The organism is Micromonospora sp. B11E3 (genome assembly GCF_039871625.1).
Lineage (GTDB): Bacteria > Actinomycetota > Actinomycetes > Mycobacteriales > Micromonosporaceae > Micromonospora.
In genome coordinates this window covers 1-56,568 of record NZ_JBDPMC010000015.1, presented here as the reverse complement: position 1 = coordinate 56,568, position 56,568 = coordinate 1, and the positions used below count along the sequence as shown (strand labels likewise).

52 protein-coding genes and 3 pseudogenes are annotated in these 56,568 nt (G+C 74.5%); 37 read left to right on the top strand and 18 right to left on the bottom strand.

The window, feature by feature from the left end; genetic code table 11:
- Positions 1-42 precede the first annotated feature (42 nt).
- Complete coding sequence (gene lexA / locus ABGB16_RS10955) at positions 43-828, bottom strand: transcriptional repressor LexA (RefSeq protein WP_347667878.1); 786 nt, start codon at positions 826-828, stop codon at positions 43-45.
- Positions 829-1,405: 577 nt separating this feature from the next.
- Between lexA and nrdR the strand changes: the two genes are divergently transcribed.
- The 11 genes and pseudogenes from nrdR to ABGB16_RS10900 all read left to right on the top strand — a co-directional run bounded on the left by nrdR (position 1,406) and on the right by ABGB16_RS10900 (position 10,517).
- The gene (gene nrdR / locus ABGB16_RS10950) at positions 1,406-1,918 is read left to right on the top strand and encodes a transcriptional regulator NrdR (RefSeq protein ID WP_347667877.1); all 513 of its coding nucleotides are present in this window, start codon (positions 1,406-1,408) and stop codon (positions 1,916-1,918) included.
- 63 nt (positions 1,919-1,981) lie between these two features.
- Positions 1,982-2,449 (top strand): annotated as a pseudogene (locus ABGB16_RS10945) (vitamin B12-dependent ribonucleotide reductase); the annotation flags it as partial.
- A pseudogene (locus tag ABGB16_RS10940) lies at positions 2,450-3,331 on the top strand (LAGLIDADG family homing endonuclease); the annotation flags it as partial.
- Positions 3,332-3,520: 189 nt separating this feature from the next.
- Positions 3,521-5,932, top strand: a pseudogene (locus tag ABGB16_RS10935) (vitamin B12-dependent ribonucleotide reductase); the annotation flags it as partial.
- A gap of 99 nt (positions 5,933-6,031) precedes the next feature.
- Positions 6,032-6,460 carry a hypothetical protein gene (locus ABGB16_RS10930; RefSeq protein WP_347667876.1) on the top strand — a complete coding sequence of 143 codons (429 nt, stop codon included), beginning with the start codon at positions 6,032-6,034 and terminating at the stop codon, positions 6,458-6,460.
- Positions 6,442-6,876 (top strand): PIN domain-containing protein, encoded by a 435-nt coding sequence (locus ABGB16_RS10925; protein WP_347667875.1) that lies wholly within the window; start codon positions 6,442-6,444, stop codon positions 6,874-6,876. Before ABGB16_RS10930 ends, ABGB16_RS10925 begins: the two co-directional genes overlap by 19 nt.
- A gap of 51 nt (positions 6,877-6,927) precedes the next feature.
- Positions 6,928-7,863: a DUF2332 domain-containing protein gene (locus ABGB16_RS10920; RefSeq protein ID WP_347667874.1), complete on the top strand. Its 936-nt coding sequence runs from the start codon at positions 6,928-6,930 to the stop codon at positions 7,861-7,863.
- Positions 7,864-8,003: 140 nt separating this feature from the next.
- Positions 8,004-8,645, top strand: a complete 642-nt coding sequence (locus ABGB16_RS10915) for a class I SAM-dependent methyltransferase (protein ID WP_347667873.1) — start codon at positions 8,004-8,006, stop codon at positions 8,643-8,645.
- The gene (locus ABGB16_RS10910) at positions 8,642-9,619 is read left to right on the top strand and encodes an asparaginase (RefSeq protein WP_347667872.1); all 978 of its coding nucleotides are present in this window, start codon (positions 8,642-8,644) and stop codon (positions 9,617-9,619) included. Before ABGB16_RS10915 ends, ABGB16_RS10910 begins: the two co-directional genes overlap by 4 nt.
- Before the next feature lie 24 nt (positions 9,620-9,643).
- A complete protein-coding gene (locus tag ABGB16_RS10905) occupies positions 9,644-9,886 on the top strand; it encodes a DUF5522 domain-containing protein (RefSeq protein WP_347667871.1) in 243 nt (80 codons plus the stop codon).
- 82 nt (positions 9,887-9,968) lie between these two features.
- The gene (locus ABGB16_RS10900; protein WP_347667870.1) at positions 9,969-10,517 is read left to right on the top strand and encodes a hypothetical protein; all 549 of its coding nucleotides are present in this window, start codon (positions 9,969-9,971) and stop codon (positions 10,515-10,517) included.
- 83 nt (positions 10,518-10,600) lie between these two features.
- Here ABGB16_RS10900 and ABGB16_RS10895 read toward each other — a convergent pair whose 3' ends face one another.
- On the bottom strand, positions 10,601-11,284 hold the full coding sequence (locus ABGB16_RS10895; protein ID WP_347667869.1) for a metal-dependent transcriptional regulator: 684 nt from the start codon (positions 11,282-11,284) through the stop codon (positions 10,601-10,603).
- A gap of 98 nt (positions 11,285-11,382) precedes the next feature.
- On the opposite strand from ABGB16_RS10895, the gene ABGB16_RS10890 reads away from it, so the two are divergent.
- The 3 genes from ABGB16_RS10890 to ABGB16_RS10880 all read left to right on the top strand — a co-directional run bounded on the left by ABGB16_RS10890 (position 11,383) and on the right by ABGB16_RS10880 (position 16,078).
- Positions 11,383-12,231: a sulfurtransferase gene (locus tag ABGB16_RS10890; RefSeq protein ID WP_347667868.1), complete on the top strand. Its 849-nt coding sequence runs from the start codon at positions 11,383-11,385 to the stop codon at positions 12,229-12,231.
- An 87-nt stretch (positions 12,232-12,318) separates the two neighbouring features.
- Positions 12,319-13,500: an acetoin utilization protein AcuC gene (locus ABGB16_RS10885; protein ID WP_347667867.1), complete on the top strand. Its 1,182-nt coding sequence runs from the start codon at positions 12,319-12,321 to the stop codon at positions 13,498-13,500.
- 19 nt (positions 13,501-13,519) lie between these two features.
- A complete protein-coding gene (locus ABGB16_RS10880) occupies positions 13,520-16,078 on the top strand; it encodes a GNAT family N-acetyltransferase (protein ID WP_347667866.1) in 2,559 nt (852 codons plus the stop codon).
- Positions 16,079-16,200: 122 nt separating this feature from the next.
- Here the strand turns inward: ABGB16_RS10880 and sigB are convergent, their stop codons facing one another.
- A complete protein-coding gene (gene sigB, locus ABGB16_RS10875; protein ID WP_347667928.1) occupies positions 16,201-17,205 on the bottom strand; it encodes an RNA polymerase sigma factor SigB in 1,005 nt (334 codons plus the stop codon).
- Positions 17,206-17,524: 319 nt separating this feature from the next.
- Here sigB and ABGB16_RS10870 point away from each other — a divergent pair, with 319 nt between their 5' ends.
- Positions 17,525-18,313 (top strand): sporulation protein, encoded by a 789-nt coding sequence (locus tag ABGB16_RS10870; RefSeq protein ID WP_347667865.1) that lies wholly within the window; start codon positions 17,525-17,527, stop codon positions 18,311-18,313.
- 117 nt (positions 18,314-18,430) lie between these two features.
- Here ABGB16_RS10870 and dtd read toward each other — a convergent pair whose 3' ends face one another.
- Both dtd and ABGB16_RS10860 read right to left on the bottom strand, forming a co-directional pair.
- Positions 18,431-18,853: a D-aminoacyl-tRNA deacylase gene (gene dtd, locus ABGB16_RS10865; protein ID WP_347667864.1), complete on the bottom strand. Its 423-nt coding sequence runs from the start codon at positions 18,851-18,853 to the stop codon at positions 18,431-18,433.
- Positions 18,853-20,337, bottom strand: a complete 1,485-nt coding sequence (locus ABGB16_RS10860) for a methyltransferase (RefSeq protein WP_347667863.1) — start codon at positions 20,335-20,337, stop codon at positions 18,853-18,855. The genes dtd and ABGB16_RS10860 overlap by 1 nt, the downstream gene beginning before the upstream one ends.
- A 159-nt stretch (positions 20,338-20,496) precedes the next feature.
- Here ABGB16_RS10860 and ABGB16_RS10855 point away from each other — a divergent pair, with 159 nt between their 5' ends.
- The 3 genes from ABGB16_RS10855 to ABGB16_RS10845 all read left to right on the top strand — a co-directional run bounded on the left by ABGB16_RS10855 (position 20,497) and on the right by ABGB16_RS10845 (position 22,532).
- Positions 20,497-21,081, top strand: a complete 585-nt coding sequence (locus ABGB16_RS10855) for an HhH-GPD-type base excision DNA repair protein (protein WP_347667927.1) — start codon at positions 20,497-20,499, stop codon at positions 21,079-21,081.
- Between the two features lie 258 nt (positions 21,082-21,339).
- Positions 21,340-21,609 (top strand): hypothetical protein, encoded by a 270-nt coding sequence (locus ABGB16_RS10850; RefSeq protein ID WP_347667862.1) that lies wholly within the window; start codon positions 21,340-21,342, stop codon positions 21,607-21,609.
- The gene (locus ABGB16_RS10845) at positions 21,609-22,532 is read left to right on the top strand and encodes a hypothetical protein (protein WP_347667861.1); all 924 of its coding nucleotides are present in this window, start codon (positions 21,609-21,611) and stop codon (positions 22,530-22,532) included. Before ABGB16_RS10850 ends, ABGB16_RS10845 begins: the two co-directional genes overlap by 1 nt.
- A gap of 49 nt (positions 22,533-22,581) precedes the next feature.
- On the opposite strand, the gene ABGB16_RS10840 is transcribed toward ABGB16_RS10845, so the two are convergent.
- Positions 22,582-22,893, bottom strand: coding sequence for a hypothetical protein (locus tag ABGB16_RS10840; RefSeq protein ID WP_347667860.1), 312 nt, complete (start codon positions 22,891-22,893; stop codon positions 22,582-22,584).
- Positions 22,883-23,194, bottom strand: coding sequence for a hypothetical protein (locus ABGB16_RS10835; protein ID WP_347667859.1), 312 nt, complete (start codon positions 23,192-23,194; stop codon positions 22,883-22,885). The genes ABGB16_RS10840 and ABGB16_RS10835 overlap by 11 nt, the downstream gene beginning before the upstream one ends.
- A 96-nt stretch (positions 23,195-23,290) precedes the next feature.
- Between ABGB16_RS10835 and ABGB16_RS10830 the strand changes: the two genes are divergently transcribed.
- A complete protein-coding gene (locus ABGB16_RS10830) occupies positions 23,291-23,647 on the top strand; it encodes a DUF3099 domain-containing protein (protein WP_347667858.1) in 357 nt (118 codons plus the stop codon).
- 46 nt (positions 23,648-23,693) lie between these two features.
- On the opposite strand, the gene ABGB16_RS10825 is transcribed toward ABGB16_RS10830, so the two are convergent.
- Together ABGB16_RS10825 and ABGB16_RS10820 are read right to left on the bottom strand one after the other, a co-directional pair.
- Complete coding sequence (locus tag ABGB16_RS10825) at positions 23,694-24,593, bottom strand: PfkB family carbohydrate kinase (protein ID WP_347667857.1); 900 nt, start codon at positions 24,591-24,593, stop codon at positions 23,694-23,696.
- Positions 24,590-25,522, bottom strand: coding sequence for a pseudouridine-5'-phosphate glycosidase (locus ABGB16_RS10820; protein WP_347667856.1), 933 nt, complete (start codon positions 25,520-25,522; stop codon positions 24,590-24,592). The genes ABGB16_RS10825 and ABGB16_RS10820 overlap by 4 nt, the downstream gene beginning before the upstream one ends.
- 87 nt (positions 25,523-25,609) lie before the next feature.
- Between ABGB16_RS10820 and ABGB16_RS10815 the strand changes: the two genes are divergently transcribed.
- The 3 genes from ABGB16_RS10815 (at position 25,610) to ABGB16_RS10805 (ending at position 28,586) form a co-directional block, all read left to right on the top strand.
- Positions 25,610-25,828 (top strand): DUF3039 domain-containing protein, encoded by a 219-nt coding sequence (locus tag ABGB16_RS10815; protein WP_347667855.1) that lies wholly within the window; start codon positions 25,610-25,612, stop codon positions 25,826-25,828.
- A gap of 39 nt (positions 25,829-25,867) precedes the next feature.
- A complete protein-coding gene (locus ABGB16_RS10810) occupies positions 25,868-26,503 on the top strand; it encodes a TRIC cation channel family protein (protein ID WP_347667854.1) in 636 nt (211 codons plus the stop codon).
- A gap of 352 nt (positions 26,504-26,855) precedes the next feature.
- Entirely contained in the window at positions 26,856-28,586 is a 1,731-nt protein-coding gene (locus tag ABGB16_RS10805) for a DEAD/DEAH box helicase (RefSeq protein WP_347667853.1), read from the top strand.
- A gap of 158 nt (positions 28,587-28,744) precedes the next feature.
- Here ABGB16_RS10805 and ABGB16_RS10800 read toward each other — a convergent pair whose 3' ends face one another.
- Entirely contained in the window at positions 28,745-28,978 is a 234-nt protein-coding gene (locus ABGB16_RS10800; protein WP_145775696.1) for a hypothetical protein, read from the bottom strand.
- Between the two features lie 244 nt (positions 28,979-29,222).
- Positions 29,223-30,827 carry an RNA polymerase sigma factor gene (locus ABGB16_RS10795; RefSeq protein ID WP_347667852.1) on the bottom strand — a complete coding sequence of 535 codons (1,605 nt, stop codon included), beginning with the start codon at positions 30,825-30,827 and terminating at the stop codon, positions 29,223-29,225.
- Between the two features lie 287 nt (positions 30,828-31,114).
- Here ABGB16_RS10795 and ABGB16_RS10790 point away from each other — a divergent pair, with 287 nt between their 5' ends.
- Positions 31,115-31,933 (top strand): inositol monophosphatase family protein, encoded by an 819-nt coding sequence (locus tag ABGB16_RS10790; protein WP_347667851.1) that lies wholly within the window; start codon positions 31,115-31,117, stop codon positions 31,931-31,933.
- 39 nt (positions 31,934-31,972) lie between these two features.
- Here ABGB16_RS10790 and ABGB16_RS10785 read toward each other — a convergent pair whose 3' ends face one another.
- On the bottom strand, positions 31,973-32,488 hold the full coding sequence (locus ABGB16_RS10785; RefSeq protein ID WP_347667926.1) for a LytR C-terminal domain-containing protein: 516 nt from the start codon (positions 32,486-32,488) through the stop codon (positions 31,973-31,975).
- A gap of 433 nt (positions 32,489-32,921) precedes the next feature.
- On the opposite strand from ABGB16_RS10785, the gene ABGB16_RS10780 reads away from it, so the two are divergent.
- Both ABGB16_RS10780 and ABGB16_RS10775 read left to right on the top strand, forming a co-directional pair.
- Positions 32,922-33,218, top strand: a complete 297-nt coding sequence (locus ABGB16_RS10780) for a DUF4193 domain-containing protein (protein WP_007075406.1) — start codon at positions 32,922-32,924, stop codon at positions 33,216-33,218.
- Between the two features lie 507 nt (positions 33,219-33,725).
- A complete protein-coding gene (locus tag ABGB16_RS10775; RefSeq protein ID WP_347667925.1) occupies positions 33,726-34,463 on the top strand; it encodes a hypothetical protein in 738 nt (245 codons plus the stop codon).
- A 60-nt stretch (positions 34,464-34,523) separates the two neighbouring features.
- On the opposite strand, the gene ABGB16_RS10770 is transcribed toward ABGB16_RS10775, so the two are convergent.
- On the bottom strand, positions 34,524-35,036 hold the full coding sequence (locus ABGB16_RS10770; RefSeq protein WP_347667850.1) for a DUF3093 domain-containing protein: 513 nt from the start codon (positions 35,034-35,036) through the stop codon (positions 34,524-34,526).
- Positions 35,037-35,120: 84 nt separating this feature from the next.
- Between ABGB16_RS10770 and dut the strand changes: the two genes are divergently transcribed.
- The 4 genes from dut to ABGB16_RS10750 all read left to right on the top strand — a co-directional run bounded on the left by dut (position 35,121) and on the right by ABGB16_RS10750 (position 37,749).
- Complete coding sequence (gene dut / locus ABGB16_RS10765) at positions 35,121-35,624, top strand: dUTP diphosphatase (RefSeq protein WP_347667849.1); 504 nt, start codon at positions 35,121-35,123, stop codon at positions 35,622-35,624.
- Between the two features lie 25 nt (positions 35,625-35,649).
- Positions 35,650-36,324: a DUF3710 domain-containing protein gene (locus tag ABGB16_RS10760; RefSeq protein ID WP_347667848.1), complete on the top strand. Its 675-nt coding sequence runs from the start codon at positions 35,650-35,652 to the stop codon at positions 36,322-36,324.
- Between the two features lie 326 nt (positions 36,325-36,650).
- Positions 36,651-37,034, top strand: a complete 384-nt coding sequence (locus ABGB16_RS10755; RefSeq protein WP_347667847.1) for an OB-fold nucleic acid binding domain-containing protein — start codon at positions 36,651-36,653, stop codon at positions 37,032-37,034.
- A gap of 31 nt (positions 37,035-37,065) precedes the next feature.
- The gene (locus ABGB16_RS10750; RefSeq protein WP_347667846.1) at positions 37,066-37,749 is read left to right on the top strand and encodes a DUF3159 domain-containing protein; all 684 of its coding nucleotides are present in this window, start codon (positions 37,066-37,068) and stop codon (positions 37,747-37,749) included.
- Positions 37,750-37,790: 41 nt separating this feature from the next.
- Here ABGB16_RS10750 and ABGB16_RS10745 read toward each other — a convergent pair whose 3' ends face one another.
- A complete protein-coding gene (locus ABGB16_RS10745; protein ID WP_347667845.1) occupies positions 37,791-38,480 on the bottom strand; it encodes a TrkA family potassium uptake protein in 690 nt (229 codons plus the stop codon).
- A 2-nt stretch (positions 38,481-38,482) separates the two neighbouring features.
- Positions 38,483-39,148 carry a TrkA family potassium uptake protein gene (locus ABGB16_RS10740; RefSeq protein ID WP_347667844.1) on the bottom strand — a complete coding sequence of 222 codons (666 nt, stop codon included), beginning with the start codon at positions 39,146-39,148 and terminating at the stop codon, positions 38,483-38,485.
- A 148-nt stretch (positions 39,149-39,296) separates the two neighbouring features.
- Here ABGB16_RS10740 and ABGB16_RS10735 point away from each other — a divergent pair, with 148 nt between their 5' ends.
- The 4 genes from ABGB16_RS10735 to dxs all read left to right on the top strand — a co-directional run bounded on the left by ABGB16_RS10735 (position 39,297) and on the right by dxs (position 45,955).
- On the top strand, positions 39,297-41,372 hold the full coding sequence (locus ABGB16_RS10735; protein WP_347667843.1) for an APC family permease: 2,076 nt from the start codon (positions 39,297-39,299) through the stop codon (positions 41,370-41,372).
- A gap of 173 nt (positions 41,373-41,545) precedes the next feature.
- Positions 41,546-42,769, top strand: a complete 1,224-nt coding sequence (locus ABGB16_RS10730) for a TRAM domain-containing protein (RefSeq protein WP_347667924.1) — start codon at positions 41,546-41,548, stop codon at positions 42,767-42,769.
- A 4-nt stretch (positions 42,770-42,773) separates the two neighbouring features.
- Entirely contained in the window at positions 42,774-43,937 is a 1,164-nt protein-coding gene (locus ABGB16_RS10725; protein WP_347667842.1) for an anhydro-N-acetylmuramic acid kinase, read from the top strand.
- Between the two features lie 74 nt (positions 43,938-44,011).
- Positions 44,012-45,955: a 1-deoxy-D-xylulose-5-phosphate synthase gene (gene dxs, locus ABGB16_RS10720; RefSeq protein ID WP_347667841.1), complete on the top strand. Its 1,944-nt coding sequence runs from the start codon at positions 44,012-44,014 to the stop codon at positions 45,953-45,955.
- 397 nt (positions 45,956-46,352) lie between these two features.
- Here the strand turns inward: dxs and ABGB16_RS10715 are convergent, their stop codons facing one another.
- Complete coding sequence (locus ABGB16_RS10715; protein WP_347667840.1) at positions 46,353-47,546, bottom strand: hypothetical protein; 1,194 nt, start codon at positions 47,544-47,546, stop codon at positions 46,353-46,355.
- Between the two features lie 380 nt (positions 47,547-47,926).
- Between ABGB16_RS10715 and ABGB16_RS10710 the strand changes: the two genes are divergently transcribed.
- The gene (locus ABGB16_RS10710) at positions 47,927-49,735 is read left to right on the top strand and encodes a hypothetical protein (RefSeq protein ID WP_347667923.1); all 1,809 of its coding nucleotides are present in this window, start codon (positions 47,927-47,929) and stop codon (positions 49,733-49,735) included.
- A gap of 115 nt (positions 49,736-49,850) precedes the next feature.
- Here ABGB16_RS10710 and ABGB16_RS10705 read toward each other — a convergent pair whose 3' ends face one another.
- The gene (locus tag ABGB16_RS10705) at positions 49,851-51,731 is read right to left on the bottom strand and encodes a hypothetical protein (protein ID WP_347667922.1); all 1,881 of its coding nucleotides are present in this window, start codon (positions 51,729-51,731) and stop codon (positions 49,851-49,853) included.
- Positions 51,732-51,885: 154 nt separating this feature from the next.
- Between ABGB16_RS10705 and ABGB16_RS10700 the strand changes: the two genes are divergently transcribed.
- The gene (locus tag ABGB16_RS10700) at positions 51,886-53,211 is read left to right on the top strand and encodes a PQQ-binding-like beta-propeller repeat protein (protein WP_347667839.1); all 1,326 of its coding nucleotides are present in this window, start codon (positions 51,886-51,888) and stop codon (positions 53,209-53,211) included.
- A 15-nt stretch (positions 53,212-53,226) separates the two neighbouring features.
- On the opposite strand, the gene ABGB16_RS10695 is transcribed toward ABGB16_RS10700, so the two are convergent.
- The gene (locus tag ABGB16_RS10695; protein WP_347667838.1) at positions 53,227-54,423 is read right to left on the bottom strand and encodes a C39 family peptidase; all 1,197 of its coding nucleotides are present in this window, start codon (positions 54,421-54,423) and stop codon (positions 53,227-53,229) included.
- A 160-nt stretch (positions 54,424-54,583) separates the two neighbouring features.
- Here ABGB16_RS10695 and ABGB16_RS10690 point away from each other — a divergent pair, with 160 nt between their 5' ends.
- A complete protein-coding gene (locus ABGB16_RS10690; protein WP_347667837.1) occupies positions 54,584-55,252 on the top strand; it encodes a response regulator transcription factor in 669 nt (222 codons plus the stop codon).
- Positions 55,249-56,445: a HAMP domain-containing sensor histidine kinase gene (locus tag ABGB16_RS10685; RefSeq protein ID WP_347667836.1), complete on the top strand. Its 1,197-nt coding sequence runs from the start codon at positions 55,249-55,251 to the stop codon at positions 56,443-56,445. Before ABGB16_RS10690 ends, ABGB16_RS10685 begins: the two co-directional genes overlap by 4 nt.
- Positions 56,446-56,568 lie beyond the last annotated feature (123 nt).

Below are 56,568 nucleotides of genomic sequence, written 5' to 3'. Positions count from 1 at the left end.
GCCGGGGCGCAAAGTGCAAGATCGCGCTGCGCTCGCAGGCGGTCAGATCCGGCGCAGGACCGCGACGACCCGCCCCATGATGGTGGCGTCGTCGCCGGGGATCGGGTCGAAGGCCGGGTTCTGCGGCATCAGCCAGACGTGACCGTCCCGGCGCCGGTAGGTCTTCACGGTCGCCTCGCCGTCGAGCATCGCGGCGACGATCTCGCCCGAGTCGGCGGTCGGCTGCTGCCGGACCACCACCCAGTCGCCGTCGCAGATCGCGGCGTCGAGCATCGAGTCGCCCTTGACCTGGAGCATGAAGACCTCGCCCTCGCCGACCAGCTCGCGGGGGAGGGGGAAGACGTCCTCCACCGCCTGCTCGGCGAGGATCGGCCCACCGGCGGCGATCCGGCCCAGCATCGGCACGTACGCGGGGGTGGGCCGCTGGGAACGGCTCGCCTCGTCGTCGAGCGCGTCGCCGGGGGTGCGCACGTCCACCGCGCGCGGGCGGTTCGGGTCGCGGCGCAGGAAGCCCTTCTTCTCCAGCTCCTTGAGCTGGTAGGCGACGCTGGACGGGGAGACCAGGCCGACCGCCTCGCCGATCTCGCGGACGCTCGGCGGGTAGCCGTGCCGCTCGACCCAGGTGCGGATGAACTCCAGGATGCGGCGCTGGCGGGCGGTGAGGTCGACCGCGGCCGGGTCGGGGAACGTGCTGACCACGGGGGTGACCGGGCGCACGGCGGGCTGGCCCGTGCGGCTGCGGGCGGCGCGGGGCCGCCGAGCGGCCGGCGGACCCGCCTCGGCGCTCTGCTGCGGGTTCTTCGGCCGGCTGGCCCGGTCCTCGGTCACGTCCGTCCTCCCTGGTCGGCGCTCGGATGCCCCGGCGGCTCGTGGTGCGTGCGAAAGGGTGTGCGACCGTTCCGGCGGTGGCTCGCCGGCGCGGTTGTTCTTGACCGTATAGGTGAGATCGGTCATTTTCAAACATCTGTACGACGTTCTTCGGCGTGTCGGACCGGAAAAGCGAGATATCCGAACGCCTGTTCTGGTAAATGGTACGCGGCTCTCGTACATCCGTTCGAGAGCCCGCGTGCCGTGTCCGGTTGTGATCGGCCGGTCCGGTGAGCGTGTCCGGGGGCGGCGGTGCCGCGTTGGGGTTTCGGTGGCGAGCGGAGGGGAGAAGAGCGGACGTGATCCTGGCGACTCGCCGGACACGCCGTTCAACTTGACCTCGGTTCGCCGGACGCCTACGGTCGACCCCTAGATGTAGTAGTCACATGGGCGTAAGTCGCCTACAGGTTGGGTTCAACTACCGACCGCACTTCCCGCTACCGCACCCGGTGGCGATCCCCGTGTGGGGTCGGCGCCGCGGTTCGGCGTGCCCGGGGGGCGGCCGGTACCGCCCGCCGTCGATGAAGGAGGTCTGGCGATGCGGTGCCCCTACTGCCGGCACGCCGACTCGCGGGTGGTCGACTCGCGGGAGGCCGACGACGGCCAGTTGATCCGCCGGCGGCGGGCGTGCCCGGAGTGCGGCAAGCGGTTCACCACCGTCGAGGAGGCGGTGCTCGCGGTGGTCAAGCGCAGCGGGGTGACCGAACCGTTCAGCCGCACCAAGATCATCGGTGGGGTGCGCAAGGCGTGCCAGGGACGGCCGGTGGACGAGGACTCGATCGCCCTGCTGGCCCAGAAGGTCGAGGAGACCGTCCGGGCCAAGGGGGCCGCCGAGCTCCCCAGCCACGAGGTGGGGCTGGCGATCCTCGGCCCGCTGCGGGACCTGGACGAGGTGGCGTACCTGCGCTTCGCCAGCGTCTACCGCTCGTTCGACTCCCTCGCGGACTTCGAGCGCGAGATCGAGACGTTGCGCGCCGCCGCCCGTGCCCGGCAGGGCGCCGGGGCGGAGGGCCACGCCGAGGCGGCGGGGGCCGCCGGGCGTACCAGTTGATTTTTCTGGATTCTGACAGTGGGACGCGCGGTGGGTGACCGCGCAGACGAGGGGGCGGATGACATGGCGGGGGACGGCGTGACAGCAAGTCGGTCGCGGGCGAAGGCCGGCGCGGGACTCAAGGTCGAGCGGGTGTGGACGACCGAGGGGGTCCACCCGTACGACGAGGTGACGTGGGAGCGTCGCGATGTCGTGATGACGAACTGGCGGGACGGCTCGATCAACTTCGAGCAGCGCGGGGTCGAGTTCCCCGAGGCCTGGAGCATCAACGCGGCCAACATCGTGACCACCAAGTACTTCCGGGGCGCGGTGGGCACCCCGGAGCGGGAGTGGTCGCTCAAGCAGCTGATCGACCGGGTGGTCAGCACCTACCGCACGGCCGGCGAGGAGCACGGCTACTTCGCCACCCCGGCCGACGCCGAGGTGTTCGCGCACGAGTTGACCTGGATGCTGCTGCACCAGGTGTTCAGCTTCAACTCGCCGGTCTGGTTCAACGTCGGCACGCCCTCGCCCCAGCAGGTCAGCGCGTGCCTGCCGTACGACTCTCTGGTCAGCACGCCGAGTGGCCTCGTGCCGATCGGCAAGCTGGTCGAGGACAACGCCGTCGGGACCAAGGTGTACGACGGCAACGGCCTGACCCGGATCGTCGCCGTCAAGGCCAACGGGGTGCGCGAGGTCATCCGGCTGCACACGAAGGCGGGCTACACGCTCGACGTCACCCCCGACCACGTGGTGTGGAAGAGCACGGGCCAGGGCGCGGGCCGGTGGGTCGAGGCCGGCACGCTGGAGCCCGGCGACAAGCTGGAGTGGCACCGCAGGTACGCCTACGGCGAGAACGAGATCAGCCTGCGGGAGATCCGGGAGGCCGCGCTCGCCGGCTGGCTGCAGTCGGACGGGTTCGTGGGTCAGTACGACGAGGGCACGAACCGGTCGCTGACGATCGAGGCGATGACCGTCAACGACGACGAGTTGGGCTGGGTCACCGTCGCGCTCGACGAGGTGTTCGCCGACGCGCACCGGCACGAGCGCGCGGTGGTGACGCAGAGCGACGAGCTGGACTGTCGGCGTACCCGCCTCTACGGCGAGCACCTGCGCCCGTTCGTGGAGAAGTGGGACCTGCTCACCCGCGGCGTGGACATGGAGGTGCCGGAGCGGCTCTTCACGGCGCCGCTGCCGGTCGTCGCGGCGTACCTGCGCAGCATCTTCCAGGCCGAGGGCTACGTCTCGGCGCGCGAGAGCTCGACGCTCGTGGCCGTGGACATGATCTCGGAGAAGCTGATCCGCGGCGTGCAGAGCCTGCTGCTGCGATTCGGAATCTTCGCCCGCGTCGGGTACAAGGCCGACCCGCGCCCGGACCGCAAGGGCTGCTGGTCGGTGCGGATCCAGAACGACGGCGACCGCGACCTCTTCGCCACCCACATCGGATTCGTCGGCGCCGAGAAGATGGCCAAGCTCGACGCGAGCTTCGCCAAGCCGGGCCGGCCGGCCGCCGACGTCAAGCGGCTGGAGATCGACCGCGTCGAGCCGCTCGGGGCGATGGAGGTCTACGACATCCAGACCGAGAGCGGCGAGTTCCTCGCCGGCAACCTGCGGGTGCACAACTGCTTCATCCTGGCCGTCGACGACTCGATGGACTCGATCCTCGACTGGTACAAGGAGGAGGGGCTGATCTTCAAGGGCGGCTCCGGCTCCGGGGTGAACCTGTCCCGGATCCGCTCCTCCCGGGAGCTGCTCTCCTCCGGCGGCACCGCCTCCGGCCCGGTCAGCTTCATGCGCGGGGCCGACGCGAGCGCGGGGACCATAAAGTCCGGCGGGGCCACCCGGCGCGCGGCCAAGATGGTCATCCTCGACGTGGACCACCCGGACATCGAGGAGTTCGTGGTCACCAAGGCGCGCGAGGAGGACAAGATCCGCGCGCTGCGGGACGCCGGCTTCGACATGGACCTCGGCGGCTCCGACATCGTCAGCGTGCAGTACCAGAACGCCAACAACTCGGTGCGGGTCTCCGACGAGTTCATGACGGCGGTGGACAACGGCGGGGGGTTCGACCTGCGCGGCCGGCTCGACGGGCAGACCATCGAGACGATCGACGCCAGGAAGCTGTTCCGCACCATCTCCCAGGCCGCGTGGGAGTGCGCCGACCCGGGCCTGCAGTACGACGACACCATCAACGACTGGCACACCTGCCCGGAGACCGGGCGGATCACCGCGTCGAACCCGTGCTCGGAGTACCTGCACCTGGACAACTCCTCGTGCAACCTGGCCTCGCTCAACCTGATGAAGTTCCTCCGCGCCGACGGGGGCTTCGAGGTGGAGAAGTTCGTCAGGAGCGTCGAGCTCGTCATCACGGCGATGGACGTCTCCATCTGCTTCGCCGACTTCCCGACCGAGAAGATCGGGGAGACCACCCGCGCGTACCGGCAGCTCGGCATCGGGTACGCCAACCTCGGCGCGCTGCTGATGGCCTCCGGCCTGCCGTACGACTCGGACCAGGGCCGCTCGCTGGCCGCCGCCATCACCTCGCTGATGACCGGCACCGCGTACCGCCGTTCCGCCGAGCTGGCCGGCGTCGTCGGCCCGTACGACGGCTACGCCCGCAACGCGGAGCCGCACAAGCGGGTCATGCGCAAGCACGCGGCCGCCAACGACGCGATCAAGCCGGCCGGCACCGTGGCCACCGCGATCCAGCGGGAGGCCACGAAGCAGTGGACGCAGGGCAACAAGATCGGTGACAAGTTCGGCTGGCGGAACTCGCAGGCCGCAGTGTTGGCGCCCACCGGAACCATCGGCTTGATGATGGATTGTGACACTACGGGTGTTGAGCCCGATTTGGCGCTGGTCAAGTTCAAGAAGCTGGTCGGCGGCGGCTCGATGCAGATCGTCAACCAGACCGTCCCGCGCGCCCTGCGCAGCCTCGGCTACCCCGAGGAGCAGGTCGAGGCGATCGTCGAGCACATCGCCGACCACGGCCACGTCGTGGACGCCCCCGGCCTCAAGCCGGAGCACTACGCGGTCTTCGACTGCGCCATGGGCGAGCGGTCCATCGCGCCGATGGGTCACGTGCGGATGATGGCGGCCGTCCAGCCGTTCATCTCCGGCGCCATCTCCAAGACGGTCAACATGCCGGAGCAGGCGACCGTCGAGGACGTCGAGAAGATCTACTTCGAGGGCTGGAAGCTCGGCCTCAAGGCGCTGGCGATCTACCGGGACAACTGCAAGGTCGGCCAGCCGCTGTCGGCGGCCAAGAAGACCAAGGCCGTCGAGACCCCGGCCGCCGAGGTCGAGAAGGTGGTCGAGAAGGTCGTCGAGTACCGGCCGGTGCGCAAGCGGCTGCCGAAGAAGCGGCCGTCGGAGACGATCTCCTTCTCCGTCGGCGGTGCCGAGGGCTACCTCACCGCGTCGTCGTACCCGGACGACGGCCTCGGCGAGGTCTTCCTCAAGATGTCCAAGCAGGGCTCGACCCTGGCGGGCGTGATGGACGCCTTCTCGGTGGCCATCTCCATCGGTCTCCAGTACGGCGTCCCGCTGGAGACGTACGTCAGCAAGTTCACCAACATGCGCTTCGAGCCGGCCGGCATGACCGACGACCCGGACGTGCGGATGGCCGCCTCGGTGATGGACTACATCTTCCGTCGCCTGGCCCTGGACTTCCTGCCGTACGAGCGCCGCGCGGAGCTGGGCATCTTCACCGCCAAGGAGCGGGCCGCGCAGCTCCAGGCCGAGGCCGAGGCGGAGGCGAACGGTGCGGACCTCACCGCGATGGCCGCCTCCGCCCCGGTCGAGGCCAAGCCGGAGGAGCCGAAGGCCGGCGCGGTCGTCCAGCCCGCGCGGGAGGTGGCGGACGCCGCCGCCACCAAGGCGGCCCCGTCGGTGGGTTCCAGCACCGAGCTGCTGGAGGCCGTCCTGGGCAAGGCCGCGGACGCGCCGCTGTGCTTCACCTGCGGTACGAAGATGCGGCCGGCTGGTAGCTGCTACGTCTGCGAGGGCTGCGGCTCCACCAGCGGCTGCAGCTGACCTGCACTGAGTGACGGCGACCGCCCGACCCTTGGAGAGGGGCGGGCGGTCGCCGTCATCTTGCTTGGATGTCGTTGCTACCGGCGGTAGCATCGACTCGTGAGCGCCGAACCTATTCCTCCGCATCCGTCCTCCGAGGAGGACGCCGCAGATTCTTCCGGGTCCACGGAACTCTCCCGTTCGATGTCGGAGATGCTCGATGCGATCCACGACATGGGGAAGGCTTCGCCGGAGTTCAGGGCTGAGGCGGAGCGACTGCTGGCCGGCGGCGCACGCGAGCCAGGTCGGCGGCTCCGGTTGGTCGGTCGCGCCCGCAAGGTGAGCGTGTCGATGCCCGAAGACCTCACGGCCGCCGTGCAGCAGCGGGTCGGGCGTGGCGAGTTCAGCCAGTACGTCACCGAGGCCGTGGCCCGGCAGCTCGAGTTGGATCTCCTTGGGGAACTCGCGGAGTTGCTGCAGGAGGAGTACGGGCCGATCTCCGACGAGGCAATGACCGAGGCGAGGAATTCGTGGCCAGACGCCCAGTAGGTGCGGGCGGCGCGCTCGTCCTGGACAGCGAAGGACTGGTCAAGCTCTCGGCGGGAGATCAGCGGGTTCGTGCGTTCCTCCAGATCGCGCACGAGCGCGGTGCCAGGGTCGTCGTCAGCGCCGTGACCCTGACCGAGGTGCTCCGGGGTGGCCCCCGCGATGCGGCCTTCCATCGGGTCCTGTCGCGGATCACGGTGGCGCCGGTGAGCCCGGAACTCGGCCGACGTGCCGGCGAACTGCTCGGGGAGGCGGGGCTGTCCGGGCACCGGTGCGCGATCGACGCGCTGGTCGCGGCGACCGCCCTGGAACTCTCCCGCCCAGTGGTGCTGTTGACCAGCGATCCGGATGACCTGAGCAGGCTGGTCGACGAGCCGGATCGGCCCAAGGAGCAGCGGATCGCCGTCGTTCACGTGTGACCTGCCGCATCGAGGCTGTTCGGCGTCGGCGATGACTGCGACGATCCAGGCATGACGATCGCTGCGGGGTACGTCGAGTTCGCCGGACGTGAGGCGCAGGGCGTCTCGCCCGCGTACGAGCGACTGGCGCTCGCGGTCTCCCGCGACGACGAGCTGCTGGCCCTGCTCGGCACGCTCCCGCCGGCCAAGTGGCAGCCGAACCTGCTGTTCGGCGTCGTCCGGTTCCTCGGCGGCCCGGTCGACGAGCCGGACGCGTTCCGCGAGTACACGCTCGCGAACTGGCCGGCGGTCGAGGCGCAGCTGCGCGTCCGCGTCACGCAGACCAACGAGGCCGGCCGGTGCGCCGTACTGCTGCCGGTGCTCGCCGCGCTGCCGCAGCCGCTCGCGCTGCTGGAGGTCGGCGCGTCCGCCGGGCTGTGCCTGTACCCCGACCGGTACGCCTACCGCTACGGCGATCACCTGGTCGGCTCCGGCGAGCCGGTTCTCGACTGCGCGGCGACCGGCGTGCCGCCGCCGGGCGACGTACCGCAGGTGGTGTGGCGGGCGGGGCTCGACCTGAACCCGCTCGACGTGACCGACCCCGCGGACGTCGCGTGGCTCGACGCGCTCATCTGGCCGGAGCACGCGCACCGCCGCGCCCGGCTGCGGGCAGCGGCGGCCGTCGCCGCGGCCGAGCCGCCACTGCTGGTACGCGGCGACCTGGTGGACGACCTGCCGGCGCTGGCCGCGCGGGCACCCGCCGACGCGACGCTGGTGGTGTTCCACACCTCCGTGCTCTACCTGGTGCCGGCACCGCGGCGGCAGGCGTTCGCCTCGGTGGTACGCGAGCTGCCCAGCCACTGGGTCGCGAACGAGGTCCCGGAGGTGCTGCCCTACGCGGGGCTGCCGGAGCCGCCGGGCGAGGCGCTGCACCACGTGCTGGCGCTGGACGGGACGCCGCTCGCCTGGACCCGGGGGCACGGGCAGGGAATCATCTGGTTCGCGTGACGCCGCCGGCGGGTCAGCGAGCGATGATCGACACCAGGTCGGCGGCATGGGGGTGTCCGGAGAAGGTGGATACCGCAATGTCGGCGACGTGGCGAGGCGAGGGAACCGAACGGCGGGCAGGGCGGCTAGGGTTGCGGATCATGGGGGAGCCGAGCTGGCTGCGGGAGACCCGCGCGGCGTACGACACGGTGGCCGTCGACTACGCCCGGCTGATCGATCACGTGGAGGGGGCGGGCGGGCCGCTGGACCGGGCGATGCTGGCCGCCTACGCCGAGGCGGTCGGCGACGCCGGGCCGGTCGTCGAGGTCGGCTGCGGCACCGGCCGGATCACCGCCCACCTGCGCGACCTGGGCCTGGACGTCGCCGGGATCGACCTGTCCCCGGGGATGGTCGCGGTGGCCCGCGACGCCTGGCCGGGGCTGCGCGTCGCCGTCGGCTCGATGACCGACCTGCCGCTGCCCGACGGCGGGCTCGCCGGCCTCGTCGCCTGGTACTCGATCATCCACCTGCCGCCGGAGCTGCTGCCCGGGGTGTTCGCCGAGTTCCACCGGGTGCTGGCCCCGGGCGGCGAGCTGCTGCTCGCGTTCAAGGCGGGCGACCGGCGCATCCGGCTGGAGCAGGCGTACGGGCACGTCGTCTCCTACGACGTGCACTGGCTGCCCCCGGAGCGGATCGCCGCGCAGCTGGCCGACGCCGGGTTCACGGTGCACGCGCGCCTGGTCCGGGAGCCCGAGGGCTACGAGAAGGGCCCGCAGGCGTTCCTGATGGGGCGCCGCCCGTGAGCGTGGTCCTGTTCACCCTCGGCGGCACGATCGCGATGGCCGGCAGCGCCGAGGGCGGGGTGGTCGCCCGGCTCACCGGGGCCGAGCTGGTCGCGGCCGTGCCGGGCCTCGCCGACCTGGGCCACACCGTCGACGTACGCGACACCCGGGCGGTGCCCAGCGCGAACCTGACGTACCGGCAGATCCTGGACCTGGTCGACGCGGCGTCGTCGGCGGTGACCGGCGGCGCGACCGGCGTCGTGGTGACCCAGGGCACCGACACGCTGGAGGAGACGGCGTACCTGGCCGACCTGGTCTGGCCGCACCCGGAGCCGCTGGTCTTCACCGGCGCGATGCGCAACCCCACCCTGGCCGGCCCGGACGGCCCGGCGAACCTGCTCGCGGCGGCCCGGGTGGCCGCCGCGCCGGCCGCCCGCGACCTGGGCGTGCTGGTCGCCTTCCACGACGAGGTGCACGCCGCCCGCTTCGTCCGCAAGGCGCACAGCACCAGCACGGCGGCCTTCGTCAGCCCGAACGCCGGCCCGCTCGGGCATGTCGTCGAGGGCGAGGTACGGATGCTGACCCGGCCGCCCCGGCTCGACCCGCTGGCCGGGGTGGACCGGGACCGGCTCGACGCCGTGCGGGTGGCCCTGCACACGGTCACCCTCGACGACGACCTGCTCATCGACCTGTTCCGGAACCGGGACGGGCTGGTCGTGGCCGGGTTCGGCGTCGGGCACGTCCCGTCGGAGCTCGCCCCGGTGCTCGGCGAGCTGGCCGAGCGGGTGCCCGTGGTGCTGACCTCGCGGACCGGTGCCGGGTCGGTGCTGCGGCAGACGTACGGGGCGGTGGGGTCGGAGATCGACCTCCAGCGGCGCGGGCTGGTCAACGGCGGGCTGCTCGACCCGTACAAGGCGAAGGTGCTGCTGCGGCTGCTGCTCGCGGCCGGCGCCGACCGGGCGGCGATCGCGGCGGCCTTCGCCCGCCACGGCTGACCGCTTCTTCCTTACACTGCGGCGGTGAGTGGAGAACGGCTGCCGCTGGCACCCCGGCCGTTGACCGAGCCGCACCCGTCCCGGCTGCCGTCGGAGCACCCCGGCCGGGAGCGCGTCCTGGCCGCGCACGCCGCCGCCCTGGCCGCGGGGGAGGCCGGGTACCTCGACCCGGACACCGGGCTGTTCGTGCTCACCGCCGGATTCCTGGCCCGCCGGGGGACGTGCTGCGGGCGCGGCTGCCGGCACTGCCCGTACGTCGACGACTGAGGGCTTCCGTCCACGGCGGACACCCCGTACGGTGTGCGACGGACACCCGGCGGAGATCCGCCGACGAGTGCGGAGGTTGGGCGTGCACGGGCGGATCGCTCTCGCCGGCGTGGCGGTGCTGCTGGTGTCGGGTTGCGCCGAGGAGGCCGCGCAGGTCGCGGTGCCCCGCGCCGAGCCGGTGTCGGTGGACCTCCCGGCGGCCTCCTCGGGCGGCGCGTGCCGGCTGTTCGACTTCGCCGTGATCGAGGAGCACACCGGCACGCGTTTCGACGTGGCGGCGTCCAGCGAGCGCGGCGACACGCACACCTGCGTGGTGCGGGCCGAGCAGGCGCTGCTGCCCGAGTTGACCCTCACCGTCACCGAGACGTCGATCGACGTGGCGACCTTCACGGCCGACGTCCAGCCCAGCGGGGCGCGCAAGGTCGGCAAGCTGGGCCAGGTCGCCTACCAGCGGGTCGCTGCCGCAGACGGCAAGCACGGGCCGGTCGCCGAGGTCGGCTGGCTGGCCAAGGAGGACCGGCTGGCCGTCCTGCGCTGGACCCTGCCGAAGAGCGCCGACCGGGCCGCCGCCGACGAGCTGGCCGGCAAGCTGGTCGCCCTCGCGAAGACGGTCGACACCAGAGCCCTGTGAGCGGTGCCCCCGGCCGAGGACGGACGGGGGCGCGTCAGCGGGCGGGCGGAGACGGACCGGGGCGCGTCAGCGCGGGCGGGCGGTCAGCGGGTGGCGACGAAGACCCGGGAGGCGACCTCGCGGGGTAGCCGGATCCGCTCGGCGCCGGAACGGTCGATGAACACGCCGTCCCGCTCCTGCGCCACCGTGACCGTGGCGCCCGGGTCGACGCCGGCGGCGTGCAACTGCCGCAGCACGTCGGAGTCGGTCTGCAAACTCTCGCAGATCCGCCGGACCACCACGGGGCCGGAGAGCCCGGGGAACGCCAGGTTGCGCTCGCCCTCGCTGCCGTCGGCCTGCCTCTCGCCGTCGCCCAGCTCCTCCAGCCCCGGGATCGGGTTGCCGTACGGGGAGCGGGTCGGGCGGTTGAGCAGCTCGTAGACCCGCTTCTCGACCGCGTCGCTCATCACGTGCTCCCAGCGGCAGGCCTCCTCATGGGCCTCCTCGTAGGGCATCCCGATGACGTTGACCAGCAGCAGCTCGGCCAGCCGGTGCTTGCGCATCACGGAGACGGCGGTGCTGCGGCCCAGCGGGGTCAGCGCCAGGTGCCGGTCGCCCTCGACGGTGAGCAGGCCGTCGCGCTCCATCCGGGCGACGGTCTGGCTGACGGTGGGACCGCTCTGGCGCAGCCGCTCGGCGATGCGGGCACGCAGCGGCGGCACACCCTCCTCCTCCAGCTCGAGGATGGTGCGCAAGTACATCTCGGTCGTGTCGACCAGGTCATTCACGTCAGCGGACCTCCCAGAGGCCGATCGTACCCCGGCCGTCCGACACCACCTCGCGGCGAAACGCGAGGTGCCGTACCCGATGGTGTTGACTGGACGCCATGTCCGGTACCGAGGAACTGCTCGTCGAGGCCGACCGGCTCGCCGCCTGGCTCGACTCCGCCGACCCACCCGCCCTGCTCGACGTCCGGTGGCGCCTGGCCGGGCCGCCCGGCCGGGAGGACTACGCCGCCGGGCACCTGCCCGGCGCGGTCTTCGTCGACCTGGACACCGAGCTGTGCGGGCCGCCGGGCGCGGCCGGCCGGCATCCGCTGCCCGACCCCGCCGCGCTGCAGGCCGCGCTGCGGGCCGCCGGCGTCCGCGCCGGCCACCCCGTCGTCGTGTACGACGGCGGCGACGGGATGGCCGCCGCCCGCGCCTGGTGGACGCTGCGCTGGGCCGGCCACCGGCAGGTGCGGCTGCTGCACGGCGGCTTCCCCGCGTGGGTGGCCGCCGGCCTGCCCGTCTCCACCGACGTGCCGGCCCCGGAGCCCGGCGACGTGACCGTCCGCCCCGGGGAGCTGCCGGTGCTCGACACCGCCTCGGCCGCGGCGCTGGCCGCCACCGGCGACGGGGTGCTGCTCGACGTGCGGGCCGCCCCGCGCTACCGGGGCGAGACCGAGCCGATCGACCCGGTCGCCGGTCACGTGCCGGGCGCGGTGAACCTGCCCGCCGGGGAGTACGTCGGCCCGGACGGCCGCTTCCCGGCCGCCGAGGCGCTGCGCGAGCGGTTCGCCGCCGCCGGGGTCGCCGACGGCGCGCCCGTCGGGGCGTACTGCGGCTCCGGGGTGACCGCCGCGCAGGCCGTGCTGGCCCTGCACCTGGCCGGCCGTCCGGACGCCGCCCTCTACGTCGGCTCCTGGAGCAACTGGGTGGCCGACCCGTCCCGTCCGGTCGCCACCGGCGGCTGACCGTCCGGCCGGGCCGCCCCGGGCCGACCCGGCCCGGGGCGCCCGCATCGGGTGAGGGCTGCTGGCGGGCGTGCGACGATGGGCCGCATGTCCGAGGACACGGTGGTGGTGTGGGACGAGGCCCTGCTCGCGTACGACATGGGGGACCATCCGCTCGACCCGGTCCGGGTGGAGTTGACCATGGCGCTCGCCCGGGAGTTGGGCGTCCTCGACCGCCCCGGGGTGCGACTGGTCAAGCCGGAGCCGGCGGACGACGCCCTGCTGACCCGCGTGCACGACCCGCGCTACCTGGACGCCGTCCGGGCCGCCCCGCGCGATCCCCTGTTCGCCGGGTTCGGGCTCGGCACCTCGGACAACCCCGTGTTCGACGGGATGCACGAGGCCAGCGCGCTGATCACCGGGGCCAGCGTCGCCGCCGCCGAGGCGGTCTGGCGGGGCGAGGCCCGGCGGGCGGTCAACGTGGCCGGCGGGCTGCACCACGCGATGGCGGCCCGGGCGGCCGGCTTCTGCGTCTACAACGACCCGGCGGTGGCCATCGCCCGCCTGCTCGACCTGGGCGCGCAGCGGGTGGCGTACGTGGACGTGGACGTGCACCACGGCGACGGCGTGCAGGACATCTTCTGGCACGACCCGCGGGTGCTCACGGTCAGCCTGCACGAGACGCCGCTCGCGCTGTTCCCCGGCACCGGGTTCCCCGACGAGACCGGCGGGCGCGGGGCGGAGGGCAGCGCCGTCAACGTCCCGCTGCCGCCGGGGACGGACGACGCCGGCTGGCAGCGGGCGTTCCACGCGATCGTCCCGTCGGTGCTGCGGGCGTTCCGGCCGCAGATCCTCGTCACCCAGTGCGGGGCGGACGCCCACCGCCTCGACCCGCTGGCCGACCTGCACCTGTCCGTCGACGGGCAGCGCGCCACCTACCTGGCGCTGCGGGCGCTCGCCGACGAGCTGTGCCAGGGCCGCTGGGTGGCCACCGGCGGCGGCGGGTACGCGCTGGTCGAGGTGGTCCCGCGCGCGTGGACGCACCTGCTGGCGGTGGCCGCCGGCGCCCCGCTCGACCCGGCGACGCTGACCCCGCCCGGCTGGCGGGGGCTGGCCGCCGCCCGCCGCCCCGGCCGGCAGGTGCCGCTGCGGCTGACCGACGACGTCCACCCGGGGTACGTGCCGTGGCAGCCGACCGGGGAGCCGAACTCGGTGGACCGGGCGATCGCGGCCACCCGCCGGGCCGTGTTCCCGCTGTTCGGGCTCGACCCGCACGACCCACGCGACTGACCCGGCCTGGGGAGGACCGGTGACGACGGTGGACCAGCCGGTGGACGTGCTGCTCAGCGACGGCTCGACCGTCCAGCTGCGGCCGATCGGGCCGGACGACGCGCCGGGGATCGTGGCGATGCACGCCCGCTTCTCCGAGCGCACCCGCTACCTGCGCTACTTCTCGCCGTACCCGCGCATCCCCGACCGGGACCTGGAGCGGTTCGTCAACGTCGACCACCGCGACCGGGAGGCGTTCGTGGTGCTGGCCGGCGGGCGGATCGTCGCCGTCGGCCGGTACGAGCGGCTCGGCCCGCAGGCGCCGGAGGCCGAGGTGGCGTTCGTGGTGGAGGACGCCTACCAGGGGCGGGGGATCGGCTCGGTGCTGCTGGAGCACCTGGCCGACGCCGCCCGCCGGGCCGGGATCGTGCACTTCGTCGCCGAGGTGCTGCCGACCAACGGGGCGATGCAGCGGGTCTTCGCCGACTTCGGCTACCAGGTCCAGCGCCAGTACGCCGACGGCGTGGTGCACCTGAACTTCCCGATCGCCCCCACCGAGGCGACGCTGGAGGTGCAGCGCGGCCGGGAGCATCGCACCGAGGCCCGCTCCATCGCCCGCCTGCTCGCCCCCCGGGGCATCGCCGTCTACGGCGCGAGCGCCACGGGGCAGGGCGTCGGCGCGGCGCTGCTCGGGCACCTGCGCGACGCCGGGTTCACCGGGACGATCGTGCCGGTGCACCCGAGCGCGGCGACCGTGGCCGGGCTGCCGGCGTACCCGTCGGCGGCCGACGCGGGGGAGGCGATCGACCTGGCGGTCGTGGCCGTGGCCCCCGAGGCGGCCGGCGAGGTGGTGGCCGACGCGGCGGCGGCCGGGGCGCACGGCCTGGTGGTGATCTCCGCCGGCTTCGCCGAGGCGGGCGCGGAGGGCGCGGCCGCCCAGCGGGCGCTGGTCCGGGCGGCGCACGCCGCCGGCATGCGGGTCGTCGGCCCGAACTGCCTGGGCGTGGCCAACACCGACGAGCGGGTACGCCTCAACGCCACCCTCGCGCCGGTGCTGCCGGCCCGCGGCCCGGTCGGGATCTTCAGCCAGTCCGGCGCGTTCGGGACGGCCCTGCTCGCCGAGGCGTCCCGGCGCGGCCTCGGCCTGTCCAGCTTCGTCTCCGCCGGCAACCGGGCCGACGTCTCCGGCAACGACCTGCTCCAGTACTGGCAGGACGACCCGGCCACCGACGTGATCATGTTGTACCTGGAGACCTTCGGCAACCCGCGCAAGTTCGCCCGGCTGGCCCGGCGCATCGGCCGGACCAAGCCCGTCGTGGCGCTGGCCTCGCCGACCCGCCCGCCGGGGCTGGGCGGCGACCGGCCCGGCCCGGACGAGGTGGCGGTCCGCGCCCTGTTCGCCCACTCCGGCGTGATCCGGGTGGACACCGTCGCCGAACTGCTCGACGTCGGCGTGCTGCTGGCCCACCAGCCGCTGCCGCGCGGCCGGCGGGTCGGCGTCGTCGGCAACTCCTCGGCGCTGACCGGGCTGGCCGCCACCGCCTGCGCCGCGCAGGGGCTGACCGTGGCCGCCGGCTACCCGTCGGACGTGGGCCCGCGGGCGGGGGCCGCGGAGTTCGCCGCCGCGCTCGGTGCCGCCGCCGCCGACGACGGGGTGGACGCCCTGGTCGCGGTGTTCGCCCCGCCGCTGCCCGGGCAGCTCACCGACACCGAGGCCGACTTCACCGCCGCCCTGCCGGGGGCGCTGAGCGCCGGCAAGCCGACGGTGGCCACGTTCCTCGCCGGGCGCGTACCGGCCGGGGTGCCGGCGTACCCGAGCGTGGAGGAGGCGGTGCGGGCCCTGGGCCGGGTCGCCGCGTACGCCGACTGGCTGCGCCGCCCGACCGGCACGCTGCCCGACCTGCCCCGGATCGACCCCGCCGCCGGCCAGGCCGCGCTGCGGGCCGACGGGTCGGACCCGGCCGGGCTGCTCGCGGCGTACGGGATCGACGTGGTGCCCTCCGTGCCGGTCCGCTCCGCCGACGAGGCGGCCGCCGCGGCGGCGACCCTCGGCCGGCCGGTGGCGCTGAAGGCCGCCGCCCCCGGGCTGCGGCACCGCCTCGACCTCGGGGCGGTACGCCTCGACCTGGCCGACGAGCCGGCGGTGCGCCGGGCGTACGCGGAGATGTCGGCGGTGTTCGGCGCGGACGTCCTGGTCCAGCCGATGGTCCCGCCCGGGGTGGCCTGCGTGGTGGAGCTGGTGGAGGATCCGGCGTTCGGGCCGGTGGTCGGCTTCGGCCTCGGCGGCGTCGCCACCGAGCTGCTCGGGGACCGGGCCTGGCGGGCGGTGCCGCTGACCGACACCGACGCCGCCGAGCTGGTCGACGAGCCGCGTGCGGCGCCGCTGCTGCGCGGGCACCGGGGTGCCGCCCCGGTGGACCGGGCGGCCCTGGCCGAGCTGCTGCTACGGGTGGGGCGGCTCGCCGACGAGCAGCCCCGCGTCCGGTCGCTCACCCTCAACCCGGTGCTGGCCCGCCCGGACGGCCTGTCCGTCCTGCACGCGACGGTCCGCACCGGCGTCGAGGGTGCCCGCCCCGACACCGGTCCCCGCCGCTTGTAAGGGCCCCTACTCAACGCCTGCCGTAGAGAAGGGCGACCCGCTCACCCTCCCGGTGTCGCGAGGGGCGCCACGAACGCGGCGGAGGGCCCGGCGAACCGCCGGGCCCTCCGTGTCCGCGCGCCTCAGCAGGCGTACGCCTCCAGGCGCTGCGCCCGCTCCGGGGAGCGCAGCTTGAGCAGCGTGACCTTCTCGATCTGCCGGATCCGCTCGCGGGACAGGCCGAACTCCCTGCCGACCTCGTCCAGGGTGCGCTGCCGGCCGTCGTCCAGGCCGAAGCGCAGCCGGATCACCGCCTGCTCCCGCTGCGACAGGGTGGCGAGCACGATGCGTACGTCGTTGCGCAGCTCGCCGTCGGCCGCGGCCTCGCCGGGCTCGGCGGCCGGGTCGACGGCGGCCACGAAGTCGCCGAGGGCGCTCTCGCCGTCCTCGCCGACGGCCTGGTCCAGGCTGACCGGCTCCCGGTCGTACGAGATCAGCTCGATGACCTGGAACTCCGGGACGTCCATCGCCTTGGCGACCTCCACGACGGTGGGCTCCCGGCCCAGCGTGACCGCCAGCTCGCGGCGGGCCCGGACCATCCGGTTGACCTGCTCGACCATGTGCACCGGAATGCGGATGGTGCGGGCCTGGTCGGCCATGGCCCGGGTGATCGCCTGCCGGATCCACCAGGTGGCGTACGTGGAGAACTTGAAACCCTTGGTGTAGTCGAACTTCTCGACCGCCCGGATCAGGCCGAGGTTGCCCTCCTGGATCAGGTCGAGGAACGCCATCCCGCGGCCCGTGTACCGCTTGGCGATGCTGACCACGAGGCGCAGGTTCGCCTCCAGCAGGTGGTCCTTGGCGGTGCGGCCCTCCGCGACGATCAGCTCCAGGTCGGCGCGTAGTTGCGCGGAGACGGGGGTACAGGTGGCGAGCTTCTCCTCGGCGAAGAGCCCGGCCTCGATCCGGCGGGCCAACTGCACCTCCTGCTCGGCGGTGAGCAGCTTGGTGCGCCCGATGCCGTTGAGGTAGGCCCGGACCAGGTCGGTGGAGACGCCGCGCTCGTCGACGGCGTCGAGGTCGGCCAGGGTGTCAGTGCCGGGCTCGGCGTCGATGGCGACGGCCGGGCCGAACCGGTTATCGATCATCTGCTGGACCATCTCAGTCTCTCCCCGTGTCCACGTCGGTGCCGTGTCGCCGGCCCAGTGGTGCCGGTGACACACACTCTTCCAACCGGGACGTGAAACGGGAGTGAGGCGATCGGGGACCCGACAGCGAAATCGGGTCTCGCGTTTGCCCGTTCCGGTTACCGTGCCAGCGGTCGGCCGATCCGGTCCGGCCCGCTCGGTCGGCCGTGGCAGGCCGGCCCGCTTCGTCGGCCGCGGGAGGCCGGCCCGTTTCGTCGGCCCGGCTGGCCGACCCGCACGGCCGGCGCACGTCGGCCCGGACAGGCAAGTGGAGGGTGTCGTGGTCTTCAAGCGACTCATGCAGGCGATGGGTGTCGGTGGCCCGTCGGTGGAAACGGTGCTGGCCAACCCGAACTGCCGCCCGGGCGGTCAGTTGGAGGGCACGATCCACGTCGTCGGCGGCGACCACCCGGTGGACGTCAGCTACGTCGCGCTGGGCCTGGTCACGCGGGTCGAGGTGGAGAGCGGCGACAACGAGTACGCGACCGACCAGGAGTTCGGCCGACGCCAGGTGACCACGGCGTTCCGGCTGGAGCCGGGGCAGCGGTACGACGTCCCGTTCCGCTTCGACGTCCCCTGGGAGACGCCGCTCACCGAGCTGTACGGGCACCACCTGCACGGGATGACCATGGGCCTGCGTACGGAGCTGGAGGTCGCCCGGGCCGTCGACAAGGGCGACCTGGACGCGGTGGCGGTGCACCCGCTGCCCGCCCAGGAGCAGCTGCTGGAGGCGCTGCTGCGGCTGGGCTTCCGGTTCGCGCGCGCCGACGTCGAGCGGGGGCACATCTACGGCGTACGGCAGAGCCTGCCGTTCTACCAGGAGATCGAGTTCTATCCGGCGCCCCAGTACGCCCGCGCGATCAACCAGCTGGAGGTCACCTTCGTGACCGACCCGCAGCAGGTGCAGGTGGTGCTGGAGATCGACAAGCGGGGCGGGGTGTTCACCGAGGGGCGGGACGCGTTCGGCCGCTTCACGGTGGACCACGCCACCGTGGGGAACACGGACTGGGCCGCCCAGCTGGACGCCTGGCTCCGCCAGTCCATCCAACGCCGCGGCCTGTTCTTCTGACCACCGTGCTGCTTCTGACCACCGTGCGTTGATCATGGAGTTGGCGGCGGTGTGGATCTCCACAACTGCCGCCAACTCCATGATCACCGGGGCGATCCCGGCGGGCGGGGAGGCGCCTCAGAGGTCCAGGAGGATCGTGCAGGGGCCCACGTTGACGCTCTCGACCAGCATGTGGGTGCGGAAGCGGCCCGTCTCGACCTGCGCGCCGCGCTCGCGCAGCGCCTCGACCACCGCCGTGACCAGGGGTTCCGCCGCCTCGGCAGGGGCGGCCGCCAGCCAACTGGGCCGCCTGCCCTTGCGGGTGTCGCCGTAGAGGGTGAACTGGCTGACCACCAGGATCGGGGCGCCGGTGTCCGCCGCGCTGCGCTCGTCGTCCAGGATGCGCAGCTCGTGGATCTTGCGAGCCATTGTCCGCGCGGTCTCGGGGGTGTCGGTGTGGGTCACCCCGAGCAGCACCAGCAGGCCGTCGGCGACGGCGCCGACCACCTCGTCGTCGACCGTGACGCTGGCCCGGCCGACCGTCTGCACCACCGCCCGCATCAGTCGGCCACCGGCTCGACGATCCCGCGCTCCACCAGGTGCGCCACGATCGGGCCGGCCGCCTCGGCCAGCTCGTCGACCGCCACCTCGTGCGCCGCCGACAACAGGGTGAGCTGGTCGCGCAGCGGCAGCCGGCCGTCCGCGCCGCCGACCAGGGCCAGCACCAGCGGGTCGATCTCCTCCGTCCAGCGCAGCCCGTGCGGCATGGCGAGGACCTGCCGGTCCACCGCCCAGCCCTCCTCGCCCATGGTCGCCTCCTGCCGCAGTTGCAGCCCCTCGGCGGCCCGGTAGCGCGCGGCGAGCAGCCCGTCGGTGTCGCGTACCCGCAGCCAGTCCTGGCGGTCGAACCAGGCGGCGATCCGGTCGCCCATCGGCGGCTCCACCCGCTGCCGCAGGTCCTCCACCCGCACCACCGGATCGGCGTGGCCGGCGTTGCGCAGCGACACGATGCCGAAGCCGATCGCCTCGACCTTGTGCGCGTCGAACCAGTCCAGCCAGGCGGCCATCCGCTGCGGGTCGGCGGCCTCGCCGACGTCGGTCAGCCACAGGTTCACGTACGCCATGGGGTCGGCCACCTCGCGCTGGATCACCCAGGCGTCCAGGCCCGTGCCGGCGAACCAGCCCGCCACCCGCTCGCCCCAGTCCTCGCCGGCGACGTGCACCCAGTTCGCCAGGTACTGCATGGTGCCGCCCTCGGTGAGCAGGCCCGGGGCGGCGGCGGCCAGCTCGGCGCCGATCGCGTCCCCGACCCGGCCCGAGTCGCGGTAGACGTGCGTGGTGGTGCCCGGGCCGACCACGAACGGCGGGTTGCTCACCACCAGGTCGAACCGGCGACCGGCCACCGGGGCGACCAGGTCGCCGCGCAGCAGCTCCCAGTCCCGGCCGTTGAGGGCGGCGGTGGTGGCGGCGAAGCGCAGCGCCCGCTCGGAGATGTCGGTGGCGGTGACCCGGGTCGCGTGGGTGGACAGGTGCAGCGCCTGCACCCCCGAGCCGGTGCCGAGGTCCAGCGCCGTCTCGACCTGGTCGCGGACCGTCGCGCCGATCAGCGTCTGGGTCGCCCCGCCGATGCCGAGGACGTGCTCGGCGTGCAGCGGCCGACCCGGCCGGGCGCTGGCCGGCACGTCGGCGAGCACCCACCAGTCGTCCCCGTACGGCTCCAGGTCGACGCCGGCGCGCAGGCCGTCGCCGTGCCGCTCGACCAGGCCCCCGGCCAGCGCCTCGTCCACGGTCAACGGGGCGAGCGCGGCGGCCACCACGTCCTCGCGTTCCGTCTGGTCGCAGATGAAGACGCGGATCAGCGTGCCGAGCGGGTCGCGGTCCTCGGTGGCGCGCAGCGCGGCCCGGAAGTCGTTGCGGGCCACCCCGCCGGTGGCCTGGGGGCCCAGCCGGGCGGCGATCCCGTTGGCGGTGTACCCGGCGTCGGCCAGCGCGGTCCGCAGCGCCTCGACGCCGGCGGGGGAGAGCAGCATGTCGTGTCCGTCCACGTCGCCATCCTGCCCTCCGCCGCCCGACGGACCGCCACCGCCGTGCCGGAAACCAGCCCGGGAGCCCGGCCCGAGCGGTCCAGCGGGGGCGGGCGGCCGCAGCACGGATCAGGCCCGTGCCGGGGAGTCGGCGGGATCGTCGGGCGGCCGGCGGGCAGGATGGACGGCATGACGCTCTCGCTGCCCATCGACCCCGAGGCCAACCGGTTGCTGCAGCGCGATCCCCTCGCCCTGCTCGTCGGCATGGTGCTCGACCAGCAGGTGCCCATGGAGAAGGCGTTCTCCTCGCCGTACGTGCTGGCGGGCCGGCTCGGCCACGAGCCGGACGCCCGGGAGCTGGCCGCGTTCGACCCGGAGGCGCTCGTCGAGGTCTTCGCCCGGCCGCCGGCCCTGCACCGGTTCCCGAAGGCGATGGCGGCCCGGGTGCAGGAGGTGTGCCGGACCCTGGTGGACACCTACGACGGGGACCCCGCCCGGCTGTGGGCCGACGCCGCCGACGGGCGGGAGCTGCTGTCCCGGATCGCCGCCCTGCCCGGCTTCGGCCGACAGAAGGCGCAGATCTTCCTGGCGCTGCTCGGCAAGCGCTTCGGCGTGACCCCGGACGGCTGGCGGGAGGCGGCCGGCGGGTACGGCGAGGAGGGCGCGTACCGGTCGGTGGCCGACGTCACCGACCGGGAGTCGCTGGGCCGGGTCCGGGAGTACAAGCAGCGGATGAAGGCGGAGGCGAAGGCCGCCAAGGGCTGACGCGACCGGCCCCGCCCGGGCCCGTCGGGCCGGCGGCGACGGCTGACCGGACGGAGCTACCGATCAGCGGCCTGACGTGGCATTCTGCAACCAGAGCAGCGGGAATCGGACGACTTCGGTCCCGCCGCAACGGCGCAGCGGGTGGTCGTCCGGCACACGGCGGCACGGGCCTGCCGGCCGGGTGCGCCCACCACGGGTGTCCCGCCGCTGGCCCCGTTCCTGACGGGCTCCGGCCCGTAGCCGCCCCCGGAGGGCACCATGGCGAACCCCGTCATCCGGTCGATCACCGCCACCCCGAGCACGCTCCAGCCCGGCCAGTCGGCCCAGGTGGTGATCGACGCGTACGACCCCGACGCCCGCACCGTGACCGTCACCGGTCGGGTGACCGACGTGGGCGGGCACGTGGCGACCGCCACCACCACCCTGACGGTGGGCGACCCGCTGAAGTACGAGCTGACCACCACCGACCCGGCCGTGACGATCGTCGCCGACCCGGCCGCGCCGGGACGCTTCTCGGTCCGGGTCTGATGGCCACCCGTACGGTCACCCTGACCGCGCGGTTGCGCGACGCGGCGGGGAACGCCACCACGAGCACGACCACCCTGACGGTCCAGACGCCGCTGGCCCTGGGCTGGTGCCCGCCGCAGAGTTCGGTCACCTCCGTGCAGGCGATGCTCGCCCGGTATCCCCGGCCGCGGTCGATGCGGCTGTACTCGGGGGCGGGCGCCGGGCTGGAGCCCTGGTCGTCGGGGCTGCTCGCCCAGGTCCCCGCCGGCTGCGCCGTGCACTACAGCTTCAAGGACTGGGCGTCGGCAACGTCCCCGGCCGCGATCCGGGACTGGCTCTCGGCGCGGCCCGCCGCCCGCCGGCAGGTGGTGGACCTGGTGACCCTCGACCACGAGCCGGAGCAGCAGAACGGCGACGACCCCACCCCGGCGGCGTACCGGCAGGAGTGGCAGGAGTTGGTCGCCGCGCTGGCCGGGCACGCCCGGCGCCGGGAGGTCTGGCTGGTCCCGGTGTTCACCGAGTACTACGCCCGGCGTACCGCCACGTGGTGGGCGGACTTCGGGGCGGTGTCGAGCTACGCCGGGGTCGACGCGGTCGGCTTCGACATCTACGACGTCGGCTACGAGCGGTACCGCACCCCGGTCGAGCGCAACGACTTCGCGCTCGCCCAGGCGCGGCGGGTGGGCCGCCCGCTGGTCGTCCCCGAGTGGGGGATCAAGCGCAAGCCCACGCTGGACAGCGGCGCCGCGTACGACCCGGACGGGGCGCTGTGCGCGCAGGCGATGCGGGACAACATGGCCCACCTGCGGGCACAGCCCGACGTGCCGTACGTCGAGTGGTTCTACCGGGGCGACTGCAACCTCGACGCCACGCTGACGTACCCGTCGGGGCAGACGTACGTGCGCGACGCCGAGCGGGCCGCGTTCGTGCAGCTGACGGCGTGAGGACGCCGCCGCCTGGGGCAGGCCGGGCGGCAACCCGGCCGGTGCGGGCTCAGGCGGCGGTGGGGCGGGACAGGGCGGCGAGGGCGCGCCGGACGTCGGCCAGCGACACGGTCGCGGAGTCGTCCAGCTCGGCCAGGCCGGCCTCGATCCACTGCCGCATCAGGGTGGTCACCCCGATGCCCCGGGCCTCGGCGGCCGCCCGCACCCGCTCGTACGTGTCCAGGGGCAGCCGGACCGATCGGCTGACCATCGGCACGTCCGTGTCGGGGGCGGGAAGCTCCACCGGCTGGGTCTCGTCGATCAGCTCCGCGATCCGGTCGCCGCCGCTGTGGAACTGCTTGGTCGCGTCGTTACGGTTCATCGTCACCGCCTCCTCGTCGGCGAGTCCTCCGCACGGCCTCGTCGTAGCGCTTGGCCTCCACGTCGCTCAGCTCGCGGGCGGAGAGGATGTCCCAGTCGTTGTCGGTGCCGTCGGCCTCGGCGAGCAGCACGGCCAGCCGGCGGCCGCGGCGCGCGGTGGCGTAGACGACCATCACGTCGTCGCCCAGGTGCCGGATGACCCGCCGCGTGCTGTGCAGGGCCTCCCAGACTTCCCCGGGGGTGACGTCGTAGACGCGCAGGTTGGCCAACGCCTCGTCGGTGAAGCTGAACCGGCTGCCCACGGGCGGAGCGTACCACGGACGTAACACGAAGCCGGATTTTCGCCGATCAACCGCGCGAGGTGACAGGATGGGCCTGATCCCTCTTGGAGGTCCGTGGTGAAACGTCAGGCGTACCAACCGATCCTGATCACCGACGCGGCGCGCAGCCAGGACGACCAGCTGACCAGCCGGCAGCGGCGCTACGTCCTGATGATGGGCATCCGGGTGGCCTGCCTGATCGTCGGCGCGGTCCTGGTGAGCGTGCAGCCGCCCCTGCTCTGGCTCTGGCTGTCGCTGTGCGCCCTCGGCATGGTGTTCATTCCGTGGCTCGCGGTGCTGCTGGCCAACGACCGGCCGCCGAAGGAGCGGCACCGGCTGGCCAACCGGTTCCAGCCCGGCAGCCGGGACGAGGCCCCGCCGATGAGCCTGACGGCCGAGGAGCGCCCGCACCCGGTCATCGACGCCGAGCCCTGACCGGCGGCCGGGCGGTCGCCGGGCAACCCCATGCGGGCGCCCGCCGTCACCCGGTGGGGCGGGCGCCGACCACCGAGACGGCCAGGGCGCCCAGGTCCCCGGCCCGGCCCAGCGCCGCGCGCGGCTCGGCGCCGTCCAGCCAGGCCGTCAGCAGCCCGGCGGCGAACGCGTCCCCGGCCCCCGTGACGTCCACCACCGCCACCCGCCGCGCCGGCGCGACGCTGAGCGTGGCCGCCCGGTCCGCCCAGACCGCCCCGGCCGCGCCCCGCTTGACGACCACCCGCCGGGCCGCCGCCGACAGGGCCCGCGCCTGCGCCGCCGGGTCCAGCCCGCCGGCCAGCACGGCCGCCTCGTCCGCGTTGACCAGCAGCAGGTCCACGTCGCGTACCCAGCTCAGGAACGCCGCGGCGCCGACCCGCCGCAGCGGCGCCGCGGACGCCGCGTCGACGCTGGTGGTCAGCCCGGCTCCGCGCGCCGCGGCCAGCGCCCGCAGCCCGGCCTCCCGCGACTCGGCGTCGAGCAGGGGGTACGCGGACAGGTGCAGGTGCCGGGCGTCGGGCGCCCCGGCCAGGGCGGCCTCGACGTGCCCGGCGGTCAGCCGCAGGTTCGCCCCGCGCTCGGTGACCATCGTGCGCTCGCCGTCGCCGGTGAGCACGATCACGGTGCCCGTGGCGCAGCCGGGGTGGCGCTCGATCGCGCAGTCGACGCCCACCCGCTCCAGCTCGGCCACCCGGTCGCGCCCCGCGTCGTCGTCGCCGACCGCCCCGACCATCGTGACCGCCGCGCCCTGCGCGGCGAGCCAGGCGGCGGTGTTGGCCGCCTGACCCCCGCCGCTGACCCGGATCGCGGCCGGGGTGTCCGAGCCCGTGGCGAGCGGCGCGCCCAGCACTGCCACCACGTCGGTGATCAGGTCGCCGACGACGACGATCCGGGAGCCACCGGTCATGCGGCGGAGGCGGCGCGGCCCGCCGCGGCGACCGCGATCCGGGCTGCGAGGTCGGCGTTGCGCAGGATGATCCGCACGTTCACCGCGAGGCTGGCGCCCTCGGTGGCGGAGTGGAAGTGCGCCAGCAGGTACGGCGTCACGGCCTTGCCGGTCACCCCGTCGCGCTCCAACCGGGCGAGACCCTCGGCGAGGGTCCGGTCGTGCAGGGCCGGGTCGAGCTGCTCGTCGACCGGCAGCGGGTTGGCCACGATCAGCCCACCGTCCTGCACCCCGTGGGCGGCCCGGGCGGCCAGCACCTCGGCCACCTGCTCGGGCGAGTCGACGGACCAGTCGAGGTCGAAGCCGGCGTCGGTGAGGTAGAAGCCGGGGAACCGGCGGGTGCGGTAGCCGACGACGGAGACGCCGAGGGTCTCCAGCCGTTCGAGGGTCGCCCCGACGTCGAGGATCGACTTGACCCCGGCGCACACCACCGCGATCGGGGTCCGGGCCAGGGTGACCAGGTCGGCGGACTCGTCGAACGTGTGCGCCGCCTCGCGGTGCACCCCGCCGAGGCCGCCGGTGGCGAACACGCCGATCCCCGCGGCGGCGGCCACGGCGCTGGTCGCGGCGACCGTGGTCGCGCCGTCCGCGCCGGTGGCGGCGGCCACCGCGAGGTCGCGTACGGAGAGCTTGGCCACCCCGTCGACGGTGGCGAGCCGGGTCAGCTCCGCATCGTCGAGCCCCACCACGAGCCGGCCGCCGACCATGCCGATGGTCGCCGGGACCGCCCCGGCGTCGCGCACGGCCTGCTCGATCTGTCGGGCCACCCGCAGGTTGTCGGGTCGGGGGAGGCCGTGCGAGACGATGGTGCTCTCCAGGGCGACGACCGGGCGCCGGTCGCGCAGGGCGTCGGCCACCTCGGCCCCGAAACGGATGTGCAGGTTGGTCACTTCCGTTACGGTACGGCCCGCCGGGAGGCGGCCTCCGTTGGACCCTGTCCCGCTGGCCTGCCAAACTGGAGATTTGGAGGTGTAGAAGTGAGCACACAGGTTCTCGAACGCCCGGAGCTGAAGGACGCCGACACCGGCCCCGAGATGTTCCACTACGTGCGCAAGGACAAGATCGCCGAGAGCGCGGTCATGGGCACGTTCGTCGTCGCGCTGTGCGGGGAGACCTTCCCGGTGACCAAGGCGGCCAAGCCCGGCTCCCCGGTCTGCCCCGAGTGCAAGGAGATCTACGACTCCTGGGCCGAGTGATCCCCGGCGGCCCTCAGGCCGCCCGCGTAACCTGCGGCGGTGACCACCTCCACCGCCCTGCTCCTCGCCGACCTGGCCGGGGTGGCCGTGTTCGCCGCCTCCGGCGCCTCCGCGGCGGTGGCCAAGCGGCTCGACCTGTTCGGGGTCGTGTTCGTCGGGTTCGTCGCCGCGCTCGGCGGCGGGATCGTCCGCGACCTGGTGATCGACGAGGTTCCCCCGCTGGCCTTCGCCGACTGGCGGTACGCCGTCACCGCCGCCGTCACGGCCGCCGCCGTGTTCTGGCTGCACCCCCAGTACGCCCGGCTGCGCACCACCGTGCTGGTGCTGGACGCGGCCGGGCTGGGGCTGTTCACGGTCACCGGCACGCTCAAGGCGCTCGACGCCCGGGTGCCGGCGGTCGGCGCCTGCCTCATCGGCATGCTCACCGCGATCGGCGGCGGGCTCGGCCGGGACCTGCTCACCGCCGAGATTCCGATCGTGCTGCGGCGGGAGATCTACGCGATGGCCGCCCTGGCCGGCTCGGTCGCCGTCGCCGCGCTGGACGCGCACGGGCACGCCAACGCGGCCTGGCTGACCGCGGCGGCGGCGTTCGTCTTCGCGGTGCGCCTGGTCTCGCTGCGCCGGCGCTGGTCCGCACCGGTCCCCGCCCTGCACCCGCCGCGCCCCGGCCCCTGACCGGGGGGATCCGCGCCGCACACCGGCGCCTGACCGGGGGGATCCGCGCCGCACACCGGCGCCTGACCGGGGGGATCCGCGCCGCACACCGGCGCCTGACCGGGGGGATCCGCGCCGCACACCGGCGCCTGACCGGGGGGATCCGCGGACGGGCGACCAGGGTACGGAGCGATCAGCGTGGCGTCGCCTGGGCCGGCCGCCACGCGCTGGTTATGCTGAGTCGGCCTTCGCGGCACCGGATGCGCGAGGGCATTTTCATGGGCGAGATCCCGCCACCCGGGCGGCCGGCACGACGGCACCCGCGGCCCTCGGCCGGGGTCCGCCCTCGTGCGGTCGGAAAGGAGCCTGACGCGTGGCAGCCCGGACGCCGGTGCTCGAGACGTTCCCGCCCCTGCGCGCCTGGCAACGCAAGGCGCTGGTGGAGTACCTGCGACGGCGTACGGAGGACTTCACCGCGGTCGCCACCCCCGGGGCCGGCAAGACCACCTTCGCCCTGCGGATCGCCGCCGAGCTGCTCGCCGACGGCACGGTGGAGGCGGTCACGGTGGTCGCCCCCACCGAGCACCTCAAGACGCAGTGGGCCGAGTCGGCCGCCCGGGTCGGCATCCAGCTCGACGCCGCGTTCCGCAACGCCGACCTGCACTCCTCGGCCGACTTCCACGGCGCCGTGGTCACCTACGCCCAGGTCGGCATGGCGCCGCAGGTGCACCGCCGGCGCACCATGACGCGGCGCACCCTGGTCATCCTCGACGAGATCCACCACGCCGGCGACTCGCGGACCTGGGGCGACGGCGTGAAGGCGGCGTTCGAGCCCGCCGTACGCCGGCTGATGCTCACCGGCACCCCGTTCCGCTCCGACGACAACCCGATCCCGTTCGTCACGTACGAGCGGGGCGGCGACGGGCTGCTGCGTTCCCGCGCCGACGCCGTCTACGGGTACGCCGACGCGCTGCGCGACAGCGTGGTGCGGCCGGTGCTGTTCCTGGCGTACTCCGGGGAGACCCGGTGGCGGACCAACGCCGGCGACGAGCTGGCCGCCCGGCTGGGCGAGCCGATGACGCAGGACCTGATCGCCCAGGCGTGGCGTACCGCGCTGGACCCGGCCGGGGACTGGATGCCGCAGGTGCTGCGGGCCGCCGACGCCCGGCTGAGCGTGCTGCGCGAGGCGGGCATGTCCGACGCCGGTGGCCTGGTCATCGCCAGCGACCAGCAGAACGCCCGCTCGTACGCGAAGCTGATCGAGCAGGTGACCGGCGAGAGGGCCGGGGTGGTGCTCTCGGACGACCAGGGCGCCTCCGCGCGGATCGCGGCGTTTGCGGCGTCCGACCAGCGGTGGCTGGTCGCGGTCCGGATGGTCTCCGAGGGCGTGGACATCCCCCGGCTGGCCGTCGGCGTCTACGCCACGAGCGCCAGCACGCCGCTGTACTTCGCCCAGGCGATCGGCCGGTTCGTCCGGGCCCGCCGCCCGGGGGAGACCGCCTCGGTGTTCCTGCCGAGCGTGCCGCACCTGCTCGGCCTGGCCAGCGAGATGGAGGCCGAGCGCGACCACGTGCTCGGCAAGCCGAAGGACGACGGCTTCGACGACGGGCTGCTGGAGCGCGCCCAGCGCGACGAGCAGGCCAGCGGCGAGCTGGAGAAGCGGTTCACCGCCCTGTCGGCCACGGCCGAGCTGGACCAGGTGATCTTCGACGGGGCGTCCTTCGGCACGGCCGCCCAGGCCGGCACCCCGGAGGAGCAGGAGTACCTGGGCCTGCCCGGCCTGCTCACCGCCGACGAGGTCGCGCTGCTGCTCAACAAGCGGCAGGCCGAGCAGTTGGCCGCCCAGCGCCGCCGGGCCGCCCTACGGGCCGCCGAGCCGGCCGCTGCGGCCCCGGCGGCGCCGCCCGCGCCGATGAGCGCCGCGCAGCGCCGGGTGGCGCTCCGGCGGCAGCTGAACGCCCTCGTGGCCGCCCGGCACCACCGCACGGGCCAGCCGCACGGCAAGATCCACGCCGAGCTGCGCCGCCTGTGCGGCGGCCCGCCGAGCGCCCAGGCGACGATCGAGCAACTCGAGGAACGTATCGCCACGGTCCAGACCCTCTGAACCGACTCGATGTCGGCGACATGGCGGCATCCGGAGCGCTCGGACACCCCCATGGTGCCGACATCGGGGTGCCTCGGGGGTGGCCCGGAGCGGAAAAGCCGGACGGAGGGCTCCCACGGGAGCCCTCCGTCCGGCTATGTGTGTCCGGCGTGGTTCGTTCAGTTCGCCATCAGGTCGGCGCCACGCCAGTTGAACTCGGGGTCCGTCGCGTACCGCACCGTGATCTTGACGAGATCCTCGGCGTACTTGTTCGCGTGGTGCCCACAGAACACCAGTTCGCTTCCACCGGCCAGAGTGATACGGAGCTTGCCGGCAGCGTTGCAGCGGTCGCACCGTTCATCGGCGGCCGGGGGGCTCACCGTCTCGGGCGGCGGCGTGAGGGTCGGGGTCATCGCCTTCCTCCTCTGGTCGTCACCGATGAACAATCTCTTCGGTCGTTGCTCACCTATCGTGCAACACCCAACTCGGGCGCTGCCTTCCCTGTGTGCCCGCGGGGGACCGAGGTCACACATGGCGGCAACAGTGTGCCGTGCCCCAAGGGTGCCACGTCAACGATCACAATCGTGCAACCAACCGATCGCGATGGGGTGTTGCACGCCTGGTGATCAAAGCGACACGTTTGGTTGACGATCCGGCTCAGTCCAGGTAGTCGCGGAGCACCTGTGAACGGGACGGGTGGCGCAGCTTCGACATGGTCTTGGACTCGATCTGGCGGATCCGCTCCCGGGTCACGCCGTAGACCTGGCCGATCTCGTCCAGCGTCCGCGGCTGGCCGTCGGTCAGGCCGAACCGCAGCCGGACCACGCCCGCCTCCCGCTCGGACAGCGTCTGGAGCACCTGCTGGAGCTGGTCCTGCAGCAGCGAGAACGAGACGGCGTCGACCGCGACCACGGCCTCCGAGTCCTCGATGAAGTCGCCGAGCTGGCTGTCGCCCTCGTCGCCGATGGTCTGGTCGAGCGAGATGGGCTCCCGGGCGTACTGCTGGATCTCCAGCACCTTCTCCGGTGTGATGTCCATCTCCTTCGCCAGCTCCTCCGGCGTGGGCTCGCGGCCCAGGTCCTGGAGCAGCTCGCGCTGGATCCGGCCGAGCTTGTTGATCACCTCGACCATGTGCACCGGGATGCGGATGGTGCGGGCCTGGTCGGCCATGGCCCGGGTGATCGCCTGCCGGATCCACCAGGTGGCGTACGTGGAGAACTTGTAGCCCTTGGTGTAGTCGAACTTCTCGACCGCCCGGATCAGGCCGAGGTTGCCCTCCTGGATCAGGTCGAGGAACGCCATCCCGCGGCCCGTGTACCGCTTGGCCAGCGACACCACCAGTCGGAGGTTGGCCTCCAGCAGGTGGTTCTTCGCCCGCTCGCCGTCCCGGGAAATCCAGAGCAGGTCGCGCTGCATGTCGCGAGTCAGCTTCTCCTCGCCCTCCTCGGCGGCGCGCAGCCGCTCGGCGGCGTAGAGGCCGGCCTCGATCCGCTTGGCGAGCTCCACCTCCTGCTCGGCGTTGAGCAGGGGAACCTTGCCGATCTGCTTCAGGTACGCGCGGACGGAGTCGGCGGACGCGGTCAGCTCGGCGTCGCGACGCGCCTGCTTGAGCGCCTCGGACTCCTCGTCGTCCCACTCGAAGTCGTTGTCCGTCGCCGAGCTGGCGGCGTCGGCCTCGGCGGCCTGGGCCAGCTCGGCCGGCTCCTCGACCACCACGTCCTCGATCTCGGCGGCCAGTTCCTCCGGATCGATCTCCCCCTCGGCGGGGTCGCCGCCCTTGGTCTTCGCCGCGGCCTTGGCGGGCTGCTTGCCCGCGGCGGCCACGGTGGCCTTGGCCACCCGGGTGGACTTCGCCGCCTTCGCCGGAACGGCGGCCTTGGCGACCGCCTCGGTCGTGGCCTTGCGCGCGGCCACCTTCCTCGGCGCCGGGGCGGGGGCCTCGTCGACGGCGGGGGCCTGCTTCGGGGCCGGCGGGGCGGTCTTCTTGGTGGTCTTGGCGGTGGTGGCTCGGGACGCCGGGGTGGCGGACCGGGCGGCGGCGACGCGGCGGCGCGGGCTGGCCGAGCCGTCCACGACCACGGTCACCCCCGCTTCCGCGAGCGCACGCAGGATCTTCTTGGCCTGGGCCGGAGTCACCTCGGCGGACTCGACGGTGCGTGCGAGCTGAGCCGACGTGAGCTGGCCGCCCGCGCTCTGCGCGTGGGCGATCAGGGTGTCGGTGAGCGAGCGAACGTCGGCGCCGGTCTGGCGGGGTTCTGTCACGAATGACCTTCCGGAGGCGAAGAGCGAGCACGGCCGGGTTGCCCGGCGCAGCGTGGGGCGCGGTGCCGGACGATGTGGTTGAGGGACCCTCGTGTCCCGGGCCGGCCGGTCGTTGGCGGTCCGTGGCGCGTGGGCAGGGGTGAATTGTAACGCCGTCTGCGGCGATCATCCTGCGCCGCACGGCGGACCCACGCCCGGGACCGCCGATTCGGGGCGGTTGTGGAGTTTGTAAGGATGATACTCGCGTGCGAGGCGGACGAGCCCGCTCGCGCTGGAAGGGGACGGGAATGGACGGGTCGGCGCCGCGGCCGCGGGAGCTGCTGAAGATCGCCGTCGACGTGGCCCGGGACGCGGCGGCGACCGCGCACCGGATGCGGGCCGAGGGCGTCTCGGTGGCGGCGACCAAGTCCACGGTCACCGACGTGGTCACCGCGGCCGACCGGGCGGTCGAGCGGCAGGTGGTCGACGCGCTGCGCCGGGTCCGACCGCACGACGCGGTGTTCGGCGAGGAGTACGGCGCCGGCGGGCCGGAGGCCGGGGCGGCCCGGGTGCGCTGGATCGTCGACCCGATCGACGGCACCGTCAACTACCTGTACGGGCTGCCGTACTGCGCGGTGTCGCTGGCCGCGGAGGTGGACGGCGAGGTGGTCGCGGGCGTGGTGCGCAACGTCGCCACCGGCGAGGAGTGGACGGCCACGGCCGGGGGCGGCGCGTACCGCGGTGGCGAGCGGCTGCGCTGCTCGGGCGAGACCGATCTGAGCCAGGCGCTCGTCGGCACCGGGTTCGGCTACGACCCGGGGCGGCGCGCCCACCAGGCCCGGGTGCTGGCGGAACTGATCCCGCACGTGCGGGACATCCGCCGGCAGGGCGCCGCGGCGCTGGATCTCTGCCTGGCCGCCGAGGGGCGGCTGGACGCGTACTACGAGAAGGGGCTGGCCGCATGGGACCACGCGGCCGGGGCGCTGGTCGCGGCCGAGGCCGGGCTGCGGGTGGCCGGGCTGGGCGGACTGCCGCCCGGGCCGGACCTGCTGATCGCCGCCCCGCCGGCGCTGTTCCAGCCGCTGCACGACCGGCTCGCCGCGCTGGACGCCTCCGGCGGACCCTGACCCGCGCTCTGCCTGGTCAGGGTCTCGCGCCGGGCGGGGTCACTTCTTGACGGGCATCGGGCACGTGCCGGCGGGCGCGACCGGGGAGCCGAGGTCGCCGAGGGACTGGTTGACCTCGGTGGTGGTGGCGAGCTGCTGGAAGCCGTTGCCCAGCACCACGTCGACGGTGTCGTCCTTGCGGCCCTCCTCGTAGACGGGCGTGGCGTTGTCGAGGAAGAAGGCGCGCAGCAGGTGCGCCGAGCCGACGCCCTTCGGGCCGTACCGCAGGATGGCGATGTCGTCGACCTGCTTACGCTCGGTGCCCGTCTTCTTCACCTGGAACTTGCGGTTGCGGAAGTCGTCCGCGACGCTGGCGGCCAGGCCCACCTGGTCGGTGGCGTTGTAGATGTTGATCTTCACATCCTTGTACTGGCGGAGGGTCAGGTCCGCCAGCGGCGCGCCCTCGGGGCACCCGGCGGCCTGGCCGGCCACGCTCTGGGTGTCGCGGACCACGGCCACGACCACGAAGACCAGGGCGACGACCGCCAGCAGGCCGACGACAACGAGTGCTCGCACCCGCGCAAAGCTCATCTGGACGCTCCCCGGACAGTGGTGGGTGGCGGCGGCCGCCGGCGGTCGGGCCACCCGCCGGCCGTCGAGTACGCCGCTGAGGTTAACGGTTGTCCGACGGTCGCGTGGAAACAGTCCGACATGCCGGCGCGCCAACCAGCAACCGGGTACTACTACCCCTATCTTCGTGTCGCCTGAGTCACATTGGGAACAACTTGGGGTGCTGGGGCGTACATCTGAGCCACGAGGGCGGTATACATGCCTCGCCCAGAGGGGGGTAAGGTACCGCGCTCGCCGGGGGAAGTTTCTCTGGCGGCCCGACCCGACCGGCGTCGGGTCGGGTGACCGACACATATCGGTGGCCGGCCAGCGGAACCGAAACAGCGTCGTCCGGCGTTACAACCGGAAGCGACCATATCGACATGGGAGAGTGAAACCGATGGCCACCGACTACGACGCCCCGCGTCGCGACGAGGTCGACCTCGGCGAGGACAGCCTGGAAGAGCTGAAGGCCCGGCGCGTCGACTCACAGTCGGGTGCCGTGGACGTCGACGAGGCGGAGGTCGCCGAGAGCTTCGAGCTCCCCGGCGCCGACCTGGCCGACGAGGAGCTCACGGTCAAGGTGCTACCGATGCAGCAGGACGAGTTCCGGTGCGCCCGCTGCTTCCTGGTCCACCACCGCAGCCAGTTGGCGGTCGAGCGCAACGGCGAGCTGATCTGCCGCGAGTGCGTCTGAGCGCGACGGGGAACACCGGCGGCGGCCTCCTCGGCGGGGCCGCCGCTGTCGACACCCGCCGCCGGCCCCGCCGGCTGACCGCGCCTCCACGGCGCGCCGGCCGGCCGCGTCCCACGTCGCCGGCACCGTCCCGCCCGGTCGCCGTGCGCCGGTGGCGTGGAACTGCTTGACTCGTCTGGGCAGCTTCCACGCCGACGGTTCCGGGAGGATCGAGCCATGGGTGAGCGCAGCGACGCGGGCAGGGACGGGCGGCCCGGCAGCGGCCCGGCGGGACCCGGCGTCGACCGGCCGCCGGTATCCCGTCCCGGCCCGGCTCCCGCCCCCGGCGACCCGGCCCCGATCGCTGGCGACCCGGCCCCGACCGCTGGCGGCCCGGCCTCGACCGCTGGCGGCCCGGCCCCGATCGCTGGCGGCCCGGCCGCAACCTCCTCTGCCGGCCCCGACCGCCCGGCCGCCGGGTCCGCCGCGGGCGGGCCCGGCGCGGACGCCCGCGAGGACGCGGACGAACTGGGCGCCACCGTCGCCGCGCTGACCGCGGACGACATCGCGCCGGCCCGCCGGCGGCAGCTACTGACCCGGCTGGTCGGCCAGGCCCGGGCACGCGGACTCGCCGACCTGTTCAAGCCGAGGGCGGCCGTCCGTTGGATGACCGAGACCGTCGCCGAGATCGCCCCGCACGTGCCGATCCGGGACCTGGCCGCGCTGCGCCGGCACTTCCCCGGCCTCGACGACGAGGCCATCGCCGACCGGCTGGTCCGCAACGCGGCGCGGACGACCGCGGGCATCGGCGCGGCCGGCGGAGGCGTGGCCGCCGTCGAGTGGACGATCACCCCGACCCTGCTCTCGGCGCCCGTGCTGCTGGCCGCCGAGACGGTCGCCGTGGTGGCGGTGGAGCTGAAGCTGATCGGCGAGCTGCACGAGGTGTACGGGGCGCCGCTGCCCCCCGGCGGGGCCCGGCGCGCGGTGGCCCTGGTGCAGTCCTGGGCCGGCCAGCGCGGGATCAACCCGATGACGCCGGGGGTGGGCGTCGGCGCGGTGCTCGGTACGGCGGCCCGGAGGGAGTTGCGTGACACCCTGCTCCGGCGGTTCGGCCGCAACCTGACCACGCTGGGCCCGCTGCTCACCGGGGCGGCCGTGGCCAGCTACCTCAACCGGCGAGCCACCCGGGCGCTGGCCGACCAGCTCCGCAGGGACCTGCGCGGACAGCGCCGCGCCCTGCCCGGGCCGCCGCCCGTGCTGCCCTGAGCCTGCCCTCAGGCGGCGTCGTTTCCCGCGGTTCGCGACTGCGGGGCTCGCAAACCCGGCTCACTCCTCGCGCTTCAGGCTGCGGGCCGCCACGAGCGCGGCGGCGAGTCGCACCGGGTCGCGGCTGCTGACCACCCAGAACGGGGTCGGGTCCGCGGGATCGTCCAGCACGACCTGCACCGCGCCGGGAATCCACGGCCGCTGCACCACGAAGGCCAGCGGGTCGGCCCCGACGCCGAGCACCTCACGCCGGCCGGCCGCGTCCAGCGGGACCGCGTCGGCGACGAACCGCAGCGGCAGCCGGGCATCGTCCACCCGCAGCTCACCGTCGGCCACGGCGACGCGGATCCGGCCGAGCCACCACAGGGCGGCCACGGTCGCCGGCAGCAGCACCGCGAACGGCAGCCAGGCGCGGACGCCGTCCGCGCCCATCCACAGCTCCAGGGCGAGGAAGCCGCCGAGGGCCACGCCGGCCAGCCACAGCCACCACGGCAGGCTGAGCCGCTCGGAGTACGCGGTGGTCGCCCCCGGGACGGGCGGCGCCGGGGGCGGCGGGGAGGACGACGGGCTCACCCGTGTCAGGGTACGGCGCACGACGGGCGGCGGACCCGGCAGGATGACAGGGTCACCCCGCGAACCGGACGGAAGAGGGAGACCGTGACCGACGTACCCGTGCCCGTACGACAACTCGACCCGGAGCTGCCGCTGCCCGCGTACGCCCATCCCGGCGACGCCGGGGCGGACCTGGTGGCCGCCGCGGACGTGGAGCTGCCGCCCGGCGGCCGGGCCCTGGTCCCGACCGGCGTGGCGATCGCCCTCCCCGAGGGGTACGTGGGCCTGGTGCATCCCCGTTCGGGCCTGGCGGCCAGGCTCGGCGTGACGGTGCTCAACGCGCCCGGTACGGTCGACGCCGGCTACCGGGGTGAGATCCTGGTCAACCTGATCAACCATGATCGGACGACATCGGCGAAGATCACCCGTGGCGATCGGATCGCCCAGCTCGTTGTCCAGCGGGTGGAGCGGGTCGATTTCCAGCCGGTGGCCGAGCTGCCGCCGTCCCGGCGGGGTGTCGGCGGGCACGGCTCGACCGGCGGCCACGCCGGGCTCGTCCCGCCGCCGGCGGAGCGGGCGAGCGGGCAGCCGGAAGAGGTGGCAGGGTGAGTGCGAACAGCGGAGGGTGGGCGCAGTGATCTTCTCCCGAAAGCGGGCCGGTGACGGGCGGCAGGCCAGCGACGAGCGGGCCGCCGAGGCGGTCGTCGGGCACGGCACCGACGAGCCGGCGGGGCCGGCGCGTGGCCCGTACGACGTCTCCGAGGCCCCGGCGGGGGTGCAACGGCTCGACCTGGGCAGCCTGCAGATCCCGGCGGTGCCCGACGTGGAGGTGCGGGTGCAGGCCGACCCGCAGGGCGTGATCCAGCAGGTCGTGCTGGTGCACGGCCAGAGCGCGCTGCAGCTCGGCGTCTTCGCCGCGCCGCGTTCCGAGGGCATCTGGGACGAGGTGCGCGAGGAGATCCGCCAGTCGCTGTTCAACGACGGCGCGGCGGCGCAGGAGCGCCAGGGCGAGTACGGCCCGGAGCTGCATGCCCGGGTGCGCACCCCGGACGGCGTGACCGACCTGCGCTTCGTGGGCATCGACGGGCCGCGGTGGATGGTCCGCGGCGTCTACCAGGGCGAGGCTGCCGCCGACCCGACTGCCGCGGGGCCGCTGGCCCAGGTGCTGGACGGGCTGGTCGTCGACCGCGGCCAGGAGGCGAAGCCGGTGCGCGAGCCGCTGCCGCTGCGGCTGCCCCGCGAGGTCGCCGAGCAGGCCGGCCCCGCCGATGAGGGCGCCCCGGCCGCCCCGGGCCCGATCCAGGCCTGAGCCGTACCGACCCGGCCCCGGCCCGTCGGCGCCCACGCCGGCGCGGCCGGTCCCCGGGTCGCGCAGGCGGGCTGGCGCCGCCGTGTCGGCGACATGGCGGTGTCCGAGGCTCGGGATGCCGCCATGTCGGCGACATGGAGTGGACCAACCCGCCCGGGATGTCCCGGCCGCCCGGGGCGGCGTCGAGCTGGCACCTGGCGCGGCCGGCGTGCGGCCGGCCCCGTGCCACCCGGCGCTCGGCGTACGCTGGCGGCACGGTCCCGACACGCCGGGGCCGCACGGTGCCGGCGCGGCCGGCCAGCCCAGGAGAGGGTGACGCGGAGGTCATGACGACCGACGAGGGCCGCAGGGTGTCGCTGCGGCGGCTCCTGCACCGGCTCACCGCGAGCGAGGCCGAGATCGAGGCGCAGGAACTGCGCCGGGAGAGCGCGGAGTCCGGCGGGATGCCGGCCCGGCAGTGCACGCGCGGTCAGGTGGTCTCGGTGACCGGCCGGCTGCGTACCGTGGTCTACACTCCCAGGACCAACCTGCCCACCCTGGAGGCCGACCTGTACGACGGCAGCGACGTGGTGACGCTGGTCTGGCTCGGGCGGCGGCACATCGCCGGGATCGAGCCGGGGCGGCATCTGACCGCCCGGGGGCGGATGGCGGTGCGGGACGACCGCAAGGTCATCTACAACCCGTACTACGAGCTGGAGTCGCCGAAGTGACGGCGCGGGCGCCGCGGACGGGAGACGTGCGATGACCACCGGACAGGACCGGGCGACGGAGCCGGAGACCGGCCCCGGGGAGGAACGCCTGCCGACGCTCGCCGAGCAGATGGCCGAGCAGTTGGGCGGCTGGCGCGGCCTGGTCGAGTCGAGCGTCCCGGTGTTCGTCTTCGTGGTCGCCAACATCATCGGCGAGCTGCGCCCCGCGATCATCGCCTCGGTGGCCACGGCGCTGCTCATCGCCGGCCTGCGGTTGGCGCAGCGCCGGCCGGTCCGGCACGCGGTCAACGGCCTGTTCGGCATCGCCATCGGCGCGTTCATCGCGCTGCGCACCGGCGAGGAACGGGACTTCTACCTCCCCGGCATCCTGTACGGCATCGGCTACGGCCTGGTGCTGCTGCTCTCCGCGGTGATCCGGCAGCCCCTGGTCGGCTGGCTGTGGTCGGTGCTGGTGGCCAAGGGCCGCGCGGACTGGCGCGACGACCCCCGGCTGGTGCGCACCTTCACCCAGCTCACCGTGCTGTGGGGCGTGGTGTGGCTGGCCAAGGTCGGCGTGCAGGCCGCGCTCTGGTACGCCCATCAGGACACCGCGCTGGGCATCGCCCGCCTGGCCCTCGGCTACCCGCCGTACGCGCTGCTGCTGCTGATCACGGTGTGGACGGTGCGCCGGGTCACCCGCGAGACGCGGGCGGCCGAGCCGCTGCCCGGCGGCTGACCCCGCCCGGCCGGTCCCGGCCCCGCCGCCGGGCACGGCGCTCACCTCCCGCCGCGGGTCCGTTCCACGCTGTCCGCGCCGAGGACCACCGCGCGGACCTCGTCCTCCACCTCGGCGGTGCAGACGAAGACCAGCTCGTCCCCCGCCTCGATCGGATCGTCCGGGCTGGGCACCAGCACCCGCTTGCCGCGCAGGATCGCCACCAGGGCGGCGTCCCGGGGCAGCGGCACGGCGTGGATCGGCTGCCCGACGTACGGGGCGGTGGGCGGCAGGGTGATCTCGACGAGGTTCGCCTCGCCCTGTCGGAACGTCATCAGCCGGACCAGGTCGCCGACCGTCACCGCCTCCTCGACCAGGGCCGCCATCACCCGCGGCTTGCTCACCGCGACGTCGACGCCCCACTGCTCGGTGAACAGCCACTCGTTCTCGGCCCGGTTCACCCGGGCCACCACCCGGGGCACCGCGAACTCGGTCTTGGCCAGCAGCGACACCACCAGGTTGACCTTGTCGTCCCCGGTCGCGGCGACGACCACGTCGCAGCCGGCGAGGTTGGCCTCCTCCAGGCTGGCCAGCTCGCAGGCGTCCGCGAGCACCCAGTCGGCGGCGGGCACCCGGTCCGGCCGGAGCATCTTGGGCTGGCGCTCGATGAGCATCACCTGGTGGCCGTTGTCGATCAGCTCCTGGGCGATCGAGCGGCCCACGTTGCCGGCGCCGGCGATGGCGATCCGCATCTCTAGTGCGCTCCTTCCGGCGGGCTTCCGGCCGCCGACGTGACCGACGCCATGATGTCGTCGGTGACCAGCATGAAGACCTGGTCGCCCTCCTGCACGACGCTGGACCCGGTGGGCAGCGTGCCGATGCCGAAGCGGGTGAGATACGCCACCCGCGCCCCGGCCGCCTCCTCCAGCGCCCGCAGCGGACGCCCGATCCAGTCCTTGTGCACCGGCACCTCGACGATCGAGACCGTGCTGGTCGGGTCCCGGAAGATCTCCACGTTGCCCTCCGGGACCAGGTGCCGCAGCATCCGGTCGGCGGTCCACCGCACGGTGGCCACCGTCGGGATGCCCAGCCGCTCGTAGACCTGCGCCCGGCGCTGGTCGTAGATCCGGGCGGCCACCCGGGAGACGCCGAACGTCTCGCGGGCCAGCCGGGCGGAGATGATGTTGGAGTTGTCGCCGCTGGAGACCGCGGCGAAGGCGTCCGCCCGCTCGATGCCGGCCTGCCGCAGCACCTCGCCGTCGAAGCCGGCCCCGGTCACGGTGACGCCGGCGAAGTCCGGGCTGAGCCGGCGGAAGGCGTCGGCGTCCTGGTCGATCACCGCCACCGAGTGGCCCCGGGACTCCAGGCTCTGGGCGAGGGTCGAACCGACCCGGCCGCAGCCCATGATCACGACATGCACGGTGTCCCTCCCAAGGTGCGCGCACCCGCTGCACTGCGAGCCTGCCACGTTCCGCGGGTCAGCGGGGGACGACGGTACCGCGCCCGGTTCCGCGCCCGTGATCGGCCACCCCGGCACCGGCGCTGCCGTGGCCGTACCCTTAGCGCTTGTGGCCAGTCCCACCTCGCTGCTGAAGCGGCTTCTGCTCGGTCGACCGTTCCGGTCCGACCGGCTCCAGCACACCCTCCTGCCGAAGCGCATCGCCCTGCCCGTCTTCGCCTCCGACGCGCTGTCCAGCGTCGCGTACGCCCCGGACGAGATCCTGCTGACGCTGTCCATCGCGGGCGCGTCGGCGTTCCTGTTCTCGCCGTGGATCGCCCTGACCGTGGTCGTGGTGATGCTCACGGTGGTCGCCAGCTACCGGCAGAACGTGCACGCCTACCCCTCCGGCGGCGGCGACTACGAGGTGGCCACGGTCAACCTGGGCCCCCGGGCGGGCGTCGCGGTGGCCAGCGCCCTGCTGGTCGACTACGTGCTCACCGTGGCGGTCTCGGTCTCCTCCGGGGTGGCCAACCTGGGCTCCGTGGTGCCGTTCGTGGCCACCCACAAGGTGCTCATCGCGGTCGTCGCGGTGGTGCTGCTCACCGCGATCAACCTGCGCGGCCTGCGCGAGTCCGGCACCGCGTTCGCCATCCCGACGTACGGCTTCGTCATCGTCATGGGCGGGATGCTGCTCACCGGCCTGGTCCGGATCTTCGTCCTCGGCCACGACCTGCACGCCCCGAGCGCCGGCCTGGAGATCCAGGCCGAGCACAGCGTCACCGGGTTCGCCCTGGTCTTCCTGCTGCTGCGCACGTTCTCCTCCGGCTGCGCGGCGCTCACCGGCGTGGAGGCGATCTCCAACGGGGTGCCGGCGTTCAAGGCGCCGAAGAGCCGCAACGCGGCCACCACCCTGCTGCTGCTCGGCGCCATCGCGGTGTCCATGCTGGTCGGGATCATCCTGCTGGCCCAGGCCACCGGCCTGCAGTTCGTGGAGGACCCGAGGACCCAGATCGTCTCCGGCCCCGCCGGGTACGTGCAGAAGACCGTCACCACCCAGCTCGGCGAGACGGTCTTCGGCTCCGGGTCGGTGCTGCTGTACGTCGTCGCCGGGATGACCGCGTTGATCCTCTTCCTGGCCGCCAACACCGCGTTCAACGGCTTCCCGGTGCTCGGCTCGATCCTCGCCCAGGACCGCTACCTGCCCCGGCAGCTGCACACCCGGGGCGACCGGCTGGCGTTCTCCAACGGCATCGTGTTCCTCGCCGTCTTCGCGGTGGTGCTGATCGTCGGCTTCCAGGCCGAGGTGACCCGGCTGATCCAGCTGTACATCGTCGGCGTCTTCGTCTCGTTCACCCTCTCCCAGGCCGGCATGATCCGGCACTGGAACCGGCACCTGCGCACCGAACGCGACCCGGAGGCCCGCCGCCGGATGCACCGGTCGCGGGCCATCAACGGCTTCGGCATGGCGCTCACCGGCACGGTGCTGGTGATCGTCCTGATCACCAAGTTCCTGCTCGGCGCGTGGATCGCCATCGCGGCGATGGCCGTGATCTACCTGCTGATGCTGGCCATCCGCCGGCACTACGACCGGGTCGCCGCCGAGCTGGAACCGACCGAGGTCCGGGGCGTGCTGCCGGCCCGCAACCACGCCGTCGTGCTGGTCAGCAAGCTGCACCAGCCGACCCTGCGCGCCATCGCGTACGCCCGGGCCACCCGGCCGGACACCCTGACCGCGGTGACGGTCAACGTCGACGAGAAGGACACCCGCGCCCTCCAGGACGACTGGGAACGGCGGGAACTGCCGGTGCCGCTGACCGTGATCGACTCGCCGTACCGGGAGATCACCCGGCCGATCATCGAGTTCGTGGCCAACATCCGCCGGGAGTCGCCGCGCGACGTGGTCACCGTCTTCATCCCCGAGTACGTCGTCGGCCGCTGGTGGGAGAACCTGCTGCACAACCAGAGCGCGCTGCGGCTGAAGGGGCGGCTGCTGTTCGAGCCGGGTGTGATGGTGACCAGCGTGCCGTGGCAGCTCGCCTCGACGGCCGGCAAGGACCTGAGCCGGCTGGACGCGACGCTGAGCCGGGGACCGGCCCGCGGCCCCCGGGTCGCCCCGCGCAGCACCCTGCCGCCGCAGGTGCCGCCGATCGACTCCGCCCCGCGCCGCCGCGAGGGCGGCCCGACCGACGGTGGCCGGCCGTGACGCCCCCGGTCGGTCGCCGGCCGAGGCTCCCCGCCCGGGGCCGGCCGGCGAACCCCGCCCCGGACCGGCTGGCGGATCCTGTCCAGGGCCGGCTGGCGAACCCCGCCCCGGACCGGCTGGCGGATCCTGTCCAGGGCCGGCCGGCGTCGCCGGCGGGCGACGAGCGGCGCGGCCTGGAGGAGGCCGAGCGGGTCGAGCTGACCGTGGACGCGGTCGCCCCCGGCGGGCACTGCGTCGCCCGGGTAGACGGCCAGGTCGTCTTCGTCCGGCACGCGCTGCCCGGCGAGCGGGTGGTGGCCGAGGTGACCGAGGTGCACCGGGGGTTCGTCCGGGCCGACGCGGTCACGGTGCTCGACGCCGCGCCGCAGCGGGTCGAGCCGCCCTGCCCGTACGCGAAGCCGGGCCGCTGCGGCGGCTGCGACCTGCAACACGTCGCCCCCGAAGCCCAGCTGGACTGGAAGGCGGCGGTGGTCCGCGAGCAGCTCACCCGGCTCGCCGGGCTCACCGAGGCGGAGGTCGACCGGCTCGGGGTCCGGGTCGCGGCGCTGCCCGGCGGGCGGCTGGGCTGGCGGTCCCGGGTCCGCTACGCCGTCGACGCCACCGGCCGGGCCGGCCTGCTCAAGCACCGCTCGCACGAGGTGGTGCCGATCGACCGCTGCCTGATCGCCCACCCCGCGATCCAGGAACTGCCGGTGCTTCCCCCGAGCGGGGCCCGCTGGCCCGACGCGGACGCGGTCGAGACCGTCGCCTCCACCGGCGGGGACGTCACCGTGGCCGCGCTCGCCGAGGGGGTGCCGACCGTGGTCAGCGGGCCGGCCGCCGTACGCGAGGTGGCCGCCGGCCGCCGGTGGACGGTGCCCGCGTCCGGCTTCTGGCAGGTGCACCCCGCCGCGGCGGACACCCTGGTCGACGCGGTGCTCGACCTGCTCGACCCGAGGCCGGGCGAGTCGGCGTGGGACCTCTACGGCGGGGCGGGGCTGTTCGCCGCCGCGCTCGCCGGCCGGGTCGGCCCGGACGCCCGGATCACCCTGGTCGAGTCCGCCGAGCACGGCGTGGCCGCCGCCCGGGACAACCTGCGGGACCTGCTGCGGGTCGAGGTGGTGGCGGGCCGGGTGGAGACCGCGCTGGCGCGCCGCCGCGTGACCGGACCCGTCGACCTGGTGGTGCTGGACCCGCCGCGCACCGGGGCGGGCGCCCGGGTGGTGCGCGACCTGGTCGCCGCCGGCCCGCGCGCCGTGGCGTACGTGGCGTGCGACCCGGCGGCCTTCGCCCGGGACGTCCGGACGTTCGCCGGTGCCGGGTGGCGGCTCGCGGCGCTGCGCGGCTTCGACCTGTTCCCGATGACCCAGCACGTCGAGTTGGTCGGCCTGCTGCTGCCGCCGGCCGCCGAAGGATGAACGCATGCGGATCGTGGGGTTGATGTCGGGGACGTCGTACGACGGGGTGGACGTCGTGGCGGCGGAGTTCGCCGTCGAGGGGGAGACGCTGCGGCTGCGGCCGCTCGGCTTCGCCGGCCTGGACTACGACGAGGAGCTGCGGACGCAGATCGGGGCGGTGCTGCCGCCCAACCCCACCAGCATCGAGGCGGTCTGCCGGCTGGACAACCGGCTCGGGGAGGTGTTCGCCGAGGCGGCGGCGCGCGGCGTCGCGCTGGCCGGAGGCCGGGTCGACGCGGTCGTCTCGCCCGGCCAGACGGTGTTCCACTGGGTCTCCGGCGGGCGGGCACGGGGCACCCTCCAGCTCGGCGCGCCGGCCCGGGTGGCGGCGCGGGTGGGCGTACCGGTGCTGTCGGACCTGCGCTCGGCCGACGTGGCGGCCGGCGGGCAGGGCGCGCCGCTGGTCCCGGCGTTCGACGCGCTGCTGCTGCGGGCGGAGTCCGGGCCGCCGCGGGCGGCGCTCAACCTGGGCGGCATCGCCAACCTCACCGTGGTCGCGCCCGGCGCCCCCGTCCTCGGGTACGACGTGGGCCCGGCCAACGCGCTGCTCGACGCGGCAGCCCGTCGCTTCCTGGGCCGCCCCTGCGACCTCGACGGGGCCCGCGCGGCGGCCGGTCGGGTCCACCCCGCCCTGCTGGAGCTGCTGCTCGCCGAGCCGTACTACGCCGCGGCGCCGCCGAAGTCGACCGGCAAGGAGCTGTTCCACGCCGGCTACCTGGACGGGAAGCTCGCGGCGCTCGGCGCCCCCGTCGACCCCGACGACGTGCTGGCCACGCTCACCGAGCTGACCGCCCGGACGGTCGCCGCCGAGTGCGACCGGCACGGGGTCGCCGAGGTGGTCGCCGCGGGCGGCGGGGTGCGCAATCCCACCCTGCTGCGGCGGCTGGCCGCCCTCGGCGACGGGCGGTGGCGGCTGCGCGCCAGCGACGAGCTGGGCGTGCCCACCCAGGCCAGGGAGGCGTACGCGTTCGCCCTGCTCGGGTGGCTGTCCTGGCACGGCCTGCCGGGGGCGATCCCGTCGGTGACCGGGGCCCGGGAGGCCACCGTGCTCGGCTCGTGGACGCCGGCCGGACCGGCCCGGTCCGCCCCGCCGGCGACCCCGCCCCGGCGGCTGGTCATAGCCGCGTGACTGTCCGCCCGATCAGGCGGCGGGAGTCCACGGCCAGGCTGCGGGGTGCCGGGCGGCCGATAGACTCTTCGGTCATGAGTGTTGAAGAGGACACGGCCAACCACGGTCGGCTGCTGGCCACGGTGCGCGGTCCGCAGGACGTGAAGAGAATGTCCGGGGAACAACTGGACATCCTCGCCGCCGAGATCCGCGACTTCCTGATCGCCAAGGTCTCCCGCACCGGCGGGCACGTCGGCCCGAACCTGGGCGTGGTCGAGCTTACGCTGGCGATGCACCGGGTCTTCGAGTCGCCGCGGGACCGCATCCTGTTCGACACCGGGCACCAGGCGTACGTGCACAAGATCATCACTGGGCGGCAGGCCGGCTTCGACCGGCTGCGCCAGCGCGGCGGCCTCTCCGGCTACCCGAGCCAGGCCGAGAGCGAGCACGACGTCATCGAGAACTCGCACGCCTCCACCGCCCTGTCCTACGCCGACGGCCTGGCCAAGGCGTACGCGCTGCGGGGCGAGCAGCGCAGCGTGGTCGCCGTCGTCGGTGACGGCGCGTTGACCGGCGGCATGTGCTGGGAGGCGCTGAACAACATCGCCACCGCCGGCAACCCCCTCGTGATCGTGGTCAACGACAACGGCCGGTCGTACGCCCCGACCATCGGCGGCCTCGCCGACCACCTCTCGGCGCTGCGGCTCAACCCCGGCTACGAGAAGGTGCTGGACACCGTCAAGGAGGCCCTCGGCTCGACCCCGCTGGTTGGCAGGCCGATGTACGAGGTGCTGCACGCGGTCAAGAAGGGCATCAAGGACGCCGTCGCCCCGCAGGCGATGTTCGAGGACCTGGGCATCAAGTACGTCGGCCCGGTCGACGGCCACGACGTCCCCGCCGTCGAGTCGGCGCTGCGCGCGGCCAAGAACTTCGGCGGCCCGGTGATCGTGCACGCCGTCACCCGCAAGGGCTACGGCTACCGCCCGGCCGAGGAGGACGAGGCGGACTGCTTCCACGGCCCCGGCGCCTTCGACATCGTCACCGGCAAGGCGACCGCCGCCCCGTCGGTGAAGTGGACCCACGTCTTCGCCGACGAGCTGGTCGCGATCGCCGACGAGCGGCCCGACGTGGTGGGTATCACCGCCGCGATGGCGGAGCCGACCGGCATCGCGAAGCTGGCCCGCAAGTACCCCAACCGGGTGTACGACGTCGGCATCGCCGAGCAGCACGCCGCCACCTCGGCGGCCGGCCTGGCGCTCGGCGGCCTGCACCCGGTCGTGGCGGTCTACGCGACGTTCCTCAACCGGGCCTTCGACCAGGTCCTGCTGGACGTGGCGATGCACCGGCTGCCGGTGACGTTCGTGCTGGACCGGGCCGGCATCACCGGCCCGGACGGGCCGAGCCACTACGGCATGTGGGACATGTCCGTGTTCGGTGTGGTGCCCGGCCTGCGCATCGCCGCGCCCCGCGACGCCGCGAGCCTCCGCGAGGAGCTGCGCGAGGCGGTGGCCGTGGACGACGGCCCGACCATCGTCCGGTTCCCGACCGGCAGCGTCGCCGCCGACCTGCCGGCCGTGCGCCGGGTCGGCACGGTCGACGTGCTGGCCGAGTCGACGCGTACCGACGTGCTGCTGGTCGCGGTCGGCGCGTTCGGCCAGCTCGGCATGGAGGTCGCCGCCCGGGTCGCCGAGCAGGGCTACGGCGTGACGGTGGTCGACCCGCGCTGGGTCCGTCCGATCCCGGCCGAGCTGGTCGAGCTGGCCGCGGAGCACCGCCTCGTCGTCACGGTCGAGGACGGCGTACGCGTCGGCGGGGTCGGCGACGCCCTCGCCCAGGCCATGCGGGACGCCGACGTCCGCGTGCCGCTGCGCGACCTGGGCGTGCCGGCCGACTGGCACCCGCACGGCACCCGCGCGCAGATCCTCGCCGACCTGCGCCTCACCGCCCAGGACGTCGCCCGCGACGTCACCGGGTGGATCTCCGGCCTGGACGCCCAGCCGGTCGAGCCGGTCCACCTCCGCGCGGCCGACGCGAACTGAGAGGCACCCCCCTTCTCGACGCCAGGCGTCGAGAAGGGGCCTCTTCCCACTCGCCCGCGCAGGCGGGCAGACGGGGCGGGCAGACGGGGCGGGTGGGCGAGGCGGGGCGGTCGAGGCCCATGTCGCCGACATGGCGGGATCCAGCGCTCGGGGAGGGCCCCATGTCGCCGCCATGGCGGGATCCAGCCGTTCGGGATGGGCGCATGTCGCCGACTTGGCGGAGGCCAGCCGCTTGGGGAGGGCCCCCATGTCGCCGACATGGCGGGGTCCGGCCGCTCGGGATGGCCCCATGTCGCCGACATGGGGCCCAGCCCAGCCCAGCCCAGCCCAGCCCGGCCGCGCCGCGCCCAGCCGCGCGGGGTGTGGCGTGTGACGTGTGACGGTGTGACGGCGCTGGTCAGCGGCCGCCGACGGACCGGTAGTAGGTCTTCTCCGCCCCGGCCAGGCTGAACGTGGCCTTGCTCGTCGGCTGCGGCACCACCACCAGCCCGGGCCGGTCCACCAGCAGCGGCGTGCCCGGCGGGACCGACAGCGAGCTGTACCGGTTGGACCGCCAGTTCAGCACCACCAACGGCTGGCCCGGCACCGGCAGCGTGTACGCCTGCAGCGGGTTGGCCCGGTCGGCCGGTGAGACCACCGGCGGGCCGTCGTCGGCCGGCCGGTAGACCACCGCCGTCATGGTGCCGGCGTCGGTCTCCCAGCTCAGCTGCTCCAGGTCGGCCGGGTCGCCGCCGCCCAGCGCCACCTCGCCGAGCGCCCGCACGCTCAGCTTGGCCATCGGCCAGGACTCGGGCACCGAGCGGGGCGCGTCGCTGTCGCCGATCCGGCGGGGGATGCTGCCGAACGGCCCCCGCTCGTCGGCCAGCACGCACGTGTCCAGGCCGTCCAGGGCCCGCCGGCCCGAGCCCGTCTCGTCCCGGACCAGCGGATAGCGGGGGTCGCTGGTGGCCGTACCGAGGTCCAGCAGGCGGTCCGCGGCCCGGCCGCGCGGCAGCGACCGGGTGGCCCGCAGCGTCGCGGTCAGCGGCACGGCCCGGCAGGCCGGCACGTCCACCGGGTCGGTCAGCCCGTCCCGGCTGACCAGCGCCCGGCCCTTGGGGCCGAGCAGCCGCTCGACCCGCTCCGAGAGCAGGTAGCGCCGCCCGCGGTCGGTCTGCACGGGCAGCACGTCGGAGTAGACGAGGTAGCCGGGGTCGGTGTACTCGACGGCCCGCCGGACCACGTACCGGTCCCCCTCGCGGGTCAGTTGCAGCAGCCAGGACGCGCTCTCGCCGGGCACGTCGGCGGCGACCAGGGCCAGCGGGGCGCCGTCGACCTCCCCCGACCAGAGGATCCCGGACGAGGACAGGTGGGCCCGGTCGTCGGCCGGGGAGCGCCAGGCCCGCACGGCCTCGGTGACCGCCGCCGTCGCGGCCGCGTCGCCGGCCAGCCCGCCCCGCGCCGGCCACACCCGCAGCGACCCGTCCAGGCTGTCGTAGCCGACGGGCAGGACGTCCGACTTCCGGTCGGCGACCGGACCGCAGCCCGTCGCGGCCAGCAGCAGGGTGAGCAGTGCGGTGGCCGTTCTGCCGCGCCGGCGGACTGAAGCCACCTGATCCGCCCCCGATCGCGTCGCCCGGTCATGTTTCGGTCCTACATGGTACGAGACGGCCGGGCGACGCCGGCTGGCGCCTCGGCCGCGCCCGCGAGCTGCGGCGCGACCGGCCCGGCCGGTCGCGCCGGGCCGCCTCGGGGCCAGGCCACATAGGACAGCCCGGTGGTTTTCCGGCCAATGTCCGGCTCCGGTAGACTCCGCCGACTGTGACCCATGCCGAGCCCCGTGGAGACTCCCTGCCGGTTCCCGACGCTCCCGTGGGCCCCGCCGCCGGCCCCGCGGCTCCGGCCGCCACCGCGCTCGCCGAGCCTCCGGACCTGCTGCCCGCGCCCGTGACCACGGCCGAGCCCCTGTCCGCCGTCGCGCCCGCATCCGTCGTGGAGGCCCCGGCCGAGGTCGGCTCCGACGGCACGGCGTCCCCCGTCGCGGCCCCGGCCAGGCGGTGGCGGTGGACGAGCCGGCGCCGCGACCTCGCCGTCTACGGAGTGTTCCTGCTCGCCGCGCTCTGGGTGACCAGCCAGATCTGGGTCGACCCGGCCGGCCGGGTCGCGTCGCTGTACAGCAGCGACCCCGCCCAGGTGCAGTTCTTCCTCGCCCACTCGGTGCGGGTGGTGCTGCACGGGGAGTTCCCGTTCTACACCGACCAGTTCAACTACCCGGACGGGGTCAACCTGATGGCCAACACGGCCATCCTGGCGCTCGGCATCCCGATGGTGCCGGTGACCCTCCTGTTCGGACCGGCCGTGTCGTTCGTGGTGCTGGTCACGCTCGGCCTCGCCGGGACCGCCGCCGCCTGGTACCGGATGCTCTCCCGGCACGTGGTACGCACCCCGCTGGCCGCCGCCGTCGGCGGCTGGCTCTGCGGGTTCTCGCCGGCGATGCTCTCGCACGCCAACTGGCACCCGAACATCATCTCGCAGTTCCTGCTGCCGTTCATCGTCTGGCGGGTGCTGGTGATCACCCGGTCCCGGCGGCCCGTCCGCGACGGCGCGCTGCTGGCCCTGATGGTGACCGCCCAGGCGTTCATCAACGAGGAGATCCTGCTCTTCACCGCGCTGGCCTGCGGGGTCTTCCTGACCGCCATGCTGGTGCAGCGGCCGGCGCTGTGGTCGACGGCGTGGCGACCGGTGGGCGTCGCGGTGGGGGTCTGCGCCGTGCTGGCCGGGGCGCTGCTGGCGTACCCGCTGTACGTCCAGTTCGCCGGGCCGATGGCGTACCACGGGCTCAGCGACGCGGTCCGCGACTACGGCAACGACATCGCGGCGTTCTTCGCCCCCGGCTCGCCCACGCTGGGCGGCAACCAGCGGGCCAACGTCAACCTGGCCCCGAACTACTCGGAGGAGAACGCCTTCCTCGGCTGGACCCTCGCGACGCTGGCGGTCGGCATCGTGCTGTGGCTGCGCCGGGAGCCGCTGGTCCGGGCGATCGCGGCGACCGGGGTGTTCTTCGCGGTACTCTCCCTGGGCGAGCGGGTCTCCTGGTGGGACCGGGAGCTGTTCACCGGCCCGTGGGATTGGCTGGTCCGGCTGCCGCTGCTCGACGCCGTGGTGCCGACCCGGTTCGGCATGATCACCACGGTGGTGGTCGGCGTGCTGCTGGCGCTGGCCGTCGACCGGATCTGGTCGCTGCGCCCGGCCGACACGCGCACCGTGCGTACCCTCGCGGTCGGCGCCCTGGTCGCGGCCCTGCTGCCGATCGCGCCGATGCCGCTGAACGTCACCTCGCGCCCGCCGGTGCCGACCTTCATCACCGCCGACCGGTGGCGCGAGTACGTCGGGCCGGACCAGACCCTGGTGCCGATCCCGGTGCCGAGCATGGGCAACACGCACGGGATGCGGTGGGCGGCGTCCACCAACCTCGACTTCAAGATTCCCGGCGGCTACTTCCTCGCCCCGCGCAACGGCAACACCGGCGACCCGGGCCGGTTCGGCGGCCGGCCCAGCGGGCTCGGCAAGCTGCTGGAGGAGGTGTCCGCCACCGGCCGGACCCCGCAGCTCGACGACCGTCAGCGCCGCCGGTCCCTGGACGAGCTGCGGCACTGGCGCGCCGCCATCCTGGTGCTCCCGGTACGCCAGCACAACGCCGAGCCGCTGCGGCGTACGGTCGAGCAGCTCGTCGGCCCCGGGCGCCGGGAGCTGGACGTCTGGGTCTGGGACGTCCGGACGCTGAGCGGCCCCTCCGCCTGACGGCCACTCCGGCGCGGCCTTCCGCCTGGCGGCCGCTCCGGCCCGGGCCCGGTGCCGCGCCGACTACGGCGGTCGAGAAGGAGCCCCTGCTCACAGGGGCCCCTTCCTCGCACCGTCAGCCGACGAGGGGACGGACGTCCCACAGCCAGACGTCGTCGACCCGCTGGGCCGGGCCGAGCAGGGCGGTCATCAGCTCGCGCAGGACCGCCTCCCGGGGGTGCGCCCCGAGCACCACCACCGACGCCCGCCAGTAGCGCAGGTCGGCCACCGCCTGCCGGCGGTTCTCCTCCGTCACCGCCGGGAGCGTGCCGGAGTCCATGGTGGCGTAGATCAGCGTGCTGGTGGGCCGGTTCGGCGCGCCGAAGGTGCCCTCGCCGAGCTCGTTGGGGCCGATGAAGTAGCCGCCGGGGATCGGGAACTCGTGCCCCGTCAGGGCGCTCCAGCGCAGGGTGGGCAGGCCGTGCACGTTGCTGGGGATCGGCACCGGCACCAGCGTCCGGCCCTCCGGCACGTACGGCCGCCAGCCGCCGGAGGTGATGAACCGCGGCGGCGGGTCGATCTGCTGGGCCGGCAGCGGCCGGGGGACCAGCGGCAGCACGGCGAGCGCGAGGGCCGCGTACCCGACGGGGCGCAGCCAGCGGCGGCCGGACCAGGCGGCGCCGGCCGACGCGGCCGGGGCGGCTGACGTGGCCGAGGCCGAGTCGGCGGCGGCGCGGGGGGCCGGCACCCGTGGCGCGGTGGGGCGGCCGGAGCGGGCCAGCGCGTCCCAGGCCAGGGCGAGCAGCACGCCGACGGCGGCGGCCGTCACCAGGGCCAGCCGGGTGGGCATCATCATCTCGACCAGCGGCAGGTCGTCCGGGATGTAGGACCACGGCCCGTCGACGTCGGTCTCCACCCCGTCGAAGCGCACCACCGGGCCGATCGCGGCGACGGTGAAGACCGCGACCAGCACGGCCACGATCCGGGCGGCCAGCGACCGGCGGACCAGCAGTACCAGGGCGACCAGGGCGACCAGCACCAGCGGCCAGCCGAACCAGGTGTTCTGCTCGGTCAGCCCGATGGTCTTCTCCACCGCCTCGTCGCCGGCGATCGTGTCCCGGGGGAACGTCACGAACGCCACCAGGTCCTCGCCCCAGCTGTGGAACACCCCGCCCTGCAGGCCGCGGTAGGACTGCGGGCCGTTGAACTGGAACCAGATCGGGTACGCCGTGAGCAGCAGGGTGAGCCCGCCGCCGAGCCCGAGCGCGGCCAGGAAGCCCCGGGCGCGGGCCCAGGCCGCCCGCGGCCGCTGCGCCGCGTACGCCAGCACGACCACCAGGCAGGCCAGCGCCGTGAGCAGCAGCATCTCCTCGTTGATGAAGACCTGGTACGCCACCAGCAGCCCCAGCACCACCCCGTCGCGCCGCCAGCTGCGCCCCGGCGCGCCGAGCCCCAGCACCCGCGCCACGATCACCGGCAGCAGGTAGTTCGAGACGAAGTTGGGCTGCCCGTTGGCGTGGTGCACGATGCCGGGCGCGAAGCCCAGGAACGCCCCGCCGAGGAACGCCGCCGCGCGCGAGCGCACCAGGTGCCGGGAGAGCATCCAGTACGACGTGCCGGCGGTCGCGGCCAGCGCCCCGCCCAGGTAGAGGGCGTACGTCACCTGTGGTCCGAACAGGAGGGTCACCGGCGCGAGCGGGATCGTGGCCCCGAGCATCGACGTGTTCGCCATCATGTTCACCCCGTCGGGGGCGTTCTGGCGGGTGGTGAACAGCGGGTTCTCCAGGTGCAGCACCGAGTACGCGCCGTGTGAGAAGAGCCACTCGAACCAGCTGTGGTCGGTCGGCAGGTGCGACGACACCCGGTGCTGGACGTCCCCCCAGTAGTTCAGGCACACCAGGACGCCGAGGAGCACATAGGCTCCGATGGCCAGAACGTCGGCGCGGGCCGGTCGGCGTCGGGGCCGCCGCGGAGCGGGCGCCGCGTCGGGTCCGGCCGGCGCGGCCGGCGCCGCCATGGGCGCGGGATCGGAGTTCAGCGAGGGTTCATCCACCGGCAAAGCCACGACGCGCCATCGTACAGGCGGGCGCGCGTGGACCCGGCCGGGCCGGTGAGCCCCCGCCGCCGTCCGGCCGGCCGCCCGTCCACCGGTTGGGGGAGGAGGAACGCCGGTGACCCTCATCGACCTCGGCGAGCTGCGCGGGGACGCCGAGCCGGAGCCGCCGGCCCGGCCGCCCCGCGCGGTGGGGCGCCCGCTGCGGGTGGCCCTGGCCGGCGCGCTCGTGCTGCTCACCCTGGGCGCGTCCGCCGCGGTCGTGCGGCCGGTGTCAGCGCCGCTTCCCGGCCGGTTCGGGGCCGTCGAGGTCTTCGTGGCCCCCGACCGGGTGTACGTGGCGGAGCCGGTGGACCCGCAGCCGGGCGGGCGCGAGGTGACCGCCTACGCGACGCCCACCCGCGGCGGGGAGCCACTGCGGCCGCTGTGGCGCGTCTCCCTGCCCGGCGCGGGCGGGCTGTTCGGGCTGACCGAGCGCGACGGGGTGGTATTCGTCAACGTGGACCTGGACACGGACCACCCGCAGACGATCCTCGTGGACGCGAAGACCGGCGGCCGGCTGTCGCGGCATCCCGGGTCCGGCGCGCCCACGGTCGGTGGCGGGCTGCTCCTCGTCGGCAACACCACGCTCGGGGCACCCGGCCTGCAGGCCGTGGACCTGGCGTCCGGGCGGGTCCGGTGGTCGCTGCCGGCGTCGCTGGTCACGTTCAACTACCACCGCCGGGGCGAACTGGTCGACCGGGTGGTGGTGACCTCCGACCTGATTCCCGGAGCCGACTGGGACGGGCGGATCGAGGTGCGGGACGTCGTGTCCGGGGCGGTGCTGGCCGCCCGGGACCTCAAGGGCCGGGAGCGGCCGACGTACCGGCAGGTCAACCTCTCCGGGGACCTGGTGCTGGTGACCGAGGGGGAGCCCGGTGGGGGCGCCGTGGTCACGGCGTACGGGCTGGACGCGCTGGACCGGCGCTGGGAGCTGCGGCTGGCGGAGTTCGGGCAGGCCCAGCGGTGCGGTGCCCTGCTCTGCCTCTCCGCTCCCCGGCGGGGGGAGGTGTCGGCGGTCGACCCGGCGACGGGGCGGACCCGGTGGACCAACCCGCGCTGGGCCTGGTTCGTGCTGGCGCGGGGGGACCGGCTCCTGGTCGGCGCCGTCGACCGGCGACCGGCGGGCGGCGGGTTCGCCGTGCTGGACGCGGCGACCGGGCGCCAGCTCGCCGAGTTGGGCCGCTGGGAGCTGGCCTACTCCCGCGACCCGGACGCGCCGCTGTTCGGCGTCCGGCGCACGCGGGAGGGCGACCTGCTCGTCGCGGAGCTGGACCTGGCCCGGGCGGAGGCCCGGGTGCTCGACGTGCTGCCGGACGCGACCGGGGAGTGCACCGTCGCGGGGCGCAGCGCGGTCTGCCGCCGCGTCGGCGGGGCGTTCGGCTGGTGGCGGCTGGCCCGGTGAGCCCGGCCGCCCCGGCTACCAGTTGGGCTGGGCCGGCGGCGGGGGCAGCGGCACGCCGGGCGGCCGGATCACGTACACGATCCCGCCGCTGCCGCCCTGCCACGCCGCCTCGAACCGGTGCCGGTCCACGGTCCGGCGGACCCCGGCGTCGTCCGGGGCGTACGGGTCGTTGAGCACCGGGTCGCCGTCGGCGGTGAACCCGACCAGCACCATCAGGTGACCCCGGGTGTCGTAGTCCAGCCCCGGCACCTCGCCCCGGCGGAACGCGGCGGAGAGCACGAGCGGCACCCCGGCGGCCACGAACGCCCCCGCCTCGGCCAGCGACCGCAGCCGGGTGACGTACGCGTCCACCCCGTGCCCGGCCGCGTACGCGGTGTTGAACGCCCAGTTGCCCGCCCCGCCGTACGCGGGGTCGTAGCAGTGCCGGGCGGCGTGCGTCACCGCCGGCCGGGGGCCGGGGGGCGACACCCAGGCGTACCGGTCGGGGGTGGGACCCGCGCCCCAGAAGTCCAGCACCATGGCGACGCTGGTGGGGCTGCACCAGGAGTCCCCGCCGCCGCCCCACCGGCGCTCCGGCCCGCCGTGCAGCCGCTGCGAGTACCGGGGCACGTCCAGCACCCGGCCCCAGCCGGCCCGGTCCCCGTCGGCGGCGCGGTGCCCGTCGGGCGGGGCCGGCGGCCGGGGGCCGGAGGCCACCGCCCCGAGGACGCGCAGCGCCGGGGTGGCGTCGGTGCCGACCGGCCGGAGCAGGGTCACCCGGGCCTGCCAGCCGGTGACGGTGGCGCCGGTGACGACGAGGGTGTCCGCGTCGACGCGGGCGTCCGCGTCGGCCTGCCCCGGGACGGAGGTGCGGCCGAACGGCTCGTCGTCGGCCGCCCAACGGCCCAGCTCGTACCAGCGGGTGGCCGGGGCGTCGCCGTGCCAGCCGCGCAGCTCGACCAGGATCCCGCAGCCGTCCGGGGTGTCCGCGGCCCAGGAGGGGACCACCTGGTCGACCGGGAAGCCGGTGCGGACGGGCGGGGCGGTCCAGGTCGCCACGTCGTACGCGCGGGTGGCGTCGCCGGGGTGGGACAGCCGGCCGGTCGGGGCGCTCAGGACGAGCCCGCCCGTGCCCGCGCCCGCCCCGGCGGACTCGCCGGCCGCGAGGTCGGTCGGCAGGCGGAAGCGCGCGTAGGTGACGTCCCGTTCCGTGGTCGGCGCCGGCCCGGTCATCGCCGCTCCCTCCGCTGCACATCAGCGCCGCGAAGCATCCCGTACCTGAAGGTTTTCTGCAACGCCGGGCCGACCGGCCGTGACCGCGGCCCGGCCGGTGGGACGCTGGTTTGGCGGGCGGCACTAGGTTGTCGGGGAGTCCGCGGCGAGGAGGTCTGGTATGCGGGTACTGGTGGTCGAGGACGAGCGCAACCTCGCCGACGCGATCGCGCGGGGGCTGCGCAAGCGCGGCATGGCGGTCGACGTCGCGTACGACGGGGACACCGGCCACGAGATGGCCTTCGTCACCCGGTACGACGTGGTGGTGCTCGACCGGGACCTGCCCGGCATGCACGGCGACCAGATCTGCGCCGAGCTGGCCGCCTCCGGCACCCTGACCCGGGTGCTCATGCTCACCGCCAGCGGCACGGTCGCCGACCGGGTCGAGGGGTTGCAGCTCGGCGCGGACGACTACCTGCCCAAGCCGTTCGCGTTCGACGAACTGGTGGCCCGGGTGCAGGCGCTGGGCCGGCGGGCCACCCCGGCCGCCCCGCCGGTGCTCGCCGTGGCCGACCTGGTGCTGGACCCGGCCCGGCGGGTGGTCACCCGCGGCGGCGCGCCGGTCGACCTGACCAACAAGGAGTTCGGGGTGCTCTGCGAGCTGCTGAAGGCGCGCGGGGCGGTGGTCTCCAGCGAGGAGCTGCTGGAGCGGGTCTGGGACGCGAACACCGACCCGTTCACCACCATCGTCCGCGTCACCGTGATGACGTTACGCAAGAAGCTCGGCGACCCGCCGCTGATCGAGACGGTCGTCGGGGCCGGCTACCGCACCGCCGAGGAAACCCGATGAGTGCGAAGCTGCGGCCCACGCTGCGGCTGCGGCTCACCCTGCTCAACGGGATCCTGCTGGTGGGCGCCGGGGCGATCCTGGTGCTGCTCGCCTGGCTGCTGGTGCGCGACGCGCTGCGCCCCACCGACGAGCTGCTGCCCGGCACCACCGTGCTGCTGGCCGACGGCCGCTCCCTGGACGCCGCGACCTGGCAGCGGCAGCTCGTCGACGCGGCCTCCCGGGAGCTGCTGGCCAAGGGTCTCGTGGCGCTGCTGGCGATCAGCGTCGTCGGCGTGGCCGGCGCGTACGCGGTGGCCGGGCGGGCGCTGCGCCCCCTGCACCAGGTCACCGCCACCGCGCAGCGGCTCGGCGAGGCCACCCTCGACCAGCGGATCGGCTGGTCCGGGGCGGACGACGAGGTCGCCGAGCTGGCGAAGACGTTCGACGCGATGCTGGACCGGATCACGGCCGCGTTCGAGGCGCAGAGGCGGTTCGTCGCCAACGCCTCGCACGAGCTGCGTACCCCGCTGGCGGTGATGCGTACCGAGATCGACGTGACGCTGAGCGACGACGAGGCGGACGCCGCCGAGTACCGCCGGATGGCCACCGTGGTCCGGGACGCCTCCGAGCGGGCCAACAGCCTGGTCGACGCGCTGCTGGTGCTCGCCCGCAGCGAGGCCCAGGCGGGCCGGCGGCTGGGCCGGCGCACCGAGTGTGACCTCGCGACCGGCACCGCCAACGCCCTGTCCGCGATGCGCCGGGAGGTGGAGCGGATCGGGCTGCGGGTGCAGACCGCGCTGGCGCCGGCCCCGGTGGTCGGCGACCCCGGCCTGCTCGACCGGCTGGCCGGCAACCTGATCGAGAACGCCGTCCGCTACAACCACCTCCAGGGCCGGATCTGGGTGCGTACCGGGTCGGACGGCCGCTCGTCCTGGCTGGTGGTCGGCAACACCGGGTTCGAGGTCAACCAGGCGGACGTGCCGGGGCTGTTCGAGCCGTTCCGGCGGGGTGGGCAGGAGCGCACCGGCGCCCGGGGATCGGGGCTCGGGCTGTCCATCGTCCGGGCGGTCTGCGACGCCCACGGCGGCACCGTACGGGTGGTGGCCCAGCCCGGGGGCGGCCTGGAGGTCACGGTGACCCTGCCCGCCGCCGACGGCGCGCCGACCGTGACCGGCGCGGTCCCGGGCGGCGGGCGCGGCGGGGCGGACCGCTAGGGCGTGTCTCGTGGATCTTCGGGGCGGGTTTTGGTAGATAGATTGGCGTGTCTCGACGGCATGAGCTGACCGATGACGAGTGGGCGCTTCTGGCGCCGTTGCTGCCAGCGGATCCGCCGCGTG

Coding starts and splice junctions, on each gene's coding strand:
- ABGB16_RS10750 (WP_347667846.1), top strand. CDS start 37,066: ATGACCACCGGACAGGACCGGGCGACGGAGCCGGAGACCGGCCCCGGG.
- ABGB16_RS10780 (WP_007075406.1), top strand. CDS start 32,922: ATGGCCACCGACTACGACGCCCCGCGTCGCGACGAGGTCGACCTCGGC.
- ABGB16_RS10685 (WP_347667836.1), top strand. CDS start 55,249: ATGAGTGCGAAGCTGCGGCCCACGCTGCGGCTGCGGCTCACCCTGCTC.
- ABGB16_RS10845 (WP_347667861.1), top strand. CDS start 21,609: ATGGCCACCCGTACGGTCACCCTGACCGCGCGGTTGCGCGACGCGGCG.
- ABGB16_RS10825 (WP_347667857.1), bottom strand. CDS start 24,593: ATGACCGGTGGCTCCCGGATCGTCGTCGTCGGCGACCTGATCACCGAC.
- ABGB16_RS10745 (WP_347667845.1), bottom strand. CDS start 38,480: ATGCGGATCGCCATCGCCGGCGCCGGCAACGTGGGCCGCTCGATCGCC.
- ABGB16_RS10705 (WP_347667922.1), bottom strand. CDS start 51,731: ATGGCGGCGCCGGCCGCGCCGGCCGGACCCGACGCGGCGCCCGCTCCG.
- ABGB16_RS10840 (WP_347667860.1), bottom strand. CDS start 22,893: ATGAACCGTAACGACGCGACCAAGCAGTTCCACAGCGGCGGCGACCGG.
- ABGB16_RS10920 (WP_347667874.1), top strand. CDS start 6,928: ATGACGATCGCTGCGGGGTACGTCGAGTTCGCCGGACGTGAGGCGCAG.
- ABGB16_RS10755 (WP_347667847.1), top strand. CDS start 36,651: ATGACGACCGACGAGGGCCGCAGGGTGTCGCTGCGGCGGCTCCTGCAC.
- ABGB16_RS10850 (WP_347667862.1), top strand. CDS start 21,340: ATGGCGAACCCCGTCATCCGGTCGATCACCGCCACCCCGAGCACGCTC.
- ABGB16_RS10790 (WP_347667851.1), top strand. CDS start 31,115: ATGGACGGGTCGGCGCCGCGGCCGCGGGAGCTGCTGAAGATCGCCGTC.
- dxs (WP_347667841.1), top strand. CDS start 44,012: ATGAGTGTTGAAGAGGACACGGCCAACCACGGTCGGCTGCTGGCCACG.
- nrdR (WP_347667877.1), top strand. CDS start 1,406: ATGCGGTGCCCCTACTGCCGGCACGCCGACTCGCGGGTGGTCGACTCG.
- ABGB16_RS10855 (WP_347667927.1), top strand. CDS start 20,497: ATGGACGGCATGACGCTCTCGCTGCCCATCGACCCCGAGGCCAACCGG.
- ABGB16_RS10885 (WP_347667867.1), top strand. CDS start 12,319: ATGTCCGAGGACACGGTGGTGGTGTGGGACGAGGCCCTGCTCGCGTAC.
- dtd (WP_347667864.1), bottom strand. CDS start 18,853: ATGCGGGCGGTGGTGCAGACGGTCGGCCGGGCCAGCGTCACGGTCGAC.
- ABGB16_RS10890 (WP_347667868.1), top strand. CDS start 11,383: ATGTCCGGTACCGAGGAACTGCTCGTCGAGGCCGACCGGCTCGCCGCC.
- ABGB16_RS10725 (WP_347667842.1), top strand. CDS start 42,774: ATGCGGATCGTGGGGTTGATGTCGGGGACGTCGTACGACGGGGTGGAC.
- ABGB16_RS10695 (WP_347667838.1), bottom strand. CDS start 54,423: ATGACCGGGCCGGCGCCGACCACGGAACGGGACGTCACCTACGCGCGC.
- ABGB16_RS10800 (WP_145775696.1), bottom strand. CDS start 28,978: ATGACCCCGACCCTCACGCCGCCGCCCGAGACGGTGAGCCCCCCGGCC.
- ABGB16_RS10690 (WP_347667837.1), top strand. CDS start 54,584: ATGCGGGTACTGGTGGTCGAGGACGAGCGCAACCTCGCCGACGCGATC.
- ABGB16_RS10915 (WP_347667873.1), top strand. CDS start 8,004: ATGGGGGAGCCGAGCTGGCTGCGGGAGACCCGCGCGGCGTACGACACG.
- sigB (WP_347667928.1), bottom strand. CDS start 17,205: ATGATCGATAACCGGTTCGGCCCGGCCGTCGCCATCGACGCCGAGCCC.